Source organism: Acinetobacter sp. YH12249, assembly GCF_013417475.1.
In the GTDB taxonomy this organism is placed as follows: Bacteria; Pseudomonadota; Gammaproteobacteria; order Pseudomonadales; family Moraxellaceae; genus Acinetobacter.
This window is the reverse complement of record NZ_VPDX01000010.1, coordinates 57,672-102,245: the sequence shown is the minus strand read 5'-3', so window position 1 is coordinate 102,245 and position 44,574 is coordinate 57,672. Positions and strand designations below refer to the sequence as shown.

The window sequence follows — 44,574 nt, the reverse complement described above, 5'->3', positions numbered from 1 at the left end:
CTGAAAACCTTCAAAATCCTTGCTGAGCGTTATCGAAATAGAGGTAAAAGGCTTGGTTTGAGATTCAATTTAATCGCTGGAATCTACAACTTGGAACTGAGCAAAAAATGATTTATGAAAGAGGTCTTATAGCTTCTTTCTAAATTATCTTTATCTATATTTAAAGGGAAATCTAATTCATCAGTATCAGCGAATTTATACTGGCTATCAAATACCCCTAATACTTTTCTTGCAGTTCTTTCTGCTTCAAAGACTTCATCTAAATTGAAATGAGGATTCGCGTATTTTAATCTAGTTAGTAAAGACTCTAATAAATCGGTATGCTGTTCTAGCCGTTTAGAAAACTCCTCAAATCTATAGAGAATAAGAAGCTGTACTAAATCTAAGTAATCAAAAGTATTGTATGGGGCAGAATCAAATAATTTTTGTAGTTCATAACTTATATTACTAAGCACAGTTTCTATATTAATATCGTTTTTCATATCGCCCCAAAAAGCAAAAAAGCGCATCCTGAAGATACGCTTTTAACGAAGTTTTGTTTAAAGATCAAACATTATTAAGGACAGACTGCCTTCTGGAAAGTTTTGGTATTTGAACCTCGTACACACTGATAGAGCTTTTCAGTATTGTGCATTTTCCAGTTTTTCTCTTCTTTCCTAAAATGATAAATGGTTTGAATCGATCTCACCGAGTCATCCATCAAACCTGTTTCAGTTACTTTTACCTGTCCAACCGTCGGTGACTCAACACGATTAAAGAACTGACGTATCTCGACTGTTGCCAGTTCTTCACGCAGGTCAGGCCTCATTTTAAGCACCTGATCCAAAGGTGTATCTGAAGAAGACTGCACTTTTGCAATCACTTTCTGAGTGGTTGTACAACCTGATGTCATCACACCCAGACCTAAAATTGTAACCGCCAATAACCGTAACATATTGTTTAACCCAGATTATCTTTATTATGCAGAAATTATCATGCCGGGCTTTTCAGCTTAACGCTATTTAGACTCTGTAAGCCCAGTTACAGAGCAATAAAAAAAGCGCACCTTTCGATGCGCTTTTGTAAATCTATTCTGATTAAAGATCGAATAGTTTGCCTGGGTTCATGATGCCATTTGGATCGAACACTTTTTTCAAGGCTTTCATGTATTCGATTTCTTCAGCTGAACGGGTGTATTCAAGATAAGGTTTCTTGGTCATACCCACGCCATGTTCCGCAGAAATTGAACCGTCATATTTTTTCACAGTATCAAATACGTACTTGTTCACGACTTGGCATTTCGCAAAGAATTCATCTTTGGTCAGGTCAGCCGGTTTCAGGATATTCAAGTGCAGGTTACCGTCACCGATATGACCAAACCAGCAGATTTCGAAGTCTGGGTAGTTTTCATTCACGATCGCATCGATTTCTTTAATGAATGCCGGTACGTGAGTGATTAGTACAGAGATGTCATTTTTATATGGAATGAATGGAGCGATTGACTCAGAGATGTCTTCACGTAGACGCCATAAGCTGTGTACTTGCTCAAGACTTTGGCTCATCACGCCATCCAGCACCCAGCCCTGTTCCATACAGTGCTCGAAGATTTCCATCGCCTTGTCCATAATCGGCTCAAACGGCGCTTCAAACTCAAGCAATACATAGAATGGACATTCAGTTTCAAATGGACGCTGTACATGACCATTTGCCAGTACTTTTTGCATTGCCAGCTCACCGAAGAACTCGAATGCAGTCAGGTCGATTTTCGCCTGGAAGGCATGCAATACTGGCATGATCGCATCAAAATCAGGTACGCCCAGTACCAGCACTTGCAGGTCGTGTGGCTGACGTTCCAGCTTGATTTCTGCTTCAGTGACTAAACCTAAAGTACCTTCACCACCGATGAACAGGTGTTGTAGTGCATAACCCGTTGCGTTCTTAATCATGCCTTTGTTTAGACGCAGTACATCACCTTTACCAGTCACCACAGTCAGGCCAAGCACCCAGTTACGGGTCATGCCGTATTTGATCACTTTAATCCCGCCAGCATTGGTGCCGATGTTCCCGCCGATCTGGCTTGAACCAGAAGAGGCAAAATCAACCGGGTAATACATGCCCTGCTCTTCAGCATAGTTTTGCAACTGTTCAGTCACCACACCTGCCTGTACGCGCACCATACGGTCTGCCGGGAAGAATTCCAGAATCTGGTTCATCTTGTCCATGCTTACCACAATCTCGCCATTCGCAGCGACAGCACCTGCAGAAAGACCAGTACGACCACCTGATGGAGTCACTGCAACATTGAACTGATTGGCAAGCTTCACAATTGCTTGAACCTGTTCAGTCGAAGATGGGAAAACGATGACCGATGGGTTTGGATCAAAGTGTTTGGTATGATCACGACCCCAATTCTGGAGGCTGTCCGCATCAGTTTTAATACGGTTTTCACCCACAATTGCAGTCAATTGGGTCAATAACTCTGGGGTTAAAGCGACTGGAGCATTCATCGTTTGCAGACCTAGCATGAATTAAACAAGAGAGACCTCGCCGGTTTATTTGTATATTTTTCAGGCATTAAAACCTGTATACAAAGCAGGCGAAACATGATGATTAAAGCACCAAAACTGGCAGCTTAAACAGCATGGCGCAATATTATAAGCTATTTTTAGGGCTTTCCCTTAAAAAATGACAATTTTGACAATATACCTTTGAAAATGATAGTTTAATTCAACCAGTTCTATCATTTTCACTACTATCACTTGCAAAAATAGCTGATATTGTAGTCATCAAGGAAATGTATAACCGCCCCATTCCTGTGCTATTATACGGCGACTAAATTTGGCCTTTGTAGCGGAGCCGTAATGAGCCAACATCTATCTCTACCTAAAGATAAAATCCGTTTTCTATTGTTAGAAGGCGTTCACCAGAACGCAATCGACACATTGAATGCAGCTGGATATACCAATATCGACTATCGCAAAACAGCGCTTGAGGGTGAAGCACTGAAAGAAGCGATTAAAGATGCACACTTCATTGGTATCCGTTCCCGTACTCAGCTCACTGAAGAAGTGTTTGAAGCTGCGAACAAACTGATCGCGGTAGGTTGTTTCTGTATCGGTACTAACCAGGTGAACCTGGATGCAGCAATGCGTCGCGGTATTCCGGTATTCAACGCACCGTATTCAAATACACGTTCGGTTGCTGAACTTGTACTTGCTGAAGCGATTCTTCTGCTTCGCCGTGTACCTGAAAAATCTACAGATACACATGCAGGCGGCTGGAACAAATCTGCTGTAGGTTCGTTCGAAACTCGTGGTAAGACTTTAGGTATCGTTGGTTACGGTTCAATTGGTTCACAACTTTCTGTCCTTGCTGAAAGCCTGGGTATGAAAGTGATCTATTTCGACACAGTGACTAAATTACCACTGGGTAATGCACGTCAGGTCGGCACAATGGGCGAACTTCTTGCAAATGCTGATGTTGTTTCTATTCACGTTCCTGATGTTCCGTCTACACGTAACTTCATGACCAAAGAACAATTCGCGCAAATGAAAGAAGGTTCAATCTTCATCAATGCGGCACGTGGTACATGTGTTGTGATCGAAGATCTGGCTGAAGCGTTGAAATCTGGCCACCTTGCGGGTGCTGCGGTTGACGTATTCCCGAAAGAGCCTAAAGCAAATGGCGAAGAATTTGTTTCTCCACTACGTAACATTCCAAATGTAATCCTGACTCCACACGTGGGCGGTTCTACCATGGAAGCTCAGGCGAACATCGGTCTGGAAGTTGCTGAGAAATTTGTAGCTTATTCAGATAAAGGTATGACGCTTTCTGCGGTGAACTTCCCAGAAATCGCGCTTCCATTAACTGAAGGCAAACACCGTCTGCTACATATTCACAAAAACATTCCGGGTGTGCTGTCTAAGATCAACAACCTGTTTGCTGAACACGGCATCAACATCTCTGGTCAGACTTTAATGACCAAAGGCGATGTGGGTTACCTGGTGATGGATGTAGACGCAACTGCATCTCAAGAAGCACTCGATACTTTACACAACCTTGAAGGTACAATCCGCGTTCGCGTATTGTTCTAATTCAGGTTTTTAAAAAGCCACAGTCTTCGGGCTGTGGTTTTTTTATTGCTTAAAGGTTTTTATTTTTAAGCCTTACTCAGCTGATGCTGCTCTTCCGCTCTTCGAGAAATCGAAACAAATTTAGTCATGCCAAATCTTAAAATTGCACCTATGGTGCAAGCGCCGCTGATTCTGCTGATCGCGATGATCAGCATGCAGAGCAGCGGCTCCTTTGCCAAATATCTGTTTGGCCAGTTCCCGATCCTGACCGTTTCTGCCATGCGCCTGCTATTGGGTGCATTGATTCTGGCGCTCATTTTTAAAGTCTGGCAGATCAATTTCCGCCAGGTCAGATGGCCAGCCATTATCAGCTATGGCTTGGCATTAGCTGGCATGAATATGCTGTTTTATCTGGCAATTGATCGATTGCCGATTGGAATCGCAGTCTCTTTTGAATTTATTGGCCCTTTAAGTGTTGCCCTGTTTTATGCCCGGCAGAAATTTGATTTTATCTGGGTAGGATTGGCCATTCTGGGGCTGGTTCTGTTGTTTCCCTTTGATCAGGCTGCACAACCGCTTGACCCGATTGGCATCCTGTTTGCCTTAGGTGCAGGTTCCTGCTGGGCACTATATATCGTGGCCGGACAAAAACCTTCCGGTGTATCAGGGAATCATACCGTGTGTCTGGGCATGTTTGTGGGCATGCTGGTGCTGATGCCGATTGCCCTGTTTGCGGGAATGCCTGCTCATGTGTTTGAGCCAAGCAGCCTCATGTATTTTGTTATTTTGGCTGCACTTGCCAGTGCCTTACCCTTTACTTTGGAAATGATTGCACTGCGTAATTTAACCGCATTGAGTTTTGGCACTCTAATGAGCCTGGAACCTGCTGTTGCAGCACTCTCCGGTTTTGTATTCTTAGGCGAAACTTTATTGTGGACACAATGGCTGGCACTGGCCACCATTATCAGTGCGTCGATTGGCTGTACGGTGATGACACAAAGAAGAAAGCACTAAATAAAAAAGGCGCTCAAGCGCCTTTTTTAAATGACCTATTTAATTTTAGCGTGGCGTTGCATCCTTAATAGCTGTATTTAATGCTGTAGCTGCTGTCACATTATAGCCATCACATGCCGAAGCAAGATGGTCATACAGGTAATCTGTCCATTTGAGCATTAGAGGAGTTGCACCCTCTTCCCTTAAATTGTCCAAGGCAGCTTTTCTTGCTTGAGCAATATAATCGGCATGATCAATATGCTCTCCATGTTCCGAGAAAGTACTGGAATAAATTTCACCCTGATATTCGATCGCCCCAAAGTATTTATAATATTGCTGAGCATCGTCTTTATATTCGGCTTTTTTAAATTTCAGGTTAGCCATCGTGCCATCTAAAATGGTTTTCGCCATCTCTTGAACAGACTCGCCTGTCTGCCATTCAGCCAGTGTACGATAGCCAGTTTTGATATCCGGATCAAATTCAATAAATTCTTCCTCAGGATGTTCCGCCAGAATACGGAAACATTTAGATCCGTTCGGGAAAGTACGTGCCTTCTGCAAACCGACAAAATTGGTAGCAAACTGATTGTAATATTTACGTTCAGCATCCGTGGTATCAGTATCAAAGAAAACTCTGGTCTCGGTATCGTCATACATCTTCACGACAGCAATATTGGTACGTTCAGTTAATGCTTTACCTGACAGGTCGTACCATTCCAGGTGTCGATGATTGCTGATGTTATTTTCCGGAATAGTGACGGGACGACTGGTAAATTGTTCAGAAGTATTTTCCAGTACTTTTTCCAGTTTATAGCCTAATGCTGTACGGGCACGATCTGCAGGGAATACACCTTTCTCTGTAACATAAATTGGGAAAGTCATGTCTTCATCAAGATCATATTCAGTATCAACAGCCCGGTTATCATCTGCATATAAGATGCCGTCAGTAATTTTATTTTTATGACTGGCCAATAGAAGCTTTTCCGACTCCATATCTGAAGCATCAATATTCGGCAGGTTGAACTGATAGGTATAGAATTCAGAAATCGTATCTGATGTTCCATCACCATTATCCGGAGTTCCAGGATTGCTCGGATTACCAGGATTGGTTGGGGTTGGTTGACCTGCGACTGGCTCGTTATTATCAGAATCAGAGCCACCACATGCAGTCAGCATAAGGCTCAAGACAGCACAAGAGAGTAATCTTAATTTCATTATTATCTACCTTATTATTTTTTCATCGTTTTATTTTTCATTGTTATTTTAAAGTTGACCCAAATCATGAGGTCTAAGTCATTTTAATAAATATAAAATTAAGATCAAATTAAAAATTGATTAATTTGTAACCACAATCTCATCAACAATTAACGTTGAATTTAATTTTTTCGGTGGGGGACGAAATCAAAAATTTAAATTCACTGATCAAAATTCTGCTTCGCATTCACAAAATATTCGTCTGCCCTACTCATCAAAAATTAACCAGTTTGGTATACTTCCGCTTTCTTCTGTATCTCGATTATACCCTTCTGGTATAAGTAGTTTCTCCCATGCCAAACGTCCAACTTCTTGCTGTGTTGTACATGGTTCTTTCCATGACTTCATACCAGATCAGTGCATCCTTCGCCAAGCAACTTTTCCTGGTGCTTGACCCGATCACTGTCACTATTTTAAGACTCTGTTTTGCCGCTATTATTGTCTGTGTCATGTTCCGTTCCTGGAAAGTTATTCGACGTTTACAATTCCTGAAATGGCGGGATCTGCTCTGCTATAGTGCTTCTCTAGGCGTGATGAATATTCTGTTCTATATGTCGCTCGGGAAACTTCCTCAAGGCATTGCAGTCGGATTGGAATTTATTGGCCCGCTAGGACTGGCCTTAATTTCGATTCAGGACCGTAAGGACTATGTCTGGGTGCTATTGGCAATTTTAGGTATCGTGTTGATGGTGCCTTGGGGGGAAGCCAATAGCAGTAACTTTGACCTGTTTGGTGCAGCCTGCGCCCTAGGGGCTGGCCTCTGCTGGGCGCTGTATATCTATTTTGGGCAACGCGTAGTACAGCAAAATATCGGGATGCATGCACTGACGATTGCCATCAGTATTTCAGCCCTGTGTTTGTTGCCAATCGGACTATATAACAACGCCTCTGCTTTGATTGATACTCAATATTGGGGCAAGGCCATTACTATTGCAGTGCTGGCAACCGCTATTCCTTATGCGCTGGATTTAAAAGCGCTCCAGCACTTGAATAAAACCAGTTATGGTACGCTTTCCAGTCTGTCTCCAGCTCTGGCGGCACTGGTAGGTTTTATTTTGCTGGGTGAAAAAATTACGCTACTTCAAACCGTCGCACTGGTTTGTATTATGCTGGCTTCAGTTGGCGTGACCATGCGGGAAGCACGACAGCAATATAAAACCCGGAAAATAGAAAGCTGAATAAATAAAAAAAGATGGCACTCTGGCCATCTTTTTTTGTCATGAAAATTTGAATTTAAATAAATTTAAATATTAGCTTTTAACCAGCATGTCTTTTTTCATTTCTTTATAACGCTGATATTCAGTTTTGTACTGATCCGCTAAAGCCTGTTTTTGTTCATCTCCCAGAATTTTTCCGGCCTGCTGGAAGAAAGCATGCTCTTCTTCTTTCAAATGATGATGTACCTTATCTGACAGTTTCTTGGCAATTGCAATCCAGCTTGGGCTACTAAATTCAGTTTCAGTCAGTTCCTCAATCATTTCATCCATTTCATGATGTTCTGCCAAGGCGTGACGGGTAATGTTCAGGCCGGGATCTGTCATCATCAAGGGAATATAAAAGTAACGGTCTTCTGCGGTTTCATGCGCAAACAGTTCATTCTTCAGCTGCTTGAACAACTCACGACGTTCTGGCGAATCCCCCGAAGTTTGCAGTAATTTTTCTGCCAGATCACGCTGGATTTCATGACTTTCCCTTAATGCTTCAAAAATGGTGGTCATGTAATTTTTCTCCTGTTTTTGTCATGCCTTTGCTCCAGCATAGAGTGAAACCGGCAAATGGTCAGGAATATTTATAAGACGAATTTGTATAAAAAACTTTAATATTGAGAATAGTTTACATCTATTTTTAGGCTAAAAACATCTGATAAGCCATACGGCAAATCAGCAAACTGACCAGGATCAGAAACAGAATCCGGATAAAACCGCTGCCATATTTAAAGGCCAGTTTAACTCCTAATAGCGAACCGCAAATATTGGCAGCCGCCATCATGGCACCGACTAGAAACAGCACATGACCTGTAGGAATAAAGAAACTCAGTGCCGCCAAGTTGGTAGTGAAATTGGCAATTTTCGATAAAGCTGAGGCATGCAAGAAATCCACGCTCAGATAACGGATAAAGAAAAAGATAAAGAAACTGCCCGTGCCTGGGCCAAAAATTCCGTCATAGAAACCGATAGCCAGGCTACCTAATGCTGCCAGTATCAGCATCTTTTTATTCAGCTTTTGCTCGACATGTACCCGTCCGAATTGCTTTTTCATGAAGGTATAAATCGCAATCACGATCAGCATGATCAGCACAAAAGGCTTGAGAATATCCACCGGAATCAAGGTGACACTGGCTGCTCCAATAAATGAGCTAATAAAGCTGCACAGCGCAATTACACCAAGTAAAACCCATGGCAGCTTGACCTGTCTAAGATAGGAAAAGGCTGCCGAGCCTGTACCGAAAATAGAGGCTAGCTTGTTAGTGCCAAATACTGTGGCAGGTTGCAGCTGCGGCAGACTGCTCATAATCGCCGGGATCTGGATCAGACCGCCACCACCGACGGCAGCGTCAATCGCTCCGGCCATAAAGGCAAAAAGCACCAGACTGAGGATAATCTCAATGTCCATTGTTATTCAACGCGCCTAGAGATTAAGAACACGTTTAGGTACCAGACGTTTTTTATCCGTGATTTCAGCCAGGCCTAAGCATTTCTCACCATCAAAGACCAACACCTGTGGCTCTGCCGGATGATCGATATTACTTTCCATACCTCGGCTAAAATATTCTGCACGGCCTTCCGGTGCCTGAATCTGCGGGAAATGCTGTACCGGTGCATAAGCTGGCAGTAATAGTGCTTCACGTTCTGCCTCAGTCAAGCTTTCCAGATATTCAATGGTATAGCTTGGAATAAGGTCAAAATGACCGGTTTGAATCCGGTGCAGATAAGTCAGATGACCATAAGTACCGAGTGCTTTGGCAATATCTTCGCCGAGTACCCGGATATAAGTGCCTTTAGAACAGGTCACATCCAGCGTAATACTATTTTCAGTCAAAGATAAAAGCTCAATTGCATAAATGGTAATTGGACGTGCTTCACGTTCGATTTCAATACCCTTACGTGCCAACTCATACAGCGGACGACCTTCTTTTTTCAGAGCCGAATACATCGGTGGCACTTGCTGGATCTCACCAACAAACTTGGCAATTGTCTCCTGAATCAACTCTTCATTCAGTTTAGGGACCGGTTTTTCCAGCAGAATCTCTCCTTCGACATCACCTGTGGTAGTGCTATGTCCCAGAAAAACTGTGGTCTGGTAACGTTTGGTTGAATCCAGCAGATAATGCGAAAACTTGGTCGCCTCACCCAGACAGATCGGTAAAAGACCGGAGGCCAAGGGATCTAGTGCACCAGTATGTCCAGCTTTTTGCGCACGATATAACCAGCGTACTTTTTGCAATGCAGCATTCGAGCTGATGCCTAGAGGCTTATTTAATAGAAATACACCGCTGATATGACGACGCTGAATTTTAGGAGATGAAGCTTTCATGGCAAAAAGTCAGACATTTTATAAATTGGCGCAATGGTAAAACCCCTGCCAATTATTTACAACTTTTCTACAGCATATAAGGTGCAATATCTCCTATCCTGCCGAATGCAAAATTTAAAATAATCCGATAATTAAAATAAAGGTGCATAGGATATGCAGAAATATAAACTATGGATCGTGATTGCGCTCATCGTATTGTGCTTGATTACCCTGATTCTATGGCTTGCGCCCAGGGATGAAGCACAGGCACGTGTCTCGGGCCCGCAATCCACCAATGAAAGCAGCGCTCAACAGGCAGCAGCACTGGCCAATGGCCCCGTAAATAACATATTCCTGAGTCCAAGCCAGCAGGATACGGAAATTAATTGCCAGATGCAGATGGATGCCAGCAATCGCCTGATTGTCAATGAACAGACCCGTAACTGTTTTGAATATTTTATTACCCAATATGGGGAAAAAACCCTCGAACAAATCCAGCGAGATTTTAAAGCCTATATTCAACAAAATTATCAGGATCCTGCACTCTCACAAGTTCTGGATCTTTGGGATCGTTATATCCAGTATCGTCAAGGTTTGGGAGAACTGACTCCACCTGCAGGTCTGGATCAAGAAGATCCAGCTTACTACCGCAGTATCTATGCCAGCACCCAGAACCTGCGTAAACGCTTTTTCTCTGATTATGAAATTGAAGGACTGTTTGGCACTGAAGATACCTATCATGAATATACCTTAGACCGGATGGCAGTCATGGCGGATAAAAAGCTGAGCGAAGCAGAAAAAGCCCAGAAGCTAAAAGAACTGTTTGCGCAGTTACCGCAGGACTGGCAAGAAAATCTGGAGCAACTGAATAAACTGGAAGATCTGCGTAAACTCACCGCTGATATTAAAGCCCGGGGTGGTTCTGCGGAAGAAATCCGTCAGATGCGCCTGAATCTGGTCGGTCCTGAAGCAACCCAACGTCTGGAAAAACTTGATGATGAACGTGCGAATTGGAAATCCAGTGTGACGCGTTACTTGGGCGAGCGCGATAACATCCTAAAAAGTGGCCTGAGTGAAAATGCCAAACAGCAGGCAGTTGATCAGTTGCGTCAGAAACATTTCCAGCGCCCTGAAGAACGGCTTCGTGTAGGTACATTTGAACAGGTACATGATCAGGGTGGGACCCTACCCTTTGCCAATTAATTTTCAGCTAAAATTGCTCATTGACGCCGTAGCTACACAGTACTGCTACGGCGTCGAATATCTTCTCTTATTCCCTTTTTTTTGTCTCATCTCTTATATAAAAACAGTAACGCTGACCCTCTATTTTGAGAGTTTAACAGAGCCATTTCTCTCTGAAAGCCTTGATTTTCTTGGGCTGATTACTTTTTTTAACATTGTTATTTGTTTCTAACTATTTCAACCTAAACATTCATCAATCTTATATTTCAAGGAGTTAACAATAAAATACATACGTATATAAATTGCAAATTTATGGACTCATAAATGCTCATCGGGCATGGCCCGAAATGACATGGAATTGGCTCATCAGCATGAAAAAATGCTTCTGCTTCAAAATAATAATTTTTGCGCGTGATTGAAGATTAGGTCTGCACGATCGAGACATCCAACTTCAATATTTATCGTGCATCAATACTCCCGAGCAATGATTGCTTTTTATAACAATAAAATGAACAAAGGAACGGTTATGCGTACTTTTATTAAAACAACACAGATGCTGGCGCTTTCCTTGGCAGCAGGCCTCGGTTTTGGCTTTTCAACACAAACCCAGGCGGCAGCAAGTGCAGTTCAGGTCACTGAAAAAGCCAAATCAGACTATGCCAAAACCAAATATCCTATTCTGATGGTGCATGGGTGGCTAGGCTGGCAACGCATAGGTACCGATACGATTGGTCTGGATTACTGGTATCAGATTCTGCCGGATATGGCTCGTAATGGCTCTACCGTGTTTGCCGCCCAATTGTCGCCTGCCAATACCACGACCCACCGTGGTGAACAGCTCATTCATCAGGTCGATGAAGTGCTGGCAATTACAGGGAAGGAAAAAATCAATCTCATCGGTCACTCCCATGGTGGCCCGACTGTACTCTATGTGGCAGCGACTCGACCGCAGCAGATTGCATCCATTACGGGGGTTGCAGGCACCTATCATGGCTCTAAAGTGGCCGATGATATTCAGAACAATACTCTTACCCGCACTGCTTTTAATGTTCTCGGTGATTATATTATTGGGCCACTGATCGCACTGGGACAGTTCAAACCTGAACTGGAAATTGATTTCGATGCATCCATGAAATCCCTGACCCAAACTGGCTCCAGCTCTTTTAATGCCAGCGTGGCCAAACAGATGGTGCAGGATGGTGTCTTAGCCTCCACAGAAAACTGTAATAAGAACCTGAAATCAAAAGACCGTAACGGTATCTATTATTATTCTTGGACCGGTGTGGCTCAAGCGACCAATGCACTGGATATCGATACCATCCTGATGCAGCTTGGCCCTTTATCTTACGGCAATAAAGACAACGATGGCATGGTTGCCCGTTGTAGTGCATTCATTGGTAAGGTGATTAATGACCAGTACAAGCTGAACCATACCGATCTGGCCAATATGATGTTTGGTCTTAAAGGCCTGTTTGCTCCGGATCCGGTGGCGATGTACCGTCAACATGCCAATCGTTTAAAACTTCAGAATCTATAATTTTCATCGCCCTTCTATCTGCGGATATAAGGACTTTTTCGTTATTTTCACTTAAAAAAATAGGGAGATAAAACACTCAAAACGCTTAATGGGTCAGCTTTTCAGCTGGCTATTCCCCACATTATGGCGAGGATCGCCTTAACACAACAACAAGAATGAGGAAATAATGATGAAATATGGAGTATTAACGGCGAGCCTGCTCATGGCAGCGACCTGCTTCACGGCTCATGCCTCCACTCAGGCCAGTCAGGTGACGGCGAAAGCCAGTTCACAATATGCCAAAACCAAATATCCGATTGTATTTTCACACGGCATGGCGGGTTTCATTCGGGTTGGCACTGACCAGTTTGGACTGGACTATTGGTATCAGATTTTACCTGATCTGGCCCGTAATGGTGCGAATGTTTGGGCAACGCGAGTCTCCCCTTTTAACTCATCTGAAATTCGCGGTGAACAACTTTTGGAGCAGGTCAAGGAAATTGCCGCAATTACCGGAGCAGATAAAGTTAATCTGATCGGACACTCACATGGTGGCCCAACAATTCGTTATGTAGCAGGTTCAGAACCTAAACTGGTGGCTTCATTAACCACAGTAGGTGCACCGCACAAAGGTTCACCGGTTGCAGACCTGATTCTAAAAGCTGAAGGGACTGCTATTGAAGCGCCACTGGTCGGCACAATAAATCTGGTTTCTAAAGCCATTACCTGGGCTCAAGGCCTGGACCCAAACTCTTATCCGCATGATTCTCTGGCTGGTGGTCGCAGCCTGACCCTGGCAGGATCTGCGCAATTCAACCAGAAATATCCGCTGGGTATGCCGACTACCACCTGTGGTGAAGGTGCATATCAACAAAAAGGTATCTACAACTATTCATTCACAGGTGTAGGCCAAGTCACCAACCCGCTCGATCCTGATTCAGCACTCAAAGTTACAGCCCTGCTCATTGATGGCGGCAAGGAAAATGATGGTCTGGTCTCCCGCTGTAGTGCCAAATTCGGTAAAACCATTCGGGATAACTACAACTGGAACCACCTGGATGAAGTGAACCAGTTACTCGGGTTAAGAAATGTCTTTGCTCCAGACCCAGTCGATGTTTATCGCCAGCATGCCAACCGCTTAAAACTGCAAGGTTTATAGAGCTACACAAGCCTCTATTCATCCAGAGGCTTTTTCTATCTTATTTTTCTCCAAATTTTTTCTTGAAATTTACTTGTTAATCATGATTAAACTGCATATAAAATATTCATCAAATATAAAAAGAACTGTGAAATAAAATAAATGCAGATACCTTCTATAGAAATCAAAAACAGATTTAAAAGAACCTGCCCCTGTTGCAAACGAAAAGTGATTAATCCTTTTCAATTTAAAAAATATGAGCCTTATTATTGTCCCTCTTGTCATCGACATATTATCGCAAATGTATGGATCAGTATTTTACTGGCTATCACACAATGTTTTATTTGCATTCAACTTTTTAATGCAGGATTCCAGTCTTGGGGATATTTTGTATTATTCCTGATGTTTATTCATAAAATTTTCTTGGATATTTTGGATGCCATGATCTTGCCTTTGCAGGAACATTTCGAATAAATCCAGATAAAAGCAAACATAAAAAAATGCGCCCAAAGGCGCATTTTTTTGCTTAAAAGCAAGGCTAAAATTAACCTTGTTTACGAGCTGGCAATTTTTCACGAATACGTGCAGCTTTACCAGACAATTCGCGTAGGTAGTAAAGTTTAGCACGACGAACGTCACCACGACGTTTCACTTCGATTTTAGCAACGATTGGAGAGTGAGTTTGGAATACACGCTCAACGCCAACACCGCTAGAAATTTTACGTACTGTGAACGCAGAGTTCAGACCACGGTTTTTCTTAGCAATGACAACGCCTTCGAACGCTTGTAGACGTTCACGGTCGCCTTCTTTTACTTTTACTTGGACAACTACTGTGTCACCTGGTGCAAAAGCTGGGATGTCTTGTTTAAGCTGAGCATTTTCAACAGCTTGTACTAAAGGATGCTTACCGCTCATGGGGTATCTCCAATATGTGCGAGTCAGAAGAGGTCTGATTATCGCTGGGTATAGAGGCTAAATCGCATAGACCCGATTGACTTTCCCTTTATGCTTGACCGCTTCAATGCATAAAGAGCCTATTTTAAATATTTAAACAACATTGCTTAAATACAAATTTGGACAACAGGATTAGTTGTTGCCACTTTTTAAATCTTTTAGCCATTTCTTTTGCTGCTTGGTCAGTTCAACTTTTTCTACCAATTCAGGCCGGCGTTCCAAAGTGCGCTGATATCGCTGCAAAAACCGCCATTTCTCAATATTGGCATGATGTCCCGATTTCAAGATGTCCGGTACATCCATACCTTCAAAATGGTCTGGCTTGGTATATTGTGGGCAATCTAACAGACCATCCACAAATGAGTCTTGCACGTGTGATTGTTCATCTGACATTGCACCCGGAAGTCTCCGGATAATACTGTCCAATAACACCATCGCAGGGAGCTCGCCACCCGATAATACGTAATCTCCAATCGACCATTCCTGATCAACATATTTCTGGATCAAACGTTCATCGACACCTTCGTAACGACCACAAAGTACAATCAATCCGTCATAGTTTACGAAGTCCTGTACCGCAGGTTCATTTAAGGTTTTTCCTTGTGGTGACATATACACCACAGGAACGTTAACTGCACCCGCTTGCGCTGCAAGCTCTTTGGCACGATGAATTGCTTTCGCTAATGGCTCAGCCATCATCACCATACCGGGACCACCACCAAATGGACGTTCATCCACCCGTTTATAGTTCCCTTCAGCAAATTCTCGTGGATTAATACAATGAATTTGCATCAAATCACGTTTTGCTGCGCGCCCGCTAATACCGTAGGCTGTAATCGCTTCAAACATTTCAGGAAAAAGCGTAATGACTGCAAAGAACACCGCAGACTCCTCATTTTCCTGCTGTGTTAACCCTTTTTAAGGATTAATAATCTACGCCCCAATTTACGTAGATACGACCAGCTTCGAGATCAACCCGCTGTACCACATCTTTATGCCATGGAATCATCCGCTCTTCGCCATCGACGCTGTCAGCAGTAGCGCGAACTACCATTACGTCATTGGCACCTGTCTCAAACATTTCATGGATTTGACCGAGATTCACTTCCTGTTCTTCTTCATCCAGACCTAATACAGTTAGACCTTTCAAATCAGACCAGTAATACTCGTCCACGCCTGGTTGAGGCAGTTGCGATTTAGAAATCCAGACATTAGCACCCACCAGGCCGTCTGCTGCGGTACGATCACTCACACCTTTTAGCGAAACAACCAAGCCCTTGCCATGTGGTTTCCAACGTTTTACATCGACAATTTGCCAACCTGCTTTGGTCTCAATGTACCAAGGAAGGTAGTCAAATATGTTGCTCATAGGTTCTGTATTGGAATAGACCCAGAGCCACCCATTTAATCCATATGCTGAACGTAACTGTCCAATCTGAATACGATCTTCGGGAACATTCTGTGTTGGTGTCATGGGCTACCTGCTACCTTAAAATTAAGCAGCAGCTGCAGCTTTCTTAGCTTGAGCAGCTAAAGAAGCAACACGTTCAGAAGGTTGAGCACCTTGAGAAACCCAGTGAGCAAAACGGTCAGCATCTAAACGAAGTTTTTCTGCTTTACCTTGAGCTGTAGGGTTGAAGAAACCGATACGTTCGATGAAACGACCGTCACGTGCATTACGGCTATCAGTCACAATGATTTGATAGAACGGACGTTTTTTAGCACCACCGCGTGCAAGACGAATAACAACCATGATAGAACCTTATAGTTTTTACGGATTATTCATGTACCGACCACCGGAACACTTCAAACCCCTTTCATAGAGGGCAATATTTTACGCGAAGTTTGCCCTGAATGAAAGATCAAAAGTTGGTTATCCACAATTTTGAATTTGGTTAGCGTCCGTCCCAGTTTGATGTGGCAGATGGAGTACATGCTGTACCAGAATTATCTGTACCTTGGGTCCAACAACGCTCACCTTTAAAATTCAAACCAATATGGCCATCACGATATTGTGTTGCAGTCGAAATTGGTGTTGCAATCAAGATCCATCTTTCAGAACCTAAAGGTGTCGTATCTTTTACACTCCCATCTGTATCAATCCATTTTAAAGCTACTGTATAAAGAGGAGTCCCTTGTTCCGGATAGGCTGCTTTAATCCCAAAATCATTAGCAACTGCACCTTTTACCTTAAAATTTGCAATTTTATAACGCTGTATCTGCGAAGCAATCTGCAGCATACTTGCCTGCATATCCGTTCTTTTTGTTTTACGCACGTGTTGTTGATAGGAGGGATAAGCAATTGCAGCCAGAATGCCAATAATAGCAACAACTATCATTAACTCAATCAAAGTGAAGCCTGTCTGTCGGTTTCTAATCACCATTCTTCACCCCCTGTACCACAGCTGCTATAGGTAATATTTGCCTTTGCTTTATTTTTACACTTTAATCCTGTACTGGTTTGCAAGAAAGAGACATTCGTTCCATCTGCATGAATTGCTTTAATTACCCATTGCTGGCCATTAGCCTTGTATTCAGTACCATCTTTATCATCTAGTTTAAAAGCAGTATCGGTTCCATCTTTGATTTCAATAGTGTAATTTCTTATGGTTTGTGGCGTTAAATTGAATCCTTGATAACTGAAATTCCGAGACTTCCACTTAGACAATTCACTGGCTAATCTTTGAATTTCTTGTTGCACTTGGGATGCCTCTGCACGCCGAACATAATTCTGATAACTCGGGATAGCAATTGCAGCAAAAATTGCCACAATTACTACCACGACCATAAGTTCTATCAGAGTAAAACCTCGTTCAGCAAATTTATTCATTTTATTCATAAACTCACCTTAACGAAATTTCTGGTACCAGCGTTGAGGAATTAAGCACATTTGTGTTTCTTCGCTTGCACCACCTGCTCCTGTTACTGTAATTGTCATACGCCCACCAGTTGAAATACAGTAATTTGAAGCACTTGTTGGTCGCTCATCACCAGAGCCACCACCGGAACCACCGCCAGAACCACCACCGGAACCACCGCCTTTTTTATTGTCGTTACCGACAGTAATGGTGTGAATGCCTGCACCAATAAATGAACGTCCCGAACCTGTAGGGTCTGAACTCTTACACTGTCCATAAGGCAAGCAGAAAGTGGTCATCAAACTTGCCCCTTTCACACCTGCACCGCAGTCGCCAGACAGACCATCTTTACTTGCATCAAATGTTGAAACAAATAATTTATTATTTAAAGCAACTGGGGTTCCAAAAACCTTTTCTGTCTGCTTGGTATAATCATCACAATCACCATACCCTGTTAGACAGTTGGTAAATTCATAGTACCAACCGTCAGAACTAGCAGGTGCTTTGATTATAGTGTCATTTTTACGATCATCATCGGTAAGTTTAATTAATTCTGAGACTTCAATATCTTTAGTTAACCAAGATGTCGCTCCAAATAAATCTTTGCGGGATACGTCTTTATCATAAATATTATAAATTGCATCGTATTCATAACTACTATCTGCAAATAATGGTTTACTACGGTTACCACTACCCTGAGAAATTAGTGCGAAAATATTGCCATTATTACTATAGAGTGAAAAAGCTGGCATATCATAAAAACGAGGGCTTTTACCTCCACTTGCATGACCATCAAAGAGACGAACTGGGGCTTTTACAACCTTACCAATTGTAGATTGCGTATTATCAAAATCTACACGGAAAATTTGCCCACCGAGATCACCAAAATAAATATGATCTATCAGATCATCGCCATTACGATCTACACTTCGAATTTCACTGACTACACTATATTGCATTTCTGCGTGGTGAGTACCAACTACCCCACTAGTTGTTGTATTTGCACTTGATGTAGCATTGGCACTACCCCACCACAATAAATCTCCAGCTTTGATCGTACCTATATCATCGGCTGCGAACATATATACACCTGCACCAATTTTATTAGTTTGGTTATATGCGGGATTTTCATATCCCATATCGTAACCACCACCAACAAACATTACACGTGTACGCTTTCCAGCCCAATTCACAAAGCCAATAGTGGGCTTGGACCAGCTTTGTCCCATACAACCCAATGGATTCGAATTACTACAATTTCCAGATGGATCTATATGAAACTTGAGTTTAGGATTATTAATATTCTGAAGATTCAACGCATAGTAACTTTTGCCACCCATGCGTAAACCGCCATAGACATCCTGTACTCCCTTCTGACCACCTTTACCCGTTCCAACTGTTAAATTACCAGAATCATCAATAACATATTCAGTATATGCAGTCCAAGGTCCATCTATACCATAAAACAGATTATTCATCCCGCCATTAGTTGCTTCAGGTACATCAAGTGCCTTTCTCTGTTTTTCTAGCATCTCATTTGGTATAAATGTAAAGACCTCTTCACCTCCACCCGCTTTACCAGACTCTCCAGCTTTCACCACATGCAACATACCCTGTGTGGTACCAAACAAGATGTAGTCTTCACGATTTGTTGAATCCATTCTCTTGTCTGTTGTATTGAAAGCAAGTTTCCCTTTATTTGTTAACATAAGTGGATATGAATGCATGACTGCACCAGTTTGACGAAATTCTGGTTCTAAAATCAAAGCATTTAAATCAGTTGGCGGATTTGCTGCATCAATGTTATATCCTAATGACCGTATTAGATATCCTCTGTACTGGTCATACTTGTACACATTATCAGTCAAATCAGTAGGTTTAACTTGTCTTAAATCGCCGCTAGAAATTCCAGAAAATATAGAATCTCCAGCAGAGCCAGAAGAATGTTTACGATCCGTAAAAACTTTACGCTTTATCGTTCCAGTACTTGGATTATTTAATGGATCTGTTCTTAAAGCCAATTTAGACCAGAATCCACCACGTAAAGCAAATTTTGTACTTCCCGGAGTATTTTCATCCATGTCAACATTAGCCGGTGTTATTGACTCAGCCCAATAATCAAAATTATCAAGGATCTTTCCATCATCATCGACTATTTTGTTGCCATTCTTGCCTTTTAATACCCCATTTTCATCTACTAAATATTTCTTTAAGTTACCCACCCATAATTGGAATGTTTTATCTGGCGTTGGCTGGAACTGTTGATAATAAGCATCGTCCTGTAATACAGCAGGGTTTAATGCATCTTTAGGGATAGTTGGAGAGCCTGTTGTTACTGCTGGGATTTCTGCACTTAAATCATTAATAAAATGATTGACACTATCCACAACATCTTGTGAACTAGAGCCAGAATACCATCCACCACCACCCTCAATACCCCATTTCGCAGCATTTTTAGGATTAGTATTAATTGTGCCTAAGGCATCAAGATTTTGTTGTTTTGTCTTATTTCGATCATAAGAAACTACTGAGTCAAATTCTTTACCAAAACCCACTACTGCTGTTTTTACTACAAGCTTCAATTCATTTCTTGCAGCCAATAATTCTGTTGCTGCTTTATGTTGACAATCCCAATTATCATTTGTAGAACAAGAGAAGGCTGAATTAGATAAACCTGTTTTTAAATTATTTAAAGTATCACTGGTTTTAGCATTAGGTACACCATCTGTTAAAACATATATCCCTTGACCACTACATTTTTTATTTGCATCTTCCTGCACTAAAGATGCAGGCATTTGATACTTTTGATTAGTACCTGATCCTTCTTTAGTGATGGAGGATGATAAGTCAAAGCCATTAGATGTTTTGTTAGGCCGCTTGCCCATTAAATAATTTATGACTTCGGCATACCCCCAAGCTGTGGGCGTATAACTGATACCTTTTAATTTAATAATTTCTTCCGTGAGAATCTCGCGCTGTGTTTTTGTTCCTGACATCTGATAACAATCTTCTTTACCCGACGTACAATCCAATCTACGGGCTGGAACAATGATTTTTGTTTTTGCCGAACTTGTATTATCTGCACCAAATGTTGATAACCCTATAACCTTGTCATCTGATAACTTAGCAATACCTTTAGATGAATTTCCATTTAATAAATCATACATCGCATCCAACATTCGTGCTGTGCGATCACCACAATGATAATCTCCATTAGTCTGTTTATTACAAGCCCTATTCACTTTTTCTGCTTTAGCTTTTTGTGCTGCTGTTGCAGTCGTTTTTACCCAATTAGCATAAGTTGACTTAGATACTGTACAATATGTTCTATTATAGTCTCTCAATGGTTCTGTCTTACCAGTATTATTACCAGAACACTCTGTTGTTGTTAGATCTAAGTCAGTTGTAGCTGTAGATACCCCATTCATACTCGTTGAAATATCTAGCATCATCATTAGAGTAATCTGACCTGATTTAGCTTCTTGATAAATATCAATGTCACTTGCTTGTGTTACTGTGCTGGCAATCATCATTGTCGATAAAGCAGCAATACTGGTAGCAAGCAACTTATGACGATAAGAAGTATGATTTTTATTTTGCATCGTTTTCATCTTTTCTTACTTCCCCTATTACACGAAATCTTGAGCAATTACATATTCTGTGACAGACGATTCAAAAGGCACATTTAGTTCTGACAAACACTGAGTTACACTCTTATCCGCCCCTGTAGATGGAGTTACACCACTCGGAATAACAACCTCATTCATGTGAGAGTCAAGACATTCATCAATTTTTGTTTTATCTGCAGTAGTTAAGGCCGGCATGATTGAAACTGCAAAAACCTTCACTGGCTTACTTCGTTGCAATTTCACAGTATTATCATCTGTTCCTAAAATTTGCCCATAGAATGCATCTTTCTCTGCTTCTGATGAATATTTGACAGCAACTTGAGTCATGACAGCCTTACGACCACTCGTAAAAAAATTTGTTCCACTTACATTCGTTTTACAATATCCATCTTTACCAAAGCTATCATTTTTAGGTTTTACATCAGGCGCATTCCATTCAATGATGCTGGCAAGAGTAATATCAAAAAAATCAGCTTGATCCGCACCACGAAAACAAAACACAAGTTCTTTATCTTTATTCACTGCACCATCAATATACCCAAACATTCCGCTACTGCTTAATGACTGAATAATATTATTTTCTTTCTCCACATTAAAAAATGCAGCATCTGCGTTCTGAAGCATTAATTGAGTGGCCTGACTATTTGTTGCAATATTTAAAGTCACCATACTTTGACGGATTGCCAATGTTCCTATAACGGTAATAGCAACAAGTAGAATAAGAACAACAATTAAAGTTGCTCCTCGCTGACTTTTATTCATTGTCCTCTCTCCCCAAAAGTATTACGCAGTGCAACTGTTTGAGAAACCACCTGACGGACATATTTGCTTGTTGTGTTAGTCGGTACTTTCACTGTTACTTTTTTATCGAGTACTTGAAACTCTTGATCATCTTTAATCATTGGTTCATTCCCCACACCTTGTACAGAACGAACTAATGCTCCTAATTGAACAGATAAGATACGTGGTCGGGGAGCACTAAGTGCCATATAATCATTAATAGAAATATATCGAAGCTTTTCACCATTCTGGATACCCAGCATGATATGAAAATAATCGACCCGCTTCATAATAACTTCGCCATCATTACCAAAAGACTCGATCTTATCTGGTAGCGGAGTACCCGATTCACTGTACCACCCAGCATCACACGCCAAGGCCAAAGCAGTATTTGGCTCCTTGCTATCTTTATTGGTATCTTCCCTAAGAAAATAACGCTGTACGATTATGCGCAATGGTGTTTCAACCCCACCAGTCATGACTGGGAACTTGATTTCTTCTCCTTCACAATCAAAACCCCCAACCCAATTACTGCCAACTCTTGTATATTGAGGTCTATACTGAATGACCAATTGATCACTACTTTCCCCTCGTACATTAGACAAACCCGTAGCTCCACTTGACAATAAGTTCGTTGCTACGGTTGTTCCTATTAAGTTTTCAGGCAAATTACTGTAAGTAATATTTGGTGTAACTGTTGTGTCTTTAAAACCATTAGCACTAGAAGTAAGTACAATCCCACCTTGAATCGTTCGATCATTAATTCCAGAATTTAGACTATTAAGATTTGTATGTCTGATATCCTGTGCTATGTATCCCAATCCAAAGTTCGCATCGTCCTGAATATTTGCAAACCCTTGTTGTAATGCACTGCTTTTTTGACCTGTTACAAATAACATGATCGCTGCAGCCATTATAATCAACCCTAGAGCCAGCGATATCATTAATTCAATTAAGGTAAAACCTGTCTGTTTATATGAATTTAATGGCATTTTTAATACACCTCCATAATCAAACAGGTTGATGACGGATCATAAACTATCCCTGTTGTACAATTTCCTGCATCTTCTTGCCCATCTGTTGCTGCTGTATTTCCCCAAGCAACATAGATACATTTACGATCATCACTATTACCTTGACAATCTAACAAGTTGACTGTCATCCCTACCGAGTTAGCACGCTGCACAACCTGTGCTACGTCATAATCTGCCATTTCACCTGTTGAACACTCTTCTGCTGAACAGTTTTTACTATATTCAGCTTGAGCATCAGCATCTGCTATTTCATCCACATAATTATCCAAAGCGCCACGATTTACCCTAATTCTTTCAGCAAAATCTCGCGATAAATTAATTGCCTGAACTCGATAGCTCCCTTCAGAAGTTGCCTCAACTGCCCTATATTGCAGAGCAATAAATCCCAACACACCCAATGCGAGAATCAGAAGAGCTACTAATATTTCCATCAATCCAACACCTAATTGATGCTTGGTATAGCGCATTAGCAATCTCCCTCGCTAATTGGTCGGAGTGAACCCATTTTTGTTATTGTTATTGTTTTTGATTTATCGCCATCTGCTTCATCGCAGATTACAATTGTTGTATCTGAACTTGCACCCTTCACTTTTCCAGTCATTTCAAACGTAATTGAAGTTTCTGTCCCCGACAATATCGACTTTCCAGTTGGCCCCCAAAGATATAAAAGCTTACTTTCTCTCTGCTTTTTTAAGATAGCATCCGCAGCAATTTCATCAGAACGTCCAATCAACTTTTCCTGATCTTCTACAATTTCTAACTTTACATCCTGACGAACTAAAACTGCTTGAGCACGTGCTTCCATAATTAAGCCATATAAATCACGGGTACTTTTTGTTAAATTTTGATTGCGAATTAAACTATTGAAAGAAGGCGCAGCGATTGTTGCAATAATCCCTAGTACTGCAATCGTCACCATGAGCTCAATTAACGTAAAACCTTTATTCTTTTGCACACTCTTCCCCAGCTCCAAAACTTTCCCCTATTAAAAATAATATCTATAAATTTTACAAAACCTACACAGAGTAGATAAAAGGCATAAAAAAACAGATAACTGTCATATTATAGCTATCTGTTTATTTTTTAATAAAAAATAAATTGTTAAATAGTTAACAATTTAAGCCTGTGTTACAGGAATACGTAACTCTTTTGGTAGACTAAATGTAATATTCTCTTCTCGCCCATCCAGTTCTTTGGGTGCCTGTGCACCCCAATCCTGTAAACGCTGAATGACCTGTTTAATCAGAATTTCTGGTGCAGAGGCTCCGGCGGTTACTCCAATCTGAGCATTCTCTTCAAACCATTCCTGTTTGAGTTCATCGGCATTATCAACCAGATAAGCTGCTTTACCCATACGCTCCGCCAGTTCACGCAGACGGTTGGAGTTCGATGAGTTTGGTGAACCGACAACTAAGACTACATCACAACGTTCAGCCAGATCGCGCACTGCATCCTGACGGTTTTGCGTAGCGTAGCAAATATCATCTTTACGCGGGCCTTGAATATTCGGAAATTTTCTGCGAAGCGCATCAATGACTTTCGCTGTATCGTCAATCGACAAAGTCGTTTGTGTTACAAAAGCGACTTTCTCAGGATTACGAACTGTTAAAGCAGCAACATCTTCTTCATCTTCGACCAGATAAATGTCACCACCATTATTTTTATCATATTGCCCCATGGTGCCTTCAACTTCTGGGTGGCCTTCATGACCAATCAGAATCGCTTCTACTCCCTCACGGGCATATTTAGTCACTTCAATATGTACTTTAGTGACCAATGGACAGGTCGCATCAAAAACTTTTAAACCTCGGCGTTCGGCTTCCTGCTGCACAGCCTTAGACACCCCATGTGCACTAAAAATCACGATATTGTCATCTGGCACTTCATCTAGCTCATCGACAAAGATCGCACCACGCTGGCGCAAGTCATCAACTACGAATTTGTTGTGGACTACTTCATGACGCACATAAATAGGTGGATTAAAGCATTCTAGGGCACGGTTCACGATCGCAATGGCACGATCCACACCGGCACAGAAACCACGCGGGTTAGCTAAAACAATTTCCATAGAAATCCTCAATACTCACTCAATTTATGGCGCTACAATTGAAATAAATGTAAAACAATCGACGTACAACTATTTAGTTTAAAGCCGGTCTACTCTAAAATAGAGAAGATATTTTATCATATCAGGAAAAATATCATGTCGGGTCTCTTGTTTGTCGTTTCTGCAGCGTCTGGAACGGGCAAAACATCCCTCGTTAAAGCATTACTTGAACGCGTCAACAATCTTCATGTTTCTGTTTCTCATACGACACGCGGTCAACGACCTGGCGAACTCGATGGCGTACATTATCATTTCTCGACTAAAGAAGATTTTTTGAATCTGGTCGAGGAAGGTGGTTTTATTGAATATGCCGAAGTCTTTGGTAATTATTACGGCACAGCACAAGCGACTGTAAAAGAACAACTGGCCAAAGGTCATGATGTATTACTTGAAATTGACTGGCAAGGTGCACAACAAGTTCGTCGACTTTTTCCTGAATCTAAACAGATTTTCATTCTTCCGCCAAGCCAGTTTGATTTGCGTCAGCGTCTTTCCAACCGTGGTACAGACTCTGTTGAAGTGATTGAACACCGTCTTAGCTGTGCAGTCGAAGATATGCAGCAGTATGTCAACTTTGATTATGTCATTATCAATGATGACTTTAATAAAGCATTACATGACCTTGAATCTGTGATTATCGCCAATCGTCTGGTCCTTTCCCAGCAAGCGACCCGCCATGAAAAACTGATCCAGGCTCTAATTACTCCAAGCGAACAGTGATTAAAACTTGAGTCTCCAGACAAAGCATTTTATACTGTGCAGTCTGTTGAAATTTACTATTCAAAACGAGAATTCTTATGGCACGCGTAACCGTTGAAGATTGTTTAGACCATGTAGACAACCGCTTTGAGCTTGTACTAGTGGCAAGCAAACGCGCGCGTCAATTGGCACGTCAAGGCATTGAACCAACTGTGGAATGGGACAATGACAAACCGACTGTAGTTGCTTTACGTGAAATCGCTGCAGGTCATGTATCAAAAGATATTTTGAAACAACGTGATCAAGATTATCAAACTTCTAGTTTAGATCTTGCTCTTTCTGCAAATAATCTAAATTTAGATGGTTTTTCTTTCCAATAAGAATAAACCATTCCAAAAAGCCTAGTTTTAAACTAGGCTTTTTTTGTTCTGTGACTTTTATATTTTGCGCAGAACGGTTATAACATAAGGGTTAGCTCTAAAGTCAGTATAAATTTTTCACTTGTTGATATGAAAAAACTGACCCACTTTATGTTATACATTTCATACGAGCTTTCTCTGTTTTATTTGTTAAAAAATCCAGTTTTAAAGGTGTTTTATGCCAGGCCCACAGGTCAGTGAAGCTAAGCAACAGTTAAAAATCATCATCGACGCGTACTTAAGTGAAAGCGATGTCGAACGTGTGCTTGCGGCCTGTGATTATGCCGATATTGCCCATGATGGCATTACCCGTAAAAGTGGTGAACCTTATATTCTGCACCCTATCGCGGTGAGCTGTATTCTGGCCCATATGCGTCTGGATACTGAAACCTTAATGGCAGCGCTGCTGCATGATGTCATTGAAGATACCGACTTCAATAAAGATGACATTACTGAAAAATTTGGCAGCACGGTTGCAGAGCTGGTTGATGGGGTCACCAAACTCAGCCACTCCAGCGATAAAGAATATAATAAAGCGGCCTCTTTCCGTAAAATCCTGCAAGCAACTTTACAGGATCCACGTGTCATTATTGTGAAACTGGCAGATCGCTATCACAACATGACTACGCTGGAAGCGCTACGCCCGGATAAACGTGCCCGTATTGCGCGTGAAACCTTTGAAATTTTTGTTCCGATGGCACGCTTGGTCGGCATGAATGAAATGGCTGATAATCTGGAACATCTTTGTTATCAGAATCTGGATCTGGATATGTACAATGATGTCCAGGCTGCCCTTTTAGAAACCAAGCCTAAACGCTGTGAATATCAGGCCAAGTGGGAACAGAAACTTAACGAATTACTACAGCAATATGCCATTGAAGGCCGGGTTAAAAAGAAAAACAATAATATCGAGCTATTACGCCATTTTGTAAAAAATGATATTGATCTGCAGGAACTTACACATAGCCACGCATTTGAAATTATCTTACAGAGTATTGCCGATTGTGACCGTCTCGCAGATATTCTGACTGAAAGTTTTACGGTTCAAAATTATCAGGACAATATCCGTCGCCCTCTGCCCGGCGGCAACCAGTCATTAACCATGCGATTAAAAGGCGAAAAGACCACCCTGTCACTGACTATTCAAACTGAACTGATGCGTAAAGCTGCACGCTTTGGCGTCGTACTTGGTGAAAATGCCCCTCAAGCCTGCCGCTCTGCCATTCAAGCATCCATGCAAAATCTGAACGTACTGGTTGATGGTGAATGCGCCAAAACTACGTTCAGCGAATTACTGGATTATCTGCATCAGGAAAAAATTTGGGTTTATACCCCTCACGGTCATCTGCATGAGTTGCCGCAAGGTGCGACTGCTGTTGATTTTGCCTATGCCGCCAGCCTGTTCCTCGGTAACCATGCTATTGGCGCCAAAATTAATGGTGAAACCAAACCGCTTTCTACGCCATTATTGAGTGGTCAGGTGGTTGAAGTCATCACTGATGTTCTTGCAACCCCAAACCCGGACTGGCTCAGCTTTATTAATACCCAAAAAGCCCGTCGTGCCATTCAGAATATTTTGCGCGATCAGGATATTGATGAACAGCGCCTTGTGGGTCAACAAGCCCTTAACCGTGCCTTAAAACTTTTTCAGTGTTCTATTCGTGATCTGACCGAAGCTGACTGGAAAAATGTACTGGAATGGCGTCATGTCCCGACTAAAGAGCAACTATTTGAACAGATTGCTGTAGGTGACTTATTACCTCAACTGGTTGCCAACCATTTATTCGCACATGACCAGCATCAAAATGCAAATAGTTCAGGTCGCCTTATTCAAGGTACAGAAGGCGTAGATGTTAAATACGCGCATTGCTGCAACCCGGTACTTGGTGATCCAATTCAAGGTCATCTGACTCGTCGTGGCCTAATTGTACATCGTGCCCGTTGCCATAATTTATTGCAGGAACAACATATGCATCCTGAAAATATTATGCCTCTACAATGGACGACTGAAGATCTGGATGATGTCAGCTTTACTGCCTATCTCTGTATTGATCAGGCCATGGACGATGAACAGATTTCCGATCTGATTTATCAATGTCGTAAAGGCCATACAGGTGTAGAGATGGTGCGTAATTATGATGGCAAAACTTATGTAAATATTGTGGTGCATAACCGTAAACAGATTGCCAAGATTATTCGTGATTTACGCATGCATTTTGGTTTTCCACGTATTACCCGCTTAGAACAACCGCTCAATATTGCTGAAACCTCTAAAGCCAGTTAATCATTTAAAACGATAATGCTTTTGTCAGTTGAATTGATCTAATATGATGTATGTTGATGATAAAAGGAGAAATTGATGTCCCGCCAAGTGATCCATACTGAAAATGCCCCAGCTGCCATAGGCACCTATTCACAAGCAATTCTAGTCGGGGATACGCTTTATTTATCCGGCCAGATTGGTCTGGATCCATATAGTATGGAACTGGTTGAAGGCATCGAAGGTCAGATTCGCCGTGTTTTTGATAACTTGAAAGCGGTTTGTGAAGCAGCGGGTGGCTCATTAGCTGATATCGCAAAGTTGAATATCTTCTTGACCGACCTTTCTCATTTTCAACTCGTTAACCAGATTATGGGTGAATACTTTGCTCAACCTTATCCGGCACGTGCTGCCTTAGGGGTTGCAAGTTTACCGAAAGGTGCTTTAGTTGAGATGGATGGCATCGTTGTTATAAATCAATAAGTTATAAAAATCACCAAATCTCCAGCCTGCAATATTTAATTCTAAATTATAAATCGCTCTTGCGCAGAAATCCGAGTAGCACTCGGATTTCCGCTCAGGTGTTATTTTTTTATCTGAATCATCAATCATTATAAAAAGCATTTTCAAATGATTTTTATTGACAAACGATAACAATTATCAATAATATCTCTTATCTTATTTATTCACTGTGGTTGTATCCTATGTACGTTTGTCTATGCCGTGGCATTACAGATCAAGACATTAAAGATGCTATTGCAAATGGCGCCGAAAGTTACCGTGATGTACGCGAAATGCTTGATCTAGGGACGTGTTGTGGTCGTTGTGCTCCTGAAGCCCGTATGATCATCAGTGATGAAATTTCCCAGATTGCTGCACGGCTAGCGGTTGCTGCCTAAAGCGGATAACGATAATTATAAAATCAATGGTCTCGTATCATTACTCCTCCCCCGCCTCTGACTCTGGCGGGTTTTTATTGCTTTATATTTCACCTGAAGCTTTTTGATTGCGATTTTCATTTGCAGTTCAATAAATTACTCGCCATTGCTCGCTCGATTGATTTAAGATAAGTTAATCAAAAACCCATAGCGATAAATGGGTTAACAGGCTATATGGAGTGATACAATGAAAGGCAATCGTGATGTAATTAATCAGCTGAACCAGGTGTTGTATCACCACCTTACAGCGATTAACCAGTATTTCCTGCATTCACGCATGTTTAATGACTGGGGCATTGAAAAACTGGGTTCGGCAGAATATAAAGAATCCATCCGCCAGATGAAGCACGCCGATAAAATCATTGAACGTATTTTATTTCTGGAAGGCTTACCAAACCTGCAACATCTTGGCAAATTATATATTGGCCAGCATACTCAAGAAGTACTGCATTGTGATGTACGCAAAGTAAAAGAAAATATTGAAGTCATTCAGCAGGCTGTAGCTTTGGCAGAAACACAGATGGATTATGTGACTCGTGATTTAGTGCGAGAAATTCTGGAAAAAGAAGAGGAATATCTGGACTGGACTACGACTCAGCTAGATCTCATCGAAAGTATTGGTATCGAAAACTATATTCAAAGCCAGCTCTAAACCTAAAATGAATCCATAAAAAAGCCAGCTCTTGCTGGCTTTTTTATATGGAATTTATCTTGGCATATCCTGAATCAATTCTTCATAACTAAGTTCGGTTTTCTGAATAACTTTTAAGCGTTGCAGCTGATACTTGGCTTCCTCTTCATAACCATTAAAAGCCAGGAGTTTGGCATATTTGATCAGGTTATATTTAGTTGGATAACTTAATACCATCTGCTCACCTGCTGGAATCCGTTCAGGGGAGGCTTTGCTATAAGGATTAAGACGAATCCAGTCAATACGATGATTAAACTCTGTTAACAAATAGATTGGCTGTTGATTGGTGATTTTTTCAGGCTGTTGCTCATAACGAATACTTTGGCCAAGTTTGGGTACAGCGACATCATAATCCCGATAGATCGCAATCAATAACAGCAGCCCAAATCCAAAAATGAGTTTCATCGCTATAGAAGGCAAGGTCACGGTTTTGATATTTGGATTTTGTGCTAGAACCGTACCAATAATAAACCCAACCGGTAAAAGGAAATAGGCGTAATGCTGAGGAAACTCAAACATGGCATGGGTAAGAAAAGCTCCAATCATCAATATACCAATGACCGACTCAGGAGTTTTCACCCATCTTTGTAGCTGATAACCTAAATAACCGAAGTAAGCCAAGAAAGGCAGACCAGTAAGCAGTCCATTCCATAGTAAGAAATCAATAATAAAGTTATGTGCACTGCGAATCCAGACTGGACCCTGCACTGTATCACTGATTGAGACAAAGGCAACACTGGTCTGATACCAGCCATATCCAAACCATGGCTGTGCCTGAATTGCCGCTAGCATTTGCTGCCAGATCGCTAAACGAGACATATCGCCGGTGGCACGCGATACCACATCCCTGCTTTGTACGACGTCCGTATTCATCGCTTGTGCAGCGAGCTGACTGAGTAATGGAAAAGCCACAATGCAGAAAATAAAGAAAATGAACCAAGCAATGCTGTAAACCCATTTCAGGCGAATAACGCTTTTATATTGATAAAAACCTAGATACAGGATAATCGCGATCGCGGCTACCCAGGCCGTACGTGACTGACTTAAAGCAACCCCCATAACAATTAATGCAGCGCAGGCAAATAGCCACTTGGTCTGAATTTTTTTCTTTTCATATAAGTAAAGGCAGCTCATCAATGCCATGACTAAAAAAGTTGCCATATTATTGGGCTGAGCGAAATTAGCATACGGCCGCTGATTGCCACTGATATTCACCATGCCTGGCAGCACAGAATCCAGATTAGACCACTGACACAATGCGATTAAACCAGTAATCGTTCCGGAAGCAAGGAATACATAACTCAGATTAGTAAAGGTTTCTTCTCGGCTATAGTTTCCGGTTGAAAGGTGATAACCCAGTACACTTGCCAGCCAAAAGCTAAACACGAAAATAAAGCCCATCAGGGCAGTGCTAAAGAAAAACACCTGCCCTGCCAACAAATGTACAAGCGGCACACAGGCGAGTAGTAATAATGGCAAACTTACTACAGGCAATTTTAGCTTTTCTTTTAGGCAAATTGCAGCCAAGGCAAATAGTGCCAAGAATGCATACAGCTCCCCTGTATAAGTCACCCATGGGCGGTAATGGACAGGCATGAGCCAAGCGAGGGAGATAAAAACAGCTGCGAGCAGCACCAGCAGGAATTTCATGTGAACTTTAAGAAAAAGAAATTTTACTCATGATAAACAAAAAAGCAGATTAGTGGTTAATCTGCTTTTGGGTTGGCTTAGAAGAAATTAGTTCCAAGGGCGGAGATCGACGATTTTAATGACTTCTGCGGTTTCCTTATTGACTAAAATAACCATAGCTAAACCATAGGTTTCTAAAGGTAACCATGCATTCGCTTCTGGATACACCTTAAGTACCTGCTGCACAGCCACCTTTGCATTCCATTGATTAAGCTCAGGTAGATCATGAGCTTTGATTTTCATCTGCTCTTGGACTTGATTAAGCGGAATATAACGTTCAGGGTATTGAGCTAGTGATATTCCATTCAAAATTGCACTCATTTGCTCAATTTGCTGCTCCTGTAGATCTACTGCTTGTTTAACAGCAACATATTGTGGCTGTAACCATGTAGGTTGCCGATATTGTGGTTGTGCATGCGTAATATTCTCGGTTTTTAATTCATTATTACGCACCAGTTCGAAACGGTCATGATTGAATGCAATCCACACAGGGCGTGCTTGTGCAATACTATATAGCCCATAACTTAATGCCGAGATTTGAATTAAAATAATAACCGTTAAATCCATTTTTAAGGTTTTTTTGCCTTCTTTATAGACCAACAGACCAAGCAAAGGCCCTAAAATTACATCTATAACCAATAACATTAAAAAAATATGGGTCACGCCTGCAGCTTTTGCGAGTGGTGATGGATACCACAATACAAAGACCACACAAATTACAATAAGTGCCACCAAAACTGAAATACATAGATGACTTAGAAAAAACTTAATGCGATTGTTCATTTTTTAATGGATTAAATAGAAAACTCGATTTTAACGACAACCAATCAATAATCCTAATATTTTTTAGGATTGACACTTTTTGTCAGTTAATTATATTTTTTTGATATAAGCCCTAAAAAGAACACAACATTATGTTTTTTATTATATTTTAGAAGTGGAATGTTTTTTGCATAGTTTGTTAAAAATATCACCTTTCGAGTTAAATATGCAAAAAGGTTTTACCCTCATTGAATTAATGATTGTTATCGCCATCGTTGGTGTTCTATCTGCACTCGCCATTTCAAGCTATTTCTTTTTTACCTTAAAAACCAGACTGAATACTGCACTTTATGAAGTTTCTTCAATTAAACCTGCTTATGAAGTTATTATTACTCAAAGTTCACCCACAACTCTAACTTATGCGGACTTAAACATAAAATCAGAAACAGCCCTATGTAAAATTGACATTGCACTGCCTAACAACAATACAGATGAAAGTAAAGTTTTAAGTTGTCACTTAAAAAATAAATCTGCACTACAAAATAATACAGAAATATATTTAATACGCAGCGCTACAGGACAATATCACTGTAAAACAATTGGGATCCCCAACTATCTTACTCCAACACAATGCAAATAAAAATTACTGATACTGCTGCCTTAAGTTTTGATAAATTAACATTTTAGTTTTGTCATATTGTTGTTGCCCTAAAGCAGCTTGACCACTGGCCAATAACGTCACAACACCACCTTTATCATCTACCACAACCAAGGAACTTGCTCCTAGCAAAGTTCCGTCTCGGAAATATACTTTTAAACTATTTGCATCTTGTTGATAAGGAAACATAGCATAGCCGTAACAATCTCTTAGTTTTGTGATGTCACAAGCCAATTTTGGTTGACTCAAAATATTCGGTTGCGGTTTTTGAATCATTTTTGCCACTTGTAAAGCCAATGCACTAGCACTTCCAGACAATCCAGCCGAAGATGCTAAAGCAGGAAAATCAAAAGCTGTATAAATATTGCCATAACCTGTTAAAGATGTTTCAACGTACAGGTATTTCGCCTCATCTTCTTTACGCTGATTGTCCAAGAATTGGATACCATTTTCTGCCAAAGCATATTTTTTTTCGATTCCACTTTGGAAGCTCGTTTGGGTTTGTGCTGCAACAACTTCCCCCAACAAACAATAACCCAAATTTGAATAACTATAGGTCGTGTTTGGGTCAAATGAAAGTTGTGTTTGAGCCAGTCCCTGCAAAGATGATGGACAAAATGGTGTTTGTCCAGATCTAAACATTTCATCCCCCATTAAACCTGTACGATTAAAACCTGCACGATGTAGTAACAAATCGCCTACCGTGATTTGTTCAATACGAGCATCTTCAGGTTTAGGTATGTTGGGTAGTAGTTTTAATAGAGGTGTATCTAGCTGAATTTTATTTTGTTTAATCAAATCTAAAACTACATCACTTGTCCATAATTTGGACACACTTGCATAACGAAAGCGTGTATTTTCATTTACTTTGGCAGAGAAAAGTGGCAGTCCCAAATATCCACTTTCGCAATGAAATAATTGCCCCTGTGGAGAAAGATAAGCGACTTGGGTATTGGGCGCACGGTGTGACAAAGTGGTCTGTTTTAAAAGTTGCGCCAACCAAGTTGGACTATTTTCACTACATTGCAAAGCATGTTGTTCTATTTTTGCCTGCAAAGGATACAACTGCAAACGTAGCTTATTGCGCTCAAGTGTATTCACATAATAATAAACACCAACACCTGCCAAAAAAAATAAAAAAATAACAATTATTAATTCTGATAATTTAAGTTCACGACGCATACTTTTCTCTTTTAAACAAAGAACCTCCCATAAAGGGAGGTTCTTTACTAATAAAGTTACACTTTATTAACCACCATTTTTTAATGTACCAGTTTTACAGCCAGTAGGTAAGAACTTACTATCTGCTGCAATATCTGTAACACAAGCCCATGAACCGCCGGCTTCAGAAGCAGCACGCTGCCATTCAATACTCTTACCACGAATAGTCGAACTAGCGTTATTGCCAAACTTACCAGAAATCCATACCGCTCCAGTAGCTACAGTACCACCTAAAGTAGGTTGCTTACCACCATCAACAGTTGCACCTCCCGTTGGTAACGCACCTGGAGTAGCCTCAGCACCTAGAAGACTTGAGCCAGGTACATTAAATGAACACTCACTACTATCAGTCAAACACAAGTCAACTAAAGTACGAAGGTTACCCAACTCACCCACTACACGAGTTACTTGAGACTTGGTTACATAGTTTTGGTATTGCGGAATCGCAATCGCAGCCAAAATACCAATGATCGCTACAACGATCATTAATTCAATCAGGGTAAAACCTTTTTGCATCGTCTTCATAAACATTCTCCACAAATGTTTGTTAATTTAATTATAAGCTTTGTAAGCTATTTTATATTTAGCACTAAACGTGCCAACTTTTATTATAATAATTTTGAAAGAAAAAACAGTAGTTTAAAAAAATATTTTTCAATTTGTTGTTTTTGGGTTTCATTTTGTGTATATAACTGACAAAAATTGTCAGTTATTTAACTAAAGTTACCCCAAAATGATGGGGTTATTTCCCAATTCATTCTTTAAATCATCCATTTTTTGATCATAGTATTGATTTAAAATTTGCCCAATCTGTTTAACACCCAAAATCACCCCATTCTTATACTTCTGTTGCTTCAACTGCTGAATAATATTTTCACAAATCTGATTCCATACTTCTTGTGTAGTTGCCTGCTTAATTCCCCGGTCAATCACAATTTCCACTTTATGATCACAGAGGTTTAAATATAAAAGCACGCCACTATTATGCTCTGTATCCCATACACCCAATTCAGCAAAAAGTTGTCGGGCACGACACAGCGTATCTTGATAATAAGCAGAACGAGAAGGTAGAGATCCTTCAATCACCACCTGAATTTCTCCCACATGCCCATGCTCTGCTTCTTCTACAGCTAATGCAATCGCGTGCTGGTCTTGCTTAGAGAAAAACCGCTTAGTTGCAGGCATATAAAAGAAGTGCTTAAGCCAGCGCTTAAAACTTGGTTGAGCATGTTCTTCCAGCTTAGGTTGCGTGATAATATTTGTTGTATCTGTAGTTGTTACCATGAGCCTGATGCTCCTCCCCCACCAAAACCACCGCCGCCTCCACCGAAGCCGCCGCCTCCAAAACCACCACGTCCACTACCACCGCCACGACCTCCTCCTGCCATAAAAGCATGCAGGATCAACTGAGCAAGTGAGGTCACGAGCAAAAAGAAAACTCCAGCACCAATTAATAGGCTAGCGACCAATCCCATTCCATTCACTAATCCAGCTGCAGTTCCAGCCACTGCGGCAGTAGCCGCACTCAGCTTTCTGCCAAAGATCATGGAACCAATAACACCAGCGACGATAATAAAAATAACCGAACCAAAAGTCGCTTGAGAAGCTTGCTGCGCTTGATATGCCTGCTCCTGACGCTCTTTAAGCTCAGCTGCTGCTTGAGCTGCAATTTCAGGATCCAGATTTAAAATACGCTCAATTTCTGCCAGACCAGCATCAATCCCTTGCGCATACTGACCCTGCTTAAACAAAGGTGTAATTTTGTTATTAATAATTCTTCCAGCTACAATATCCGGCAGAACACCTTCTAGCCCATATCCAGTTAAAATCTGAATACGACGGTCATTTACCGCAATGGTCATTAACAGACCATTATCATGTTCTTTTGATCCTAGTTGCCAGCGATCTGCCACACGCATGGAATAGTCAAAAATATCTTCCTGGCCCGTGGTAGGTACAATCACCACGCCGATCTGAGCCTTACCTGCCTGATAAAGATTGATGATTCGTTGACTAAGTTGCTGTTTTTCTGCTGCCGTTAATAAATTTGCCTGATCAATCACCGGCTCATTCATGGTGGGCAAGTCGCGCTGAACCTGACCTTCTGCCATATCATTGGCAATTTGGCGCTGCGGTGCTGTATCTGCAGATTCTACATTTTGATCCGTAGTATTCGTTTTAGGCTGCAAAATTTCACGTGCAACAATCACTTCTTCTGTATCAGTTGCTGTTGCTGTTTCACTCCAGGCAGGATTCATCAGGCTCATAATGAGGCTGAGAAATATACCTGTACAAAGTTTTACAGCGCTCGTATGCATCATTACAGCCACCTTATTAGCAGATTACCCAAGATCAAGCTTAATCAAATGAAACCTTAGGTGCCTGTTGGGCACTCTGTTCTGCACTAAAGTTTGGCTTGGTATCCATCCCAATGACTTTGGCCGTCATTACCTGCGGGAACTGACGTGCATAAGAGTTGAAATCTTGTACAGTGGTAATATAGCGGTTACGTGCTACTGCAATACGGTTTTCCGTACCTTCAAGTTGTACCTGCAGATCGCGGAACTGCTCGTTGGCTTTCAGGTCAGGATAATTTTCAGTTACTGCCAGTAGACGTGACAAGGCACTGGTCATTTGTGCCTGTGCCTCCTGATAACGCTGGAACAATTCAGGATCTTCCAGCACTTCACGATCAACTTTCAAACCTGCAACATTGGCGCGTGCCTGAGTCACCTCAGTCAATACCTGCTCTTCATGCGCTGCATAGCCTTTTACCACATTCACCAGATTCGGCACCAAGTCAGCACGGCGCTGATACTGGTTCTGCACTTCAGACCATGCCGCAGTTACTGCCTCATCCTTGACTTGTAAGGTGTTATAGCCACAACCTGTAAGCGTCAGGGTACTGGCTAACATCAGAGCAATGAAAGATTTTTTTAATACAGGAATCATCTTTTCTCCTCAATTCTTTATTGATATTTATTTAATTAATTTGATTTTAAACATATTTTTCCTGGTTTTTGTTAATTTTTATAATTTTTTACTTTTATCGTTTTTATTCCTTCTGTTCTGCTTCAGAGCTAGGAATTAATATTGGATATATTTATAAGTTCAAATTCATATTTTATAAGCTCATAGGATTAAGCTAACCAAATATTCAAAACAAAGAAAAATAAAAAAACCCGCCGTAGCGGGTTTTTTTTAAATAGATGATTAAATTAGATTAAATATCAAGATAATCCAGAATACCTTCTGCAGCCTGACGACCTTCCCAGATCGCAGTCACGACTAGGTCAGAACCACGGACCATGTCGCCACCAGCAAAGATTTTTGGATTTGAAGTCTGGAATTTATATTGCTGTTGTTCAGCTGCAAGTACGCGACCTGAACCATCCAGATTGATTTCTACATCAGTGAACCAGTCTGCTGGGCTGGTACGGAAACCAAATGCCAACAATACCGCATCTGCAGGCAGAATTTCTTCTGAACCTGGAATTGGTTCTGGGCTACGGCGTCCACGGCTGTCTGGTTCACCCAGTTGAGTCGTTACCACTTTTACGCCAGTCACTTTGCCATTTTCACCCACGATTTCGATAGGTTGACGGTTGAACTGGAATTCCACACCTTCTTCACGCGCATTTTTTACTTCACGACGTGAACCCGGCATGTTCGCTTCATCACGACGATAAGCACAAACCACTGACTCAGCACCTTGACGGATTGAAGTACGGTTACAGTCCATCGCGGTATCACCACCACCCAAGACAATCACTTTTTTGCCTTCAACGCTGATGTATTCGGATGGATCTTTTTCCCACCCCTGGCAACGGTTCACGTTAGCAATCAGGAAATCCAGTGCATCATATACACCATCCAGATCTTCACCAGCAAAGCCACCTTTCATATAAGTGTATGTTCCCATACCCATAAAGACAGCATCATAGTCAGCAAGTAACTGGTCAATGGTGACATCTGTACCAATTTCAGTATTCAGACGGAATTCAACACCCATACCCGTGAAGATTTCACGACGGCGTTTCATCACGTCTTTTTCCATCTTGAATTCTGGGATACCGAAAGTCAGCAGACCACCAATTTCAGGACGTTTATCAAATACAACAGGTTTAACACCATTACGTACCAGAATATCAGCACAGCCTAGACCGGCAGGACCTGCTCCAATGATAGCAACCTTCTTGTCAGTCCATTTCACATGAGACATGTCTGGACGCCAGCCTAAAGCGAAAGCGGTGTCATTAATATATTTCTCGGCATTACCAATGGTGACTGCACCAAAACCATCATTCAAGGTACAAGCACCTTCACACAGACGGTCTTGAGGACAAACACGACCACAGACTTCTGGCAAAGTATTGGTTTGGTGACACAGTTCTGCTGCCTGGAAAATACGGCCTTCTGCCAGTAACTTCAACCAGTTTGGAATGTAGTTATGAACCGGACATTTCCATTCACAGTACGGGTTACCACAACCTAGACAACGATGTGACTGATTTGCAGCCACTTCTGTTGTGAAAGGTTTATAAATTTCCACAAATTCTGCTTTGCGGACGTCAATCTCTTTTTTCTCTGGATCTTGGCGTGCGACATCCAGGAATTGAAAGTCATTATTTAGGCGCTCTGCCATCTCTCTCTCCGTAGGTAGACCCAAGGCTTTATTCGCATTACCTTAGGTCTGCCTATATCTGCAGTAGTGGAATTATTGTGGATCAGCTTGAGTTGTTTTCAACAAGGTCAATAAGTTAGCTGCTTTTGGTTTTACCAGCCAGAACTTACGACTATAGAAATCAAACTCATGGCGGATCTTGTACGCCCAAGCACTACCTGTTTCTGCAATATGTTCATCTAAAATGCGAAGCAAGAAGGTCTGATGTTCTTCCATCGCTTCAGTTGAGATACGGTTCAGTTCAATCAACTCGTGGTTATAATGGTCAACGAAGTCATTGTCCAGATCAAGCACATAAGCAAAACCGCCAGTCATACCTGCACCGAAGTTATGGCCTACTTTACCTAGAACAGTCACAATACCGCCAGTCATATATTCACAGCAGTGATCGCCTGCACCCTCAATCACGGCGAAGGCTCCTGAGTTACGTACCGCGAAACGCTCACCCGCTGTACCTGCTGCAAACAATTTACCACCAGTCGCACCATACAGACAGGTGTTACCAATAATTGCAGTATTTTGAGTCTGGAATGGCGAACCTTTCGGTGGGAAAATCGAGATACGGCCACCTGCCATACCTTTACCCACGTAGTCGTTCGCATCACCTTCCAGTTTCAGATGCAGACCACCGGCATTCCAGACACCGAGTGACTGACCCGCTGTACCAGTCAGATTTACTTTGACTGGATGGGCTTCCATACTCAGGTTGCCATAACGTTTGGCAATTTCACCTGACAGACGTGCACCAATTGAACGGTCACAGTTACCTACTGTAAAGCTGTATTCACCACCTGTACCTGCTTCGATCGCTGGCAAAATTTCTTCTACCATCTTCTCAGCCAAAATACCTTTATCGAACGGTTCATTACCCTGAACTTCACAGTACTGTGCTTTACCTTCTGCTGCTGGATGTGACTCTAGCAGTTTGCTCAGGTCAAGGTGAGCATGTTTGTCAGTTTCACCTGGCAAGATTTCCAGCAAGTCGGTACGACCAATCAGGTCTTTCAGGCTAGATACGCCAAGTGCCGCCAACCATTCACGTGTTTCTTCAGCAATGAAAGTGAAGAAATTGATCAGCATTTGTGGTTCGCCGATGTAGTGCTCTTGGCGCAGATGATCCTGCTGAGTCGCAACACCAGTTGCACAGTTATTCAAATGACAGATACGCAGGTATTTACAACCTAAGGCAATCATTGGAGTCGAACCGAAGCCAAAGCTTTCTGCACCCAAGATCGCTGCTTTTACCACGTCAAGACCAGTTTTTAAACCACCATCAGTCTGAACGCGTACTTTGCCACGCAGGTCGTTTACACGAAGTGCTTGATGCGCTTCACTTAAACCTAATTCCCATGGAGAACCCGCATGGTGAATCGAAGACAATGGAGATGCTGCTGTACCGCCGTCATAACCAGAAATGGTAATAAAATCGGCATACGCTTTCGCAACACCTGCTGCAATCGTACCTACACCCGGTTCAGATACCAGTTTCACCGATACCATCGCTTGCGGATTAACCTGTTTCAAGTCAAAGATCAACTGTGATAAATCTTCGATCGAATAGATATCATGGTGTGGTGGTGGTGAAATCAGGGTAACACCCGGAACTGAATAACGTAAACGAGCAATCAAGCCATTCACTTTACCACCAGGTAACTGACCACCTTCACCCGGTTTCGCGCCTTGAGCCACTTTAATCTGCAACACTTCTGCTGAAGTTAAGTAAGCAGGAGTCACACCAAAACGGCCCGATGCAATTTGTTTGATTTTCGAGTTGCGGATGGTGCCATAACGCGCTGGATCTTCACCGCCCTCACCAGAGTTAGAACGACCACCGATGGTGTTCATGGCAATCGCAATGGCTTCGTGTGCTTCAGGAGACAATGCACCCAAAGACATACCCGCAGAGTCAAAGCGAGGCAAGATATCTTCTACAGACTCAACCTGATCCACTGGAATTGAGTTGTCAGTTTTCAGCTTGAATAAATCACGGATGGTTGCAATCGGACGGTTATTTACCAGTTCTGCATATTCTTTAAAGTCAGCATAATTACCAGAACGTACTGCTTTATGCAGTGAGTTAATCACGTCCGGGTTAAACGCATGGTATTCCTTGCCGAAGACGAATTTCAGCATACCGCCCTGATCGATTGGCTTACGGTTTTTCCATGCCAAATCTGCCAGTTGTTTCTGGTCATTTTCAAGATCAGCAAAAGTTGCACCCTGAATACGGCTCGGAACACCTACGAAGCATTTATTCACAACTTCATTGGATAAACCGACTGCTTCAAACAGCTGACCGCCACGGTAAGAAGCTACAGTTGAAATACCCATCTTAGACAGGACTTTCAGCAGGCCTTTTTCAATCCCCTTACGGAAATTGTTTTGTGCATAGACTGGATCACCCAGCAATTCACCTTTAGCAACCAGATCATTGATCACGTCATATGCTAAGTATGGATAAATTGCTGTCGCACCAAAGCCAAGCAGAACGGCAAATTGATGTGGATCACGTGCAAAACCGGTTTCAACAATCAGGTTCGCATCAGTACGCAGACCAGTATTGATCAGATGATGATGTACTGCACCAGTGACCATCACAGCATTGGCTGGCAAGTAACCTTCACGGATTTTCTTGTCTGAAAGTACCAATAAAGTTTTGCCGTCACGAATCGCTTGCGCTGATTCTTCGCAAATACGAGCAATTGCAGCTTCTAAGCCTTCAGTTTCAGCATAGTTCAGATCAATATCCGCAATCTCATAACCTGTACGACCTAGCGTACGGATCTGATGCATTTTTGAATTAGACAAGACCGGACTTGAAATAATCAGACGGTCTGCATGTTCTGGACCCTGTTCGAAAACGTTTTGTTCACGACCTAAACAGGTTTCTAGTGACATTACAATCGATTCACGTAATGGATCGATTGGCGGATTCGTTACCTGAGCGAACTGCTGACGGAAATAGTCTGATACATGACGTACCTGACGTGACAGAACCGCCATCGGGGTATCATCACCCATAGAACCCACAGCTTCCTGACCGCTTTCAGCGATTGGACGCAGTAACTGGTCACGTTCCTCGAAAGTCACCATGAACATTTTCTGTGCCGCTTTCAGGTTGTCACCTTTCAAGCCTCGCTCACATAGATATTCTTCCAGCTCAGGGCTACCTTGTAGACGTACAGCATTTTCGCGTAACCATTCACGGTACGGACGCATACGTTTCAGGTGATTATTCACATCCTGAGTATCTAATACTTTACCGGTATAAGTATCGATCACCAGCATTTGGCCAGGACCCACACGTCCTTTAGAAATGACATCTTCAGGTTCATAACCCCATACACCGATTTCTGACGCCAGTGTGATGTAGTCATTTTTAGTGATGACCCAACGTGCCGGACGCAAGCCGTTACGATCCAGCATACAGATCGCATGACGACCGTCTTGGATAACTAAACCAGCAGGGCCATCCCATGCTTCCATATGTTTAGAGTTGAACTCATAGAATGCACGTAAATCAGCATCAAGCGTTTCAACGTTCTGCCAAGCAGGTGGAACCAGCATACGTAGCGCACGGAACAAATCCATACCACCACCCACGAGGATTTCCAGCATATTATCCAGACTAGATGAATCTGAACCAGTACGGTTTACGATTGGACTCAGCTCAGTCAGACCTGGCAGTAACGGGTTTTCAAATTTAGGCGTACGCGCCATTGCCCAGTTACGGTTAGCCGTAATGGTATTGATCTCACCATTATGTGCCAGGTAACGGAATGGCTGAGCCAATGGCCAGCGTGGCAATGTATTGGTAGAGAAACGTTGGTGGAAGACCACGATATGTGATGCCAGACGCTCATCAGCCAAGTCAGTATAGAAGTCAGCAATAGCTGCTGGCATCATCAGACCTTTATAGCTGATTACAGTTGAGCATAAGGTCGTCACATAGAAGTATGGATCACTGGTTAACTGCTGTTCAGCACGACGACGCGCAAGGAACAATTTACGGTTGAATTCAACTTCAGTCACACCGATTGGGCAGTTCACGATGACCTGCTCAAAAGCCGGCAAAGACTGCATTGCAATCTCACCGAGCGCATCATTATTCGTCGGTACAACACGCCATGCGATAACGCGACAGCCTTCTTCTTCAATTTCTTTCGTCAGGACTTGTTTTGCATGTGCGGCTAATGCTGGATCCAGATTCAGGAATACTGTACCCACAGCAAAAATCTCACTTAAGGTAATGTCACTTAAGCGTTTGGCCTCTTCACGGAAGAATTCTTTAGGCATTGCCAGCAATAGACCACAACCATCACCGGTCTTGCCATCAGCAGCAATACCGCCACGGTGGGTCATACAACTTAGACTATGAATTGCGGTCTTGACCAGATCATGACTGGCATCACCCTGCATATGGGCGATCAAACCGAAACCACAGTTATCTTTAAACTCATCCGGTTGGTATAAACCTTGAGCGGGAGCTACATTATTAGGCGATGGCATGTGCATAGCGTACCCTTCTTTTCACTAAGCCCGATAGGCTATTAAACAATCTAAATTCTGCTGTGCGTGACTGTCTGATTTACTCGGCAAGCTAAGCAGCTTTATAGAGCAAAATATCATTGAGTATCTTTTCAACATAATCCTTTTTCAGACGGAATGCATGAAAAATAACATTCATTTTGCTGATGGATAAGATAAAAATAAGCAACAAAGATGACAATTACGCCTATTCATCGAATCATTTTCGCGCCAAAACAGGGAGATTAATTCAATTCATGCACCAATAAAGCAAATTTCATGCCAACTTAAGGAGCAAAAATCAAAACAACACAAATGACAAAGATTTAGCCTACAAAAGGAAAATTATGATTATTTATGGTGCGTATTTTTTGCACCAAAAGCGCACATTTATAATAAAGATAAAGTGTCCGTGCGCTATTTTAGACCGGCCTAGTTAAATGGATCACTAATCTCGTTTTCTTGAGGTCGAGAATTGCCATTTGATGAGCGTGGACTTCCTTCGACATGACTTTGAGATTTCTGTACATCTACTACATTACCTTCCTGATCACGTCGAACAATCGTGGTACTCGTGGTGCTTTCTTTAGGGGTGACCACAGGTGCTGAAGGTTGAGCTTTCGGTCTTATCTGTACGGATTCATCGACTTTCGGTAAAGGTACATTTTTCAACTGAATTTCATAAAGTTTTTGATTACTTGCCAGTTCTTCCGAACCCATACTGTTGACTAGACTGGCATATTGTTGCATGGCCACAACTTTAGGCTGGACGGATTTAGGCAGATTCAGATTGAGCGCTGATAAAGCCTGTTGAGCTTCTGCTGCGGTTTTATACAGACCATATAACAATACATATTGTTCAGGCTGGTTCTCACCCGAAAGCCTTAAATAAACAAAAGGCTTACGATCCTGCTGCTTTTTCAGGAAGGTTTTTAGAATGGCTTCATTACCTACACGAAATAGCTCAATCGCATGCTGTTTCTTTACTTCACCAATATATTTGGTTCCGCGGAAT

At 41.8% G+C, this 44,574-nt stretch carries 42 protein-coding genes and 1 pseudogene (1 of these 43 cut by a window edge); 14 read left to right on the top strand and 29 right to left on the bottom strand.

Annotated elements, in window-relative coordinates:
• Window positions 1-111 (top strand): annotated as a pseudogene (locus FTV25_RS07910) (IS5/IS1182 family transposase); the annotation flags it as partial.
• Here FTV25_RS07910 and FTV25_RS07905 read toward each other — a convergent pair.
• The 3 genes from FTV25_RS07905 to FTV25_RS07895 form a co-directional block, all read right to left on the bottom strand.
• Window positions 84-482: a hypothetical protein gene (locus FTV25_RS07905; RefSeq protein ID WP_180002704.1), complete on the bottom strand. Its 399-nt coding sequence runs from the start codon at window positions 480-482 to the stop codon at window positions 84-86. The pseudogene FTV25_RS07910 and the gene FTV25_RS07905 sit on opposite strands and share 28 nt — an antisense overlap.
• A gap of 74 nt (window positions 483-556) precedes the next feature.
• Window positions 557-934, bottom strand: coding sequence for a hypothetical protein (locus FTV25_RS07900; RefSeq protein WP_004787040.1), 378 nt, complete (start codon window positions 932-934; stop codon window positions 557-559).
• Between the two features lie 142 nt (window positions 935-1,076).
• Complete coding sequence (locus FTV25_RS07895; RefSeq protein ID WP_125279697.1) at window positions 1,077-2,486, bottom strand: FAD-binding oxidoreductase; 1,410 nt, start codon at window positions 2,484-2,486, stop codon at window positions 1,077-1,079.
• Window positions 2,487-2,840: 354 nt separating this feature from the next.
• Between FTV25_RS07895 and serA the strand changes: the two genes are divergently transcribed.
• Together serA and FTV25_RS07885 are read left to right on the top strand one after the other, a co-directional pair.
• The gene (serA, locus tag FTV25_RS07890) at window positions 2,841-4,073 is read left to right on the top strand and encodes a phosphoglycerate dehydrogenase (protein ID WP_005233651.1); all 1,233 of its coding nucleotides are present in this window, start codon (window positions 2,841-2,843) and stop codon (window positions 4,071-4,073) included.
• A 126-nt stretch (window positions 4,074-4,199) separates the two neighbouring features.
• The gene (locus FTV25_RS07885) at window positions 4,200-5,066 is read left to right on the top strand and encodes a DMT family transporter (RefSeq protein ID WP_125279698.1); all 867 of its coding nucleotides are present in this window, start codon (window positions 4,200-4,202) and stop codon (window positions 5,064-5,066) included.
• 45 nt (window positions 5,067-5,111) lie between these two features.
• Here FTV25_RS07885 and FTV25_RS07880 read toward each other — a convergent pair whose 3' ends face one another.
• Complete coding sequence (locus FTV25_RS07880; protein ID WP_180002706.1) at window positions 5,112-6,260, bottom strand: hypothetical protein; 1,149 nt, start codon at window positions 6,258-6,260, stop codon at window positions 5,112-5,114.
• A gap of 332 nt (window positions 6,261-6,592) precedes the next feature.
• On the opposite strand from FTV25_RS07880, the gene FTV25_RS07875 reads away from it, so the two are divergent.
• Complete coding sequence (locus tag FTV25_RS07875; protein WP_180002708.1) at window positions 6,593-7,477, top strand: DMT family transporter; 885 nt, start codon at window positions 6,593-6,595, stop codon at window positions 7,475-7,477.
• A 72-nt stretch (window positions 7,478-7,549) separates the two neighbouring features.
• Here FTV25_RS07875 and FTV25_RS07870 read toward each other — a convergent pair whose 3' ends face one another.
• The 3 genes from FTV25_RS07870 to truB all read right to left on the bottom strand — a co-directional run bounded on the left by FTV25_RS07870 (window position 7,550) and on the right by truB (window position 9,833).
• Window positions 7,550-8,017, bottom strand: coding sequence for a hemerythrin domain-containing protein (locus FTV25_RS07870; RefSeq protein ID WP_179992156.1), 468 nt, complete (start codon window positions 8,015-8,017; stop codon window positions 7,550-7,552).
• Between the two features lie 127 nt (window positions 8,018-8,144).
• Window positions 8,145-8,912 carry a TSUP family transporter gene (locus FTV25_RS07865; RefSeq protein WP_004787054.1) on the bottom strand — a complete coding sequence of 256 codons (768 nt, stop codon included), beginning with the start codon at window positions 8,910-8,912 and terminating at the stop codon, window positions 8,145-8,147.
• A 15-nt stretch (window positions 8,913-8,927) separates the two neighbouring features.
• Window positions 8,928-9,833, bottom strand: coding sequence for a tRNA pseudouridine(55) synthase TruB (gene truB / locus FTV25_RS07860; RefSeq protein WP_180002710.1), 906 nt, complete (start codon window positions 9,831-9,833; stop codon window positions 8,928-8,930).
• A gap of 153 nt (window positions 9,834-9,986) precedes the next feature.
• Here truB and FTV25_RS07855 point away from each other — a divergent pair, with 153 nt between their 5' ends.
• The 3 genes from FTV25_RS07855 to FTV25_RS07845 all read left to right on the top strand — a co-directional run bounded on the left by FTV25_RS07855 (window position 9,987) and on the right by FTV25_RS07845 (window position 13,669).
• A complete protein-coding gene (locus FTV25_RS07855; RefSeq protein WP_180002712.1) occupies window positions 9,987-11,015 on the top strand; it encodes a lipase secretion chaperone in 1,029 nt (342 codons plus the stop codon).
• Window positions 11,016-11,520: 505 nt separating this feature from the next.
• Window positions 11,521-12,531, top strand: a complete 1,011-nt coding sequence (locus tag FTV25_RS07850; protein WP_179992159.1) for a triacylglycerol lipase — start codon at window positions 11,521-11,523, stop codon at window positions 12,529-12,531.
• Window positions 12,532-12,700: 169 nt separating this feature from the next.
• Window positions 12,701-13,669, top strand: a complete 969-nt coding sequence (locus tag FTV25_RS07845) for a triacylglycerol lipase (RefSeq protein WP_180002785.1) — start codon at window positions 12,701-12,703, stop codon at window positions 13,667-13,669.
• 523 nt (window positions 13,670-14,192) lie between these two features.
• Here the strand turns inward: FTV25_RS07845 and rplS are convergent.
• From rplS to ispH, 12 genes are all read right to left on the bottom strand, one after another.
• A complete protein-coding gene (rplS, locus tag FTV25_RS07840) occupies window positions 14,193-14,564 on the bottom strand; it encodes a 50S ribosomal protein L19 (protein ID WP_004787066.1) in 372 nt (123 codons plus the stop codon).
• A gap of 171 nt (window positions 14,565-14,735) precedes the next feature.
• Window positions 14,736-15,485, bottom strand: a complete 750-nt coding sequence (gene trmD, locus FTV25_RS07835; RefSeq protein ID WP_034704491.1) for a tRNA (guanosine(37)-N1)-methyltransferase TrmD — start codon at window positions 15,483-15,485, stop codon at window positions 14,736-14,738.
• Window positions 15,486-15,528: 43 nt separating this feature from the next.
• Window positions 15,529-16,077, bottom strand: coding sequence for a ribosome maturation factor RimM (gene rimM / locus FTV25_RS07830; protein WP_004787070.1), 549 nt, complete (start codon window positions 16,075-16,077; stop codon window positions 15,529-15,531).
• A gap of 21 nt (window positions 16,078-16,098) precedes the next feature.
• Complete coding sequence (gene rpsP, locus FTV25_RS07825) at window positions 16,099-16,356, bottom strand: 30S ribosomal protein S16 (RefSeq protein WP_004826436.1); 258 nt, start codon at window positions 16,354-16,356, stop codon at window positions 16,099-16,101.
• A 142-nt stretch (window positions 16,357-16,498) separates the two neighbouring features.
• Window positions 16,499-16,987, bottom strand: a complete 489-nt coding sequence (locus tag FTV25_RS07820; RefSeq protein WP_180002714.1) for a type IV pilin protein — start codon at window positions 16,985-16,987, stop codon at window positions 16,499-16,501.
• A complete protein-coding gene (locus FTV25_RS07815) occupies window positions 16,981-17,442 on the bottom strand; it encodes a type IV pilin protein (protein WP_286396274.1) in 462 nt (153 codons plus the stop codon). The genes FTV25_RS07820 and FTV25_RS07815 overlap by 7 nt, the downstream gene beginning before the upstream one ends.
• Before the next feature lie 9 nt (window positions 17,443-17,451).
• Window positions 17,452-21,072 (bottom strand): pilus assembly protein PilY, encoded by a 3,621-nt coding sequence (locus tag FTV25_RS07810; protein ID WP_373683623.1) that lies wholly within the window; start codon window positions 21,070-21,072, stop codon window positions 17,452-17,454.
• 18 nt (window positions 21,073-21,090) lie between these two features.
• Complete coding sequence (locus tag FTV25_RS07805) at window positions 21,091-21,852, bottom strand: pilus assembly protein PilX (RefSeq protein ID WP_180002716.1); 762 nt, start codon at window positions 21,850-21,852, stop codon at window positions 21,091-21,093.
• Window positions 21,849-22,862: a PilW family protein gene (locus tag FTV25_RS07800; protein WP_180002718.1), complete on the bottom strand. Its 1,014-nt coding sequence runs from the start codon at window positions 22,860-22,862 to the stop codon at window positions 21,849-21,851. The genes FTV25_RS07805 and FTV25_RS07800 overlap by 4 nt, the downstream gene beginning before the upstream one ends.
• Window positions 22,863-22,864: 2 nt before the next feature.
• Entirely contained in the window at window positions 22,865-23,371 is a 507-nt protein-coding gene (gene pilV, locus FTV25_RS07795) for a type IV pilus modification protein PilV (protein ID WP_180002720.1), read from the bottom strand.
• Window positions 23,371-23,859: a GspH/FimT family pseudopilin gene (locus FTV25_RS07790; RefSeq protein WP_180002721.1), complete on the bottom strand. Its 489-nt coding sequence runs from the start codon at window positions 23,857-23,859 to the stop codon at window positions 23,371-23,373. The genes pilV and FTV25_RS07790 overlap by 1 nt, the downstream gene beginning before the upstream one ends.
• A 162-nt stretch (window positions 23,860-24,021) precedes the next feature.
• Window positions 24,022-24,972, bottom strand: coding sequence for a 4-hydroxy-3-methylbut-2-enyl diphosphate reductase (ispH, locus tag FTV25_RS07785; RefSeq protein WP_180002722.1), 951 nt, complete (start codon window positions 24,970-24,972; stop codon window positions 24,022-24,024).
• 135 nt (window positions 24,973-25,107) lie between these two features.
• Here ispH and gmk point away from each other — a divergent pair, with 135 nt between their 5' ends.
• From gmk to bfr, 6 genes are all read left to right on the top strand, one after another.
• Window positions 25,108-25,731 (top strand): guanylate kinase, encoded by a 624-nt coding sequence (gene gmk / locus FTV25_RS07780; protein WP_004787090.1) that lies wholly within the window; start codon window positions 25,108-25,110, stop codon window positions 25,729-25,731.
• Window positions 25,732-25,808: 77 nt separating this feature from the next.
• Entirely contained in the window at window positions 25,809-26,090 is a 282-nt protein-coding gene (rpoZ, locus tag FTV25_RS07775; protein ID WP_004650579.1) for a DNA-directed RNA polymerase subunit omega, read from the top strand.
• Window positions 26,091-26,307: 217 nt separating this feature from the next.
• The gene (locus FTV25_RS07770; protein WP_004787093.1) at window positions 26,308-28,413 is read left to right on the top strand and encodes a bifunctional (p)ppGpp synthetase/guanosine-3',5'-bis(diphosphate) 3'-pyrophosphohydrolase; all 2,106 of its coding nucleotides are present in this window, start codon (window positions 26,308-26,310) and stop codon (window positions 28,411-28,413) included.
• 75 nt (window positions 28,414-28,488) lie between these two features.
• Window positions 28,489-28,872, top strand: a complete 384-nt coding sequence (locus FTV25_RS07765) for a RidA family protein (protein WP_180002723.1) — start codon at window positions 28,489-28,491, stop codon at window positions 28,870-28,872.
• Window positions 28,873-29,093: 221 nt separating this feature from the next.
• A complete protein-coding gene (locus FTV25_RS07760) occupies window positions 29,094-29,288 on the top strand; it encodes a bacterioferritin-associated ferredoxin (RefSeq protein ID WP_004787097.1) in 195 nt (64 codons plus the stop codon).
• A gap of 226 nt (window positions 29,289-29,514) precedes the next feature.
• The gene (gene bfr, locus FTV25_RS07755; RefSeq protein ID WP_034705394.1) at window positions 29,515-29,979 is read left to right on the top strand and encodes a bacterioferritin; all 465 of its coding nucleotides are present in this window, start codon (window positions 29,515-29,517) and stop codon (window positions 29,977-29,979) included.
• Between the two features lie 54 nt (window positions 29,980-30,033).
• On the opposite strand, the gene FTV25_RS07750 is transcribed toward bfr, so the two are convergent.
• Together FTV25_RS07750 and tfpZ are read right to left on the bottom strand one after the other, a co-directional pair.
• Window positions 30,034-31,668: a PglL family O-oligosaccharyltransferase gene (locus tag FTV25_RS07750; RefSeq protein ID WP_180002724.1), complete on the bottom strand. Its 1,635-nt coding sequence runs from the start codon at window positions 31,666-31,668 to the stop codon at window positions 30,034-30,036.
• Between the two features lie 87 nt (window positions 31,669-31,755).
• Window positions 31,756-32,490 (bottom strand): TfpX/TfpZ family type IV pilin accessory protein, encoded by a 735-nt coding sequence (gene tfpZ / locus FTV25_RS07745; protein WP_180002725.1) that lies wholly within the window; start codon window positions 32,488-32,490, stop codon window positions 31,756-31,758.
• Between the two features lie 205 nt (window positions 32,491-32,695).
• Here tfpZ and FTV25_RS07740 point away from each other — a divergent pair, with 205 nt between their 5' ends.
• The gene (locus tag FTV25_RS07740; protein WP_180002726.1) at window positions 32,696-33,109 is read left to right on the top strand and encodes a prepilin-type N-terminal cleavage/methylation domain-containing protein; all 414 of its coding nucleotides are present in this window, start codon (window positions 32,696-32,698) and stop codon (window positions 33,107-33,109) included.
• Window positions 33,110-33,112: 3 nt separating this feature from the next.
• Here the strand turns inward: FTV25_RS07740 and FTV25_RS07735 are convergent, their stop codons facing one another.
• The 8 genes from FTV25_RS07735 to FTV25_RS07700 all read right to left on the bottom strand — a co-directional run.
• Entirely contained in the window at window positions 33,113-34,309 is a 1,197-nt protein-coding gene (locus tag FTV25_RS07735) for a serine hydrolase (RefSeq protein WP_180002727.1), read from the bottom strand.
• Between the two features lie 66 nt (window positions 34,310-34,375).
• Window positions 34,376-34,864: a pilin gene (locus FTV25_RS07730; RefSeq protein WP_373683624.1), complete on the bottom strand. Its 489-nt coding sequence runs from the start codon at window positions 34,862-34,864 to the stop codon at window positions 34,376-34,378.
• 207 nt (window positions 34,865-35,071) lie between these two features.
• A complete protein-coding gene (locus FTV25_RS07725) occupies window positions 35,072-35,632 on the bottom strand; it encodes a TPM domain-containing protein (protein WP_180002729.1) in 561 nt (186 codons plus the stop codon).
• A complete protein-coding gene (locus FTV25_RS07720; protein WP_180002731.1) occupies window positions 35,626-36,669 on the bottom strand; it encodes a TPM domain-containing protein in 1,044 nt (347 codons plus the stop codon). Before FTV25_RS07720 ends, FTV25_RS07725 begins: the two co-directional genes overlap by 7 nt.
• Window positions 36,670-36,706: 37 nt before the next feature.
• Window positions 36,707-37,300: a LemA family protein gene (locus tag FTV25_RS07715; RefSeq protein WP_004787108.1), complete on the bottom strand. Its 594-nt coding sequence runs from the start codon at window positions 37,298-37,300 to the stop codon at window positions 36,707-36,709.
• Window positions 37,301-37,571: 271 nt separating this feature from the next.
• Entirely contained in the window at window positions 37,572-38,993 is a 1,422-nt protein-coding gene (locus FTV25_RS07710) for an FAD-dependent oxidoreductase (protein ID WP_180002733.1), read from the bottom strand.
• 72 nt (window positions 38,994-39,065) lie between these two features.
• Complete coding sequence (gene gltB / locus FTV25_RS07705) at window positions 39,066-43,541, bottom strand: glutamate synthase large subunit (protein WP_180002791.1); 4,476 nt, start codon at window positions 43,539-43,541, stop codon at window positions 39,066-39,068.
• Between the two features lie 450 nt (window positions 43,542-43,991).
• A protein-coding gene (locus FTV25_RS07700) for a hypothetical protein (RefSeq protein ID WP_180002735.1) crosses the window boundary here: on the bottom strand, window positions 43,992-44,574 show its 3' portion. 269 nt of this gene lie beyond the right edge of the window; only the last 583 of its 852 coding nucleotides appear in the window; the start codon falls outside the window, past its right edge; it ends in the stop codon at window positions 43,992-43,994.

Coding starts and splice junctions, on each gene's coding strand:
- FTV25_RS07730 (WP_373683624.1), bottom strand. CDS start 34,864: ATGCAAAAAGGTTTTACCCTGATTGAATTAATGATCGTTGTAGCGATC.
- serA (WP_005233651.1), top strand. CDS start 2,841: ATGAGCCAACATCTATCTCTACCTAAAGATAAAATCCGTTTTCTATTG.
- FTV25_RS07735 (WP_180002727.1), bottom strand. CDS start 34,309: ATGCGTCGTGAACTTAAATTATCAGAATTAATAATTGTTATTTTTTTA.
- FTV25_RS07875 (WP_180002708.1), top strand. CDS start 6,593: ATGCCAAACGTCCAACTTCTTGCTGTGTTGTACATGGTTCTTTCCATG.
- ispH (WP_180002722.1), bottom strand. CDS start 24,972: ATGGAAATTGTTTTAGCTAACCCGCGTGGTTTCTGTGCCGGTGTGGAT.
- FTV25_RS07885 (WP_125279698.1), top strand. CDS start 4,200: ATGCCAAATCTTAAAATTGCACCTATGGTGCAAGCGCCGCTGATTCTG.
- FTV25_RS07800 (WP_180002718.1), bottom strand. CDS start 22,862: ATGCCATTAAATTCATATAAACAGACAGGTTTTACCTTAATTGAATTA.
- pilV (WP_180002720.1), bottom strand. CDS start 23,371: ATGCGCTATACCAAGCATCAATTAGGTGTTGGATTGATGGAAATATTA.
- gmk (WP_004787090.1), top strand. CDS start 25,108: ATGTCGGGTCTCTTGTTTGTCGTTTCTGCAGCGTCTGGAACGGGCAAA.
- FTV25_RS07770 (WP_004787093.1), top strand. CDS start 26,308: ATGCCAGGCCCACAGGTCAGTGAAGCTAAGCAACAGTTAAAAATCATC.
- tfpZ (WP_180002725.1), bottom strand. CDS start 32,490: ATGAACAATCGCATTAAGTTTTTTCTAAGTCATCTATGTATTTCAGTT.
- FTV25_RS07895 (WP_125279697.1), bottom strand. CDS start 2,486: ATGAATGCTCCAGTCGCTTTAACCCCAGAGTTATTGACCCAATTGACT.
- truB (WP_180002710.1), bottom strand. CDS start 9,833: ATGAAAGCTTCATCTCCTAAAATTCAGCGTCGTCATATCAGCGGTGTA.
- rimM (WP_004787070.1), bottom strand. CDS start 16,077: ATGACACCAACACAGAATGTTCCCGAAGATCGTATTCAGATTGGACAG.
- FTV25_RS07900 (WP_004787040.1), bottom strand. CDS start 934: ATGTTACGGTTATTGGCGGTTACAATTTTAGGTCTGGGTGTGATGACA.
- FTV25_RS07815 (WP_286396274.1), bottom strand. CDS start 17,442: ATGAATAAAATGAATAAATTTGCTGAACGAGGTTTTACTCTGATAGAA.
- rpoZ (WP_004650579.1), top strand. CDS start 25,809: ATGGCACGCGTAACCGTTGAAGATTGTTTAGACCATGTAGACAACCGC.
- FTV25_RS07740 (WP_180002726.1), top strand. CDS start 32,696: ATGCAAAAAGGTTTTACCCTCATTGAATTAATGATTGTTATCGCCATC.
- FTV25_RS07870 (WP_179992156.1), bottom strand. CDS start 8,017: ATGACCACCATTTTTGAAGCATTAAGGGAAAGTCATGAAATCCAGCGT.
- FTV25_RS07710 (WP_180002733.1), bottom strand. CDS start 38,993: ATGGCAGAGCGCCTAAATAATGACTTTCAATTCCTGGATGTCGCACGC.
- bfr (WP_034705394.1), top strand. CDS start 29,515: ATGAAAGGCAATCGTGATGTAATTAATCAGCTGAACCAGGTGTTGTAT.
- gltB (WP_180002791.1), bottom strand. CDS start 43,541: ATGCCATCGCCTAATAATGTAGCTCCCGCTCAAGGTTTATACCAACCG.
- FTV25_RS07720 (WP_180002731.1), bottom strand. CDS start 36,669: ATGATGCATACGAGCGCTGTAAAACTTTGTACAGGTATATTTCTCAGC.
- FTV25_RS07845 (WP_180002785.1), top strand. CDS start 12,701: ATGAAATATGGAGTATTAACGGCGAGCCTGCTCATGGCAGCGACCTGC.
- FTV25_RS07765 (WP_180002723.1), top strand. CDS start 28,489: ATGTCCCGCCAAGTGATCCATACTGAAAATGCCCCAGCTGCCATAGGC.
- FTV25_RS07760 (WP_004787097.1), top strand. CDS start 29,094: ATGTACGTTTGTCTATGCCGTGGCATTACAGATCAAGACATTAAAGAT.
- FTV25_RS07880 (WP_180002706.1), bottom strand. CDS start 6,260: ATGAAATTAAGATTACTCTCTTGTGCTGTCTTGAGCCTTATGCTGACT.
- FTV25_RS07715 (WP_004787108.1), bottom strand. CDS start 37,300: ATGATTCCTGTATTAAAAAAATCTTTCATTGCTCTGATGTTAGCCAGT.
- FTV25_RS07905 (WP_180002704.1), bottom strand. CDS start 482: ATGAAAAACGATATTAATATAGAAACTGTGCTTAGTAATATAAGTTAT.
- FTV25_RS07855 (WP_180002712.1), top strand. CDS start 9,987: ATGCAGAAATATAAACTATGGATCGTGATTGCGCTCATCGTATTGTGC.
- FTV25_RS07810 (WP_373683623.1), bottom strand. CDS start 21,072: ATGAAAACGATGCAAAATAAAAATCATACTTCTTATCGTCATAAGTTG.
- FTV25_RS07805 (WP_180002716.1), bottom strand. CDS start 21,852: ATGAATAAAAGTCAGCGAGGAGCAACTTTAATTGTTGTTCTTATTCTA.
- FTV25_RS07725 (WP_180002729.1), bottom strand. CDS start 35,632: ATGGTAACAACTACAGATACAACAAATATTATCACGCAACCTAAGCTG.
- FTV25_RS07750 (WP_180002724.1), bottom strand. CDS start 31,668: ATGAAATTCCTGCTGGTGCTGCTCGCAGCTGTTTTTATCTCCCTCGCT.
- rplS (WP_004787066.1), bottom strand. CDS start 14,564: ATGAGCGGTAAGCATCCTTTAGTACAAGCTGTTGAAAATGCTCAGCTT.
- FTV25_RS07865 (WP_004787054.1), bottom strand. CDS start 8,912: ATGGACATTGAGATTATCCTCAGTCTGGTGCTTTTTGCCTTTATGGCC.
- FTV25_RS07850 (WP_179992159.1), top strand. CDS start 11,521: ATGCGTACTTTTATTAAAACAACACAGATGCTGGCGCTTTCCTTGGCA.
- rpsP (WP_004826436.1), bottom strand. CDS start 16,356: ATGGTTGTTATTCGTCTTGCACGCGGTGGTGCTAAAAAACGTCCGTTC.
- FTV25_RS07820 (WP_180002714.1), bottom strand. CDS start 16,987: ATGGTGATTAGAAACCGACAGACAGGCTTCACTTTGATTGAGTTAATG.